Here is a 56140-nt window from a genome sequence, read left to right as displayed (position 1 = left end):
GTAAGCCCGCCGAGGCCGCGAAGCGCGGCGGCGCCGATGCGGTAAGCCTGATCAACACCATCAACTCGATCACTTCGGTCGATCTCGACCTGATGGCGCCGCAGCCCACCATCGACGGCAAGGGCAGCCATGGCGGCTATTGCGGTCCCGCGGTCAAGCCGATCGCGCTGTCGATGGTCTCCGAGATCGCGCGGCACGAGGCGACGCGCGGCCTGCCGATCTCGGGCATCGGCGGCGTCACCACATGGCGCGACGCGGCCGAGTTCATGGTGCTGGGCGCGGGCACGGTGCAGGTCTGCACGGCGGTGATGACCTACGGCTTCCGGATCGTCGAGGAGATGTGCGCCGGGCTGTCCGACTGGATGGACGAGAAGGGCTACCGCTCGACTTCGGATTTCGTCGGCCAGGCGGTGCCCAACGTCACCGACTGGAAGAACCTCAATCTCAACTACGTCACCAAGGCGCGGATCGATCAGGATCTGTGCATCAAGTGCGGCCGCTGCTATGCCGCCTGCGAGGACACCTCGCACCAGGCGATCGCGATGACGCCGGACCGGGTGTTCGAGGTGATCGACGCGGAATGCGTGGCATGCAACCTGTGCGTCGATGTCTGCCCGGTCGAGAACTGCATCGACATGGTGCGGATGGCGCCGGGCAGCGTCGATCCGCGCACCGGGCGGGTGGTTTCCGACGATCACGCCGACTGGACCACCCATCCCAACAACCCGATGGCGCAGGCGGCGGAATAGCCGCCCTAGAGGCTGATCTGCTGGCCCAGCTCGATCACCCGGTCCGAGGGCAGGTGATAATGGTCATGCGCAGCCGCAGAGGTGCGCGTGAGCCCGATGAACAGCTTCTTGCGCCAGCGCGCCAGACCGGGACGGTCCGAAAGCAGCACGGTGCGCCGGTTCAGGAAGAACGAGGTCGCGTGGATGTCGAAGCGCAGCCGCCGCCGCAGCGCCCGCGCGATGTTGGGCGGATCCATGTAGCCGAAGGTGACGTGGACCCGTTCGATGCCGTCGCCCAGCGTCTCGACCACCAGCGAGGCTTCGGGGTCGAGATGCGGCTGATCCGAGATCGTCACCGTGACGACGTAGCTGCGTTCGTGCAGCACCCCGTTGTGCTTGATGTTGTGCAACAGCGCCGGCGGCGCCATCACGGGCTCGGCGGTGAGGAACACGGCGGTACCGGGCACGCGGCGCAGCCGGCTCGAATGCGACAGGGACTTGACCAGCGCCTCCATCGTCACGCCGCGGGCGCGCGACCGGTCCTGCACGATCACCGAGCCGCGCAGCCAGGTGGCCATGACGACGCAGAGCGCCGCGGCCACGGCCAGCGGCACGTAGCCGCCATTCGTCACCTTGGTCATGTTCACCCCGAACAGCGCCGACTCGACCGCAAGGATCAGTGCCGTCAGTGGCAGCGCCAGCCCCCGAGACCAGTTCCAGACCCGCCGCATCACCACATAGGCCAGCAGCGTCGTGATCAGCATCTCGCCGGTCACCGCGATGCCGTAGGCGGCGGCGAGGCCGGAGGAACTGCCGAAGCTCAGCACCAGCACCACCACGCAGAACAGCAGCATCACGTTGATCCGCGGCAGGTAGATCTGGCCGCGCTGGGTGGTCGAGGTGTGGTGTACCGCCATGCGCGGCAGGAGGCCCAACTGCATCGCCTGGTAGGCGAATGAGAAGGCGCCAGTGATCACGGCCTGGCTGGCGATCACCGTGGCCAGCGTCGCGAGGCCGATCAGCCCCGGCAGCGCCCAGCCCGGCGCCAGCAGGAAGAACGGGTCGCGCGCGGCCGAGGGATCCGACAGCACCAGCGCACCCTGACCGGCATAGCTCAGCATCAGGCAGGGCAGGGCGATGCAGGTCCAGGCGAGGCGGATCGGCCGGCGCCCGAAATGCCCCATGTCGGCATAGAGCGCCTCGGCGCCGGTCACCGCGAGGAAGGCGGCACCGAGGATCGGCACCACCGCGCCGCCGCCATGCCACAGCAGCTCCAGGCCGGGCAGGGGACTCAACGCTGCGAGGATCGCGGGATGCCGCACCACCGCCACGAGGCCGAGGCTACCCAATGTCAGGAACCACGCCAGCATCACCGGGCCGAATAGCCGCGATACGCCCCCGGTGCCGCCGCGCTGGGCCCAGAACAGGGCGCAGAGGATGGCGATGACCGCGGGGATCACCCAAGGCTCGAAGCCTGGCGCCAGCAGCGTCACCCCTTCGACCGCCGAGAGCACGGAAATCGCCGGGGTGATCATCGCGTCGCCGAAGAACAGCGCCGCCCCGAGAATGCCCAGCGCCATCAGCCCCCAACTGCGTCGTCCCACCGCGCGGGTGGCCAGCGCCAGGAGTGACAGTGTGCCGCCCTCGCCATTGTTGTCGGCGCGCAGCATCAGCACCACGTATTTCAGCGTGGCGATACCGATCAGCAGCCACAACAGGAGCGAGACGGTGCCAATGACCGTCACGGGGGCAGGGGCGCCGGTTTCGCCGCCTGCTGCGGCAAGACCTTCGCGCAGGGCGTAGATCGGCGATGTCCCGATATCGCCCACGACGACGCCGAGGGCGCCGAGTGTGAGGGCTGGTGTGGCGGAGGAGAAAGCGTGGCCGCGCGGGGCGGCATGTGTCGGGGCATGCATGTGAGCGGCCAAGATGACGATGCGCATAGATGCGCCCGCCGACCCCGGTGTTCAAGTGGTCTTGTGAGAAATCCCGAGTGCCGCGCCGAAGAGGTGATCGAGCCAGGCTTCGGCGCCCGGGTAGGGATCGGTTTTCCCCATGATCGCGCGTACTTGCACCTCGAAATCGGCATAGTGCTGGGTCAGCGCCCAAATCGAGAAAATCAGGTGATAGGGGTCGACCGGTCCGATCCGGCCCGATTCCGACCAGGCCGCGATCACTGCGGCCTTCTCGTCGACCAGCACCTTGAGTTCGCCCTCCAGCACGGGCCGCGCTCGGGGGGCGCCTTGCAGGATCTCGTTGGCGAAGAGCCGGCTCTCGCGCGGGTGGTCGCGGCTCATCTCCAGCTTGCGCCGGACGTAACCGAGGATCTGCTCGCGCGGCTCGCCGTCGGCATCCATCTCGCGCAGAGGCGCCAGCCACAGCTCCAGCAGATCCTCGAGAATGGCGAGATGCAGCGCTTCCTTGGAGCGGAAGTAATAGAGCAGGTTCGGCTTCGACAGCCCCGCCGCCTGCGCGATCCGGTCCAGCGTCGCACCCCTGAAGCCACGCGCCGCGAACACCTCGAGCGCCGCCTCCAGAATGGCGGCCCGGTTGCGGACCTGGATCCGGGTGCGGGGCGGGCTCTTGGTCATCTCCGGTCCTGTCGAACGGGCGGAACGACCCGCCGCTGCCTCGTCTCGCATCGTTTCGTGTCCGGGCCCGAGGCGCGATCACGCGATCCTTGACTGGTGTCGGGACTTTGATAGCGTGAATTTTACCGGGCGGTCAAATCGATGCCGCGCGCGGTCCGACCGGCAGCAAGGCGAGGAACCCAGCATGTCCGCACCCGGCGAAAACCTCAAGATCGACGGCGCGCGGCTCTGGTCCAGCCTGATGGACATGGCCAAGATCGGCCCCGGCGTGGCGGGCGGCAACAATCGCCAGACCCTGACGGATGCGGATGCCGAAGGCCGGGCGCTCTTCGCGAAGTGGTGCGCGGCCGCGGGCCTGTCGATGGGTGTCGACAAGATGGGATCGATGTTCGCGCGCCGCGAGGGCCAGGACCCCGATGCGTTGCCGGTCTATGTCGGCAGCCATCTCGATACCCAGCCCACGGGCGGCAAGTATGACGGCGTACTGGGCGTGCTCGGCGGGCTCGAGATCATCCGCACGCTCGACGACATGGGGGTCAAGACCCGCCGACCGATCGTCGTCGTGAACTGGACCAACGAGGAAGGCACCCGCTTCGCCCCGGCGATGATGGCTTCCGGCGTTTTCGCCGGGCAGCACGATCTCGACTGGGCCTATGCGCGCGAGGATGCGGATGGAAAATCCTTCGGCACCGAGTTGGAACGGATCGGCTGGAAGGGCGAAGAGGAGGTCGGCGCGCGCAAGATGCATGCGCTCTTCGAGTTGCACATCGAGCAGGGCCCGATCCTCGAGGCCGAGCAAAAGGATATCGGCGTGGTCACCCACGGCCAGGGGCTATGGTGGCTGGAGATCCGGCTCACCGGCAAGGAAAGCCATACCGGCTCCACCCCGATGCACATGCGGGTCAATGCCGGGCTCGGCATGGCGCGGATCACCGAGGCCGTGCACCGCATCGCGATGGAGCACCAGCCCGACGCGGTGGGCGCGGTCGGGCAGGCCAATGTCTGGCCGAACTCCCGCAACGTGATCCCGGGCCGCGCGGTCTTCACCGTCGATATCCGCTCGCCCGATGCCGAGAAGCTCGCCGCGATGCGCAGGGCGGTCGAGACCGAGGCCACGCGGATCGCCGACGAGCTGGGGCTGGGGCTCGAGATCGAACCCACCGGGCATTTCGAGCCGGTCACCTTCGACCCGGACTGCGTCGGCATGGTGCGCGCCGCTGCCGAGCGGTTGGGCTACAGCCATCGCGACATCGTCTCGGGCGCCGGACACGACGCCTGCTGGATTGCCGGCATCGCCCCGACCGCCATGGTGATGTGCCCCTGCAAGGACGGGCTGAGCCATAACGAGGCCGAGGAGATCACGCAGGACTGGGCGACCAAGGGCTGCGACGTGCTGCTGCATGCGGTGATCGAGGCCGCCGAGGTGGTGTCTTGAAACTTTCATCGGACATGCAGGGCTTGACCTCTCCCGGTTCCGGCCTTTCTGGATCGGCAAGCCAGATGTTCAGGAGAGCCCGATGACCAGACTGCCCCGACTGCTGCCCGTATTGGTGGCGCTGCCGCTGCTCGCCGCCTGCGAGGAAGTGCGTACCGTGGCCGTGCCACAACCCGCTCCGGTGTTTCCCGCGCCGCAGGCAGCGCCCGCTCCCGCGCCGGAACCGACGCCGGCGCCGTCCCGGCTCGAAAGCCCCGCCCAGGTGACCACGGCGCCCCTGTCGGACGATGGTGACACGAGCGCCGCGGCGGCCCCCCGGCCACCTGCCGGCGCCATCACCGCGACATCCCCGCAGGAGGTGGTCTCCGCCCCCGAGGCCGTGCTCGCCGCGCTCCTGCCCGGCACGCCGCCCTCAGCCGTGTTCCAGAACGGCGACGGCTGCTACCTGTTCTCGATCGAGCGCACCGAACCGCTGAGCGGCTACCCGGTGCGCGACGAAAACGGCGTGCCGCTTTGTGAAGACGACGACGGCACGGTGGGGCCGCGTCCCGCAAGCTGATCCGGGCAGTTCGGGGGCGATGCCGGCCGACCACGCGCCGCCGCCCCCTTCCGCCCGCCGACCCTTTCGAGCCGGAGCGCGCCACCGAGCGCGCGCCCGGGACGTGCCACGGCCCCCGCACGAGGGGCCGGGCCTGACAGAGAGGGAACGGAAATGGGCTCCAAGGTCATCAGGAACGGTACCATCGTCACGGCGGATCTGACCTACGAGGCGGATCTGCTGATCGAGGGCGGGCGTATCGCCGCCATCGGAAAGGGGCTGGCCGGCGACGAGGAACTCGACGCCACGGGCTGTTACGTGATGCCCGGCGGCATCGACCCGCACACCCATCTGGAGATGCCCTTCATGGGCACCCATTCCACCGATGATTTCGGTTCGGGCACCCGCGCGGCGCTGGCCGGCGGCACCACCATGGTGGTGGATTTCGCGCTCCCCAGCCCGGGCCAGAGTCTGCTCGACGCGCTGAAAACCTGGCACAACAAGTCGGGTCAGGCGGCCTGCGACTATTCCTACCACATGGCGATCACCTGGTGGGACCGCCAGGTCTTCGACGAGATGGAGACCGTGGTGCGCGACCACGGCATCACCACCTTCAAGCACTTCATGGCCTACAAGGGCGCCTTGATGGTGAACGACGACGAGCTCTTCGCCAGCTTCCGGCGCTGCGCCGAGCTAGGTGCGATCCCGCTGGTGCATGCTGAGAACGGCGACGTGGTGGCCGAACTGCAGGCCAAGCTTCTGGCCGAGGGCAACACCGGCCCCGAGGCGCATGCCTATTCGCGCCCCTCCTCGGTCGAGGGCGAGGCCACCAACCGCGCGATCATGATCGCCGACATGGCCGGCGTGCCGCTCTACGTGGTCCACGTCTCCTGCGAGGAGGCGCACGAGGCGATCCGCCGCGCCAAGATGCTGGGCAAGCGGGTCTGGGGCGAGCCGCTGATCCAGCACCTGATCCTCGACGAGAGCGAATACGCCCATCCCGACTGGGACCACGCCGCGCGCCGGGTGATGAGTCCGCCGTTCCGCGACAAGCGCCATCAAGACAGCCTTTGGGCCGGTCTGGCCTCAGGCACGCTCTCGGTGGTGGCCACCGATCACTGCGCCTTCACCACCGAGCAGAAGCGCAACGGGCTGGGCGATTTCACCAAGATCCCCAATGGCACCGGCGGGCTCGAGGACCGGATGCCCTTGTTGTGGACGCATGGGGTCAACACTGGCCGGATCACGATGAACGAGTTCGTCGCCGTCACCTCCACCAACAGCGCCAAGATCCTTGGCTGCTACCCGAAAAAGGGCGCGATCCTCGTCGGCGCCGATGCCGACATCGTGGTCTGGGATCCGGAGAAGGAAAAGACCATCACTGCCGCCGCGCAGGCTTCGGCAATCGACTACAACGTCTTCGAGGGGCAGAAAGTGAAGGGCCTACCGCGTTACGTGCTGAGCCGCGGCCATGTTTCGCTGCGCGACGGTGCGCTGGATACGCATGAGGGTCATGGCGAATTCGTTGCGCGCGAGCCGCAGGGCCCGGTCAACCGGGCGCTTTCGTCGTGGAAAGCGCTGACCGCACCGCGCCCGATCGAACGCTCGGGCATTCCGGCGAGCGGCGTGTGAGGGTGCCGGGGCGGGGGGCGTGCCGATGATGAACGCGCCGATTGCGAAGACCGTCGTCTCGGCGCGCGGCGTCGATCTCACCTTCGAGACCGCCGATGGTCCGGTTCACGCCCTCAAGGGCGTGGATCTCGACATCGCGAAGGGCGAGTTCGTCTCCTTCATCGGCCCGTCGGGCTGCGGCAAGACCACATTTCTTCGGGTGGTCGCAGCGCTGGAACAGCCCACGGCTGGCGAGGTTTCGGTCAATGGCATGAGCCCCGACGAGGCACGCCGGGCCCGGGCCTATGGCTACGTGTTCCAGGCCGCCGGCCTCTACCCTTGGCGCACCATCGGCGGCAACATCGCGCTGCCGCTCGAGATCATGGGGTTTCCCAAGGCCGAGCGGACACGGCGCGTGCGCGAGGTGCTGGAGCTGGTCGAACTAGGCGGGTTCGAGAAGAAGTATCCCTGGCAATTGTCGGGCGGCATGCAGCAACGCGCGAGCATCGCCCGGGCGCTGGCGTTCGACGCCGACATCCTGCTGATGGACGAACCCTTCGGCGCGCTGGACGAGATCGTGCGGGATCGGCTCAACGAGGAGCTGCTCAGGCTCTGGGCCGCGACCGGCAAGACCACGCTCTTCGTGACCCACTCGATTCCCGAGGCGGTGTATCTCTCGACCAAGATCGTGGTGATGAGCCCGCGCCCCGGACGGATCAGCGACGTGATCGACAGCCCGCTGCCGCGCGAGCGCCCGCTCGACATCCGCGACAGCCCCGAATTCATCGAGATCGCGCACCGGGTGCGCGAAGGACTGAGGGCCGGTCATGAAGAGGTGTGAGACACAAGCGGGCTTCCCGCCCCTGGCGAGCAGGAGCCCCTATCGCATGGCGACTTCGTTCGCGGTCATCGGCTCGCCAGCCTGTACCGCGCCCTCACTTAAGTCGGACATGGTTACTTTGTTCTTAAAATACGCAAGAAGACCGGCTTCCTTCAGACCGAAGGTGGGTCGGAGCGGCAAGGGTGGGATTGCGTATTTGGAGAACAAAGTTGCCCATACGACGCGAGACACTTGCGAGGCCAGCGCATGAGCCGCGCGGGACCGGTCATCATCCTCGTCGCGGCATTGTTCGCGCTCTGGTACGCCGCCGCCGTGCCGATGAACATCCGCGAGGCCCTGACCGCCGCCGAGCGCGAAGGGGTGGCGGTGCAGCCGGATACTGCCGTGGAGCGGCGCGATGCGAACGCACTGGGGCTGGTGTTGGCCAATCCGGGCCAGATCCCGGACGCTTGGGCGCAGGACAGGCCGAGACTGCCCGCACCGCATCAGGTGGCGGGCGAGTTGTGGCAGAGCGTGGTGATGGAGGAGATCGAGGGGCGGCGCGGCCTGCTGCGATCGGGGAGTCTTTCGAACCGCGGATTGCTGCTACATGCCTGGATCACGCTCTCGGCCACGGCGCTCGGCTTTGTCATAGGAGCCATGGCGGGGATCGCCCTGGCAATCGGCATCGTCCATTCGAAGACGATGGAGAAATCGGTGATGCCATGGGCCATCGTCAGCCAGACAGTGCCGATCGTGGCGCTGGCACCGATGATCGTGGTGGTGCTCTACTCTGTCGGCCTGCAGGGGCTGCTACCCAAAGCGATCATATCCGCCTACCTGTCGTTCTTCCCCGTGGTGGTCGGCATGGTGAAGGGGCTGCGCGCGCCTGACGCGATGCAGACCGACCTGATGCGCACATGGGACGCCTCGGGTTGGCAGGTGCTGACGCGGCTGCGGCTGCCGGCCTCGATGCCCTATCTCTTCGCGTCGATGAAGATCGCCGTGGCGGCCGCCCTTGTCGGGGCCATCGTGGGCGAACTGCCAGTGCAGGGCGGCGGATTGGGCGCGCGCATGCTGGCAGGAAGCTATTATGGCCAGACCGCGCAGATCTGGGCGGCGCTGCTGCTGGCCGCGGCGCTGGCGGCGGTGCTGGTGGCGATGATCGGCGGCGCGCAGAGGCTCGCGCTGCGGCGCATGGGGGGTGCGGCATGAGCGCGGCGGTCCTCGCGCTGGCGCTCTGGCTCGGGCTCTGGGCGCTCAACGTCTGGCTTGCCACCGGGCCGCTGTCGAACCGGATCTGGGCGCGTATGGCGGTGCCCTTGCTGTTCGGGATCACCATCCTGATCCTGTGGGAGATCGCGGTGCGCGCGCTGCAGGTGCCACTCGTTATTCTGCCACCGCCAAGCCAGATCGGCGCGCGCTTCGCCGAGAGCCTGCCGATCCTCTGGGGCGATTTCGTGCAGACCATCCTGCGCGGCGCGCTATCGGGCTACGCGATCGGCTGTGGCGCGGCGTTCCTCACGGCGATCGCCGTCGATCGCTTCGTGTTCCTGCAGCGTGGGCTGCTGCCGCTGGCGAGCTTCATGGCGGCGCTGCCGATCGTCGGCACCGCGCCGATCCTCGTGATGTGGTTCGGCTTCGATTGGCAGTCCAAGGCCGCCGTGGTGGTGGTCATGGTGTTCTTTCCGATGCTGGTGAACACCGTGGCGGGGCTGGCCGAAACCTCGGCCATGCAGCGCGACCTGATGAAGAGCTGGGGCGCGGGCTATTGGCAGGGGCTGGTGAAGCTCCGGCTTCCGGCGGCGATGCCCTTCATCTTCAACGGTCTGAAGATCTGCACGACGCTGGCGCTGATCGGGGCCATCGTGGCCGAGTTCTTTGGCTCGCCGACACTGGGGCTCGGGTTCCGGATCACCACCTCGGTGGGCCAGCTCGCGCTCGACATGGTCTGGGCCGCGATCCTCGTCGCGGCGTTGGCCGGCACCGGCTTCTACGGGCTGGTTGCGCTGATCGAACGGGGGGTGACCTTCTGGCACCCCTCGCAACGCGGATAACCAACAGAGCCCGCCAACCGGGCCGACAACAGCAAACGGAGGTCGACCAAGAATGAAACGGATGATGATGGCCGCGGCGGCGGCAGGCGCGCTGATGACCGGGGTGGCACCCGCCATGGCGCAGGATCTCGACGAGGTCCGGCTGCAGCTGCAATGGGTCACCCAGGCGCAGTTCGCGGGCTACTATGTGGCGCTCGAAGAGGGGTTCTACGAAGAGGAGGGGCTCGACGTCGAGATCCTGCCTGGAGGCCCCGACATCGCGCCGCCGCAGGTGCTCGCGGGGGGCGGGGCCGACGTGATGCTCAACTGGATGCCTTCGGCGCTGGCTGCGCGGGAGAAAGGCCTGCCGGTCGTGAACATCGCCCAGCCCTTCGCCAGCTCGGGGCTGATGCTGACTTGCTGGAAGGATACCGGCATCACCGGCCCGCAGGACTTCAAGGGCAAGACCATCGGCGTGTGGTTCTTCGGAAACGAATACCCGTTCCTGAGTTGGATGAGCCAAGAGGGGATTCCCACCGAGGGGGGCGAGGAGGGCGTGACGGTCCTCAAGCAGGGCTTCAACGTTGACCCGCTGATCCAGCGTCAGGCCGACTGCATCTCCACCATGACCTATAACGAATACGGCCAGGTGCTTGACGCGGGCATCTCCGAGGACGAGCTCGTCACCTTCAAATACGAGGATATGGGCGTGGCGACGCTCGAGGACGGGATGTGGGTGCTGGAAGAGAACCTCGAGGATCCGGAGTTCGTCGACAAGATGACACGTTTCGTGCGCGCCTCGATGAAGGGCTGGAAATGGGCCGAGGAGAACCCCGAAGACGCGGCGCAGATCGTGCTCGACTACGACGAGACCGGCGCCCAGACCGAGGCGCATCAGGTCCGGATGATGGGCGAGATCGCCAAGCTGACCGAGGGCTCGGACGGCAGCCTCGACGAGGCGGCCTATCAGCGCACCGTCGACACGCTTCTCGCGGGTGGCTCGGACCCGGTGATCTCGGCCGTGCCGGAGGGCGCCTTCACGCATGAAATCACCGACGCGGCGCTGAAATGACGGGCAGGGCGCGGGGCCTGAAGACCCTGCGCCAGACCGGTTCTGGTCAGCCCTGACACACTCCGCTACTGCTTGCGTAGCAGTAGCGGAGATTTTGTATGCGTGTTCTGGTCACAGGCGGTGCGGGTTACATCGGCAGCCATACTCTGGTGGAACTCTTGGGGCAGGGTCACGAGGTGGCCTGCGTCGACAATTATTCCAATGGCTCGCCCGAGGCATTGCGCCGCGTCGGTGAGTTGGTCCCGCAGGGCGCGCTGCACGCGCATGACGCGGATGTCCGGGATACGGCCGCGCTCGACCGGATCTTCGCCGAGTTCCGGCCCGAGGCGGTGATCCATTTCGCCGGTCTCAAGGCGGTCGGCGAGAGCGTCGAGAAGCCGGTCGAGTATTACGACGTCAACGTCACAGGCACGCTGTCCCTGCTGCGCGCGATGGATCGGGCGGAGTGCCAGCGGATCATCTTCTCTTCCTCGGCCACGGTCTATGGCGAGCCGGTCTTCCTGCCCTATACCGAGGCACACCCGCTGGCGCCGACCTCGGTCTACGGCCATACCAAGCGCTTTGCCGAGCAGATCCTGACCGATTGGCCGGCGGCCCGTCCCGGCAGCGCGGTGATGCTCCTGCGCTATTTCAATCCGGTTGGAGCGCATGAATCGGGCCGGATTGGCGAGGACCCGCAGGGCGTGCCGAACAACCTGATGCCTTACCTCGCTCAGGTGGCGACGGGCCGTCAGGAGCGGCTGCGCATTTTCGGCGATGACTATCCCACGCCAGACGGTACCGGCGTGCGCGACTACATCCATGTCGTCGATCTCGCCCGCGCCCATGTCGCGGCGCTCGACCGCGCGGCGGCCTCGGCGGGAGCTGAGACTTACAACATCGGTACCGGACGGGGCTATTCGGTGCGCGAGATGCTCGACGCCTTCTCGGCGGCGGTGGGTCGGGCGCTGCCATTCGAGGTGCTGCCGCGCCGCGCCGGCGATATCGCCGAGATGCAGGCCGATTGCAGCCATGCGGCAGAAAAGCTCGGCTGGCGGGCGTCGCTGGGGGTGGAAGAGATGGCGCGTGACCTGTGGCGCTGGCAGCAGGCCAATCCGCAGGGCTACGCCACCGCGGCGGATCAGCTCGCCGGCAGCTGACCACGAGCTTCGGCGGCGGCGAGGGCCAGCGCCTTGCCGCCTTCGACCCAGCGCGCCACCACGGCGCGCAGCGCGTCGCTGTCATTCTCGGTCACGGCGGCGCGCAAGGCCCGCATCCCTGCCGCCACCTCGATCTCGCTCAGATGCGCCTCGCGAGCGAGCATGATCTTGGGATGCGGCGTGCCGATCTGGCCCTCGCCGATCAGCAGTTCCTCGTGCAGCTTCTCGCCCGCGCGCAGGCCGGTCAGCCTGATCTCGATATCGCCATCGGGATTGGTCTCGTCGCGTACCGTATAGCCCGCCGCCTCGATCATCTGCCGCGCGAGATCGTAGATCTGGACCGGTGCCCCCATGTCGAGCACGAAGACGTCGCCACCGGTGGCGAAGGTCCCGGCGACCAGAACGAGCCGCGCGGCTTCGGGGATGGTCATGAAGTAGCGCGTCACTTCGCGATGGGTGAGGGTGACGGGACCGCCCTTGCAGATCTGGTCGTGGAACAGCGGGATCACCGAGCCGGAGGAGCCCAGAACATTGCCGAAGCGGACCATCGAATAGATCGTGCCGGTCGAGCGGCTGGCCAGATCCTGCACCACCAGCTCGGCCATGCGCTTCGAGGCGCCCATCATGTTCTTGGGGCGGACCGCCTTGTCGGTGGAAATCAGGATGAAGCGCGCGACACCGGCTTCTCCGGCGGCCTGGGCGAGCGTATGCGTGCCCAGCACGTTGTTGGCGAAGCCCGAGACGGGATTGCTCTCGACCAGCGGCACGTGCTTGTAGGCCGCCGCATGCAGGACGATCTCGATCTCCTGGTCGGCCAGCACGCGGCGCACCAGCGGCGCGTCGCAAACCGATCCCAGGATCGGTACGATCTCGACCTGCTGCTCCGTGGCCAGTGCCGACAGCTCCTGGTCGAGCTTGTAGAGCGCCAGCTCCGACATTTCGAAGAGGACCAGCCGCCGCGGCCGGCAGGCGAGGATCTGGCGGCACAGCTCGGAGCCGATCGAACCGCCGGCACCCGAAATCATCACCGAAGTACCACGATAGGTTTCCGAGCCGCCGGGCAATTCGGCGTCGAGCGGCGCGCGGCCGAGGAACTGGCCGGGCACCACGGGGCGCAGCTGCTCGACCAATGGCACGCCGTTGCCGGCAAGCTGGGCGAAGGAGGGCAGGGTCTGCACGTCGAGGCCCTTCTCCTCCAGCTGGCGCGACAGCTGCGCCAGCCGGGCGCGCGGCACCGAGGGCATGGCCAGCAGCACCCGGTCGACATGCTTGGTCCGCGCCAGCCGGGCGATGGCGGCCGGGGAGTGCACGTGCAGCCCTTGGACGATTGCGCCCTGTAGCATTTTGTTGTCGTCGATATAGGCGACGGGACGGACCGTCTCGTCGGTCCGAAGCGCCGCGACCAGCTGCTGGCCCGTACGACCGGCACCGTAGACCAGCACCCTGAGCTTGGGTCTGTGCCGATAGGCGCTCAGCACCAGCTTGAGCATCACGGCACGGGAACTGACCGCGAGCAGCAGGTAGACCATCGCGAAGGAGACGAAGGTGGCGCCCGGCAAGGTGCCGCCCACGGCCCGGTCGATCAGCCCGGCCGAAAGCGCCAGCAGAACCGCATGCGTTGCCGAAAGAGCGATGGCCCGGCTTTCATAGGCCTTGAGTTGCACCCGGTGGATGTTCATCCCGATCTCGATCAGGGCGCAGATCGCCAACAGCATGAGGAGGAGCGGCCAGTGCTGCTGGAGCTCGGCGCCCAACGGCGCGCGGTTCAGCTGCAACGACAGCGCGGCAAGAAACGCCACCGGGACCAGCGCCACGTCGTTGGTCAGTACCATCCATTGTTTGGTGGAACGGGAGAGATGCGTGATGAACCCGAGCAATTCGACCAGTTTGCCCATTTTTTCGCCCATGCTGGCCCGAAAACCCTGCTCAGCCGCGACCGTGTCTGACATTTTCGCCCACATCACAGCAAATTCCGTATCCCTTGTAATCCGACGCCGCGTCATTGATCAATCTACGGTGGCGGGAACCCGCCGAGGCCGTGCCTTTCGTGGGAACCTGCGGGGCGCCAGCCGCAACACCCTGCCCGCCGTTTCAGCGATCAGGCTGACATCATGGCAGACCGTGGCGTGGCGCTGGTAGATCAGATCCAGCCGCGCCTTGCGGGGCACGCAGCGGCGGCGATAGACCGCATCGGTTTCTTCGGCCGAACGGCAATGCGCCAGCAGCCGTTCCTCGGTGGCGTGATAGCGTAGGCTGGCCAGTCCGGTGATGCCGGGCCGCGAGCGCAGCACTGCCGCATACAGATCGGGGAAGGCTTCGACGTAGATGCGCAGTGGCGGCCTGGGACCGACGAGGCTGATATCGCCGCGGATCACGTTCCACAGCTGCGGCAACTCGTCGGCGCGGGTCCGTCGCAGCATACGGTGCAGCCCCGACATGCGGTCCGATTTGTCACCGCCCGTCACGCCGGTGGCGCGGGTGCCGTAGGGGGCAGGGCGCATGGTCCGCAGCTTGATCAGGCCAAAGGACTGCTCCGGCGTGCGCATCCGCTCGGCTACGTAGAAGACCGGCCGTCCCTCCTTCACGAGCAGGAGCAGGATGAGCGCGGCCAGTACCGGCCACAGCAGGGCCAGCAGCAGGATCGACACCGTAAGGTCGAAGGTGCGCTTGGCCGGCGTCATGCAAGCCTCCAGCCGGCCAGCCGCGCCTCGGCCACGAGCCCAGGCGCGGTGGCGATGGCGATGGGGCCGGCAATGGCCGCAAGCTGCGCCGTGTCGAGGCGAGTTTCGGGCAGGGCGGTTTCCGGGGCGGGGCGCCAGTGCCAGCGCGCTCCGGCTGCCTCGAGTAGCGCCTCCATCGGCACCGCGCCGGGCTGCGCGAGGTTCAGGACCGGCGGCAGGTCTTCGGTCGAAAGAAGCGTCGAGACGATCCGCGCCAAGCTTAGCGGCCCGACATAGGCGCGGCGCGGCCCGTGCCCCTCGGCAAACCGGTCGAGCGTGACCTGTCCGGCGGCCATCGCGCCAAACAGCTGGTCGCAGCCCGCGACATTGGCGAGCCGCAGGCAACAGGCGCGGGGCGCCTCGATGCCCAGCCTGTCGACCTCTTCGGCGACCACGCGCTCCATTTCCAGCTTGGCCCTGCCATAGGCGTTGGCGGGGCTGGCCTCTGCCTCTCGGCAAGGGCCTTCGGCACGACCGTAGACCGCGGCCGAGGACATCAGCAGCACAGGGCCGAGACCGTCGCGCGCGGCAAGGCGCAAAGCGGCCCGAGCGAGGTCGGCATTGGCGGCAAGCTCTTCCGGGGGTCCCGATGTCACCCCTGCCAGAACGACGACGCCCTCGGGCCGTTCGGGAAGCGACGGTGCCGGCTTATGCATGTCCCAAGCGTAGTCGCCCCGCCGTCCATGCCACAGCGCGGCACGCCCCTCCGGCCAATGCCCGTCCAAGGCCAGCTTGCGCAGTGCCCGGCCAAGTCGTCCGGTGCCGCCGAGAATCAGCGGACCCGTCTGTAAAGGGGATGCGGTCATGTCCGTCGGCTACCCGATCGGCGGTCGCAAGACCAGATCCTCTCAGTCGCGGAACACCGTACGCGACCCGATCAGCCGCAAAGTGCCGCTCAGATAGCACACTGCTCCGAATACCCATGCCAAAGGCGCGAAGTAGCCGGGCAGCAGGCAAAGCAGCACAAAGAAACCGATCGTCTCGGTGCCCTCCAGCAATCCGTTCGAAAAGTAGAGCGACTTGATGCCTTGCGCCGAGGTCTGCATGCGCTTCTTTTCGGCGAGGATCGCGTAGCCGAGGAATGTGGTGCCGTTGAAGTAGAAGGCGGCGAGCAGGAACCCGCCCGCAGCGCCATTGGCCACCGGATCGGCCAGGATGAAGGCAAGCGGGATCGCGCCATAGAAGGCGAAATCGGCGGCGATATCGAGATAACCGCCCCAGTCGGTCCGGCGCGTGGCGCGGGCCACCGCCCCGTCGAGCCCGTCGGCGAGGCGCGACGCCAGGAGTGGCAGTAGTGCCCAGCCCGGCGCGCCAAGCGCGATCATCGCCGCCGCGGCAAGGCCGAGCCCAAGCCCGGCCAGCGTCACTCCATCCGCGGTTGCCCCGGCGCGCGCCAGGCTGCGACCGAGCCGGTTGAGCGGCGGGTCGATCAGGCGGCGGGCGGCAGCGTCGAGCATCGGAACGGCTTTCTTCGGGGCGGCCCATCATCGCGCCATGACTGCCGCGCGTCCATCGCGCGCGGCCCGGATGACACGATGGTGAGGGGGGCGTCACATCGTGTCGTCGATGATCGGCTGCATCGAGACATAGGTGGAGGTGCCCGCGACGCCGGGCAGGGCCGAGATCTTGGTGCCCAGCACCTCGCGATAGCTGCGGATGTCGCGGGTCCGCACCTTGAGCAGGTAGTCGAAGCTGCCGGCGATCAGGTGGCACTGCTCCACCTCGGTGATCAGCCGCACGGCGGCGTTGAAGGCGGCGAGCGATTTCTCGGTGGTGTCGGCGAGCCGCACCTCGACGAAGGCGACATGGTCAAGCCCGAGCTTGGCCGGGTCGATCACCGTGCGAAAGCCCCGAATCACGCCCTTTTCCTGCAGTCGCTTCAGCCGCACCTGGCAGGGCGATTTCGACAGGCCGACCCGGACCGCCAGTTCGGTGACCGGAAGCCGAGCATTTGCTGCCAGTTCGGCGAGAATGCGGTAGTCCGTGCGGTCGAGATGGCTGCCGGTGTCGGAATTGCTCATCTTTCGTCCCGCCATACCAAGAGAAATCGGGCAAAAAGCGCGCTTTCCGTCGATTTTCGGGAAACGCGCCTTAGCTGATCAGGGATAGGATGAACCTGTCTTTTACTCAAGGGGGTCCGCCAATGAGCGAGCTTGTCGATCTGCGCCACCGCATCCGTGCCGATCATCGACGCGACGAGACGGCGGTCCTCGCGGATCTGATGGCGCGCGACCCGATTTCAGAGGAGCTGCGCGCCGCCGCCACGCGGCGCGGCGCCCAGCTGGTGCGCGCGATCCGCGACGACACGCGCCCCGGCATCATGGAGGCGTTCCTCGCCGAGTACGGCCTTTCGACCCGCGAGGGCATCGCGTTGATGTGCCTCGCCGAGGCGCTGCTGCGGGTGCCCGACGCCAAGACCATCGACGCGCTGATCGACGACAAGATCACGCCGTCGGACTGGAGCGCGCATCTCGGGAAAGCGGCTTCCCCGCTGGTCAATGCCTCGACTTGGGCGCTGATGCTGACCGGCAAGGTGCTCGATGAAAAGGGTGAGGGGCTGGGCCTCGTGCTGCGCCGCGCGATCAAGCGTCTGGGCGAGCCGGTGATCCGCGCCGCGACCTACGCGGCGATGCGCGAAATGGGCAAGACCTTCGTGCTCGGCCGCGACATCGACGAGGCGATCAAGCGCAGCCAGGGGCCCGCGAAGAAGGGCGCCACCTACAGCTACGACATGCTGGGCGAGGCGGCGCTGACCGCGAAGGACGCGGCGGGCTTCATGAGGAGCTACGAGAACGCGATCGCGCGGATCTCGAAGGAAGCCACCTCGGCCGATATCCGCGACAATCCCGGCATCTCGGTCAAGCTCTCGGCATTGCACCCGCGATACGAGGAGGCCCAGCGCGAGCGGGTCATGGAGGAGTTGGTGCCGCGGCTGGCCAAGCTCGCCCGCGCAGCCATGGCGGGGAACATGGGCCTCAATGTCGACGCGGAGGAGGCCGACCGGCTCGACCTGTCGCTCGACATCATCGAGGCGGTGCTGTCCGACCCCGAGCTGGCCGGTTGGGACGGCTTCGGCGTCGTGGTGCAGGCCTATGGCCGCCGCGTCGGCGGCGTGCTCGACTGGCTCTACGCGCTCTCCGAGAAGCTCGACCGCAAGATCATGGTGCGGCTCGTCAAGGGCGCCTACTGGGACACCGAGATCAAGCGCGCGCAGGTCGAGGGGCTGGAGGATTTCCCGGTCTTCACCGAGAAGGCCGCGACCGACGTGGCATGGCTGTCCTGCGCGCATCGCCTGCTGGGCATGACCGACCGGATCTACCCGCAATTCGCCACCCACAACGCCCATTCCGTGGCCGCCGTGATGGAAATGGCAGGCGAGCGGCGCGATTTCGAATTCCAGCGCCTGCACGGCATGGGCGAGGCACTGCACGACAAGCAGATGGAGAGCGAGGGCACGCGGCTGCGCATCTATGCGCCGGTAGGCGCGCATCGCGACCTGCTGGCCTATCTGGTGCGCCGGCTGCTGGAGAACGGGGCGAATTCGAGCTTCGTGAACCAGATCGTCGACGAGAAGGTGCCCGCCGAGGTGGTCGCCGCCGATCCGTTCGAGAAGCTGGGCGGACCCCGCCCCAAGGAGCTGCGCGATCCGCGCGCGCTGTTCCAACCCGAGCGCGAGAATTCGCGCGGCTGGGACCTGACGGCGGTCGACGCGCTGGCCGAGTTCGACGCGGGCCGCAACGCTTTCCGAAACGCCAAGTGGCGCTCCGAGCCGATCCTCGCCACCGAGGAGCCCGCCGAGGGCGCCGAGGTGATCCCGGTGACCAGCCCCGCCAATCCCTCCGACGTGGTAGGCGAGGTGATGATGTCGTCCAAGACCGATGTCGAGAATGCCATCGCCCTCGCGCGGCGCTGGCAGGCGCCGGCCTCGGACCGTGGCGCCGCGCTGCGCCGCGCCGCCGAATTGTTCGAGGAGCACGCGCACGAGTTCTTCGCGCTCACCGCGCGCGAGGCCGGCAAGACGCCGAAGGATGCCGTGGCCGAGCTGCGCGAGGCGGTCGATTTCCTGCGCTATTACGCGGCAAGGGGCGAGGAGCTGAAGGACCCGGCTCGCGGCACCTTCGCCTGCATCAGCCCGTGGAACTTCCCGCTGGCGATCTTCACGGGTCAGGTGGCCGCGGCGCTGGCGGCGGGCAATGCCGTGCTGGCGAAGCCGGCCGAATCCACGCCGCTCACCGCGGCGCTGGGCGTGCGGCTTCTGCACGAGGCGGGGGTGCCGCGCGATGCGCTGCAATTGCTGCCAGGCGCAGGGCGCGTGGTGGGGGCTGCGATCACCTCCGACCCGCGCATCGCGGGCGTGTGCTTCACCGGCTCGACCGAGACCGCTATCGGCATCGACCGCGCCATGGCCGCCAACATGGACCCGACCGCGCCGCTCATCGCCGAAACCGGCGGGCTCAACGCGATGATCGTCGATTCAACCGCGCTGCCCGAGCAGGCGGTGCGCGACATCGTCAATTCGGCCTTCCAGTCTGCCGGGCAGCGCTGCTCGGCGCTGCGTATGCTCTATCTGCAGGAGGACATCGCCGAGCATTTCCTCGAGATGCTGAAAGGCGCCACCGAGGAGATGCAGGTCGGCGACCCGTGGAGCCACGCCACCGATGTCGGCCCGGTGATCGACGGGCGCGCCGAGAAGGGCATCCGCGAACATGTCGAGAAGGCGCGTGCCGAGGGTCGCCTGCTGTGGCAGCTCGAGACGCCGTCGAAGGGCCACTACATCGGTCCGGCGCTGATCCGCCTGAACGGGATTGAAGAGTTGGAGCGCGAAGTGTTCGGACCGGTGCTGCATGTCGCCACCTTCAAGGCGGGCGAGATCGACGGGGTGATCGACGCGGTCAACGCCACCGGCTACGGGCTGACCTTTGGCCTGCACACCCGGATCGACGATCGGGTCGAGCATGTGACGCGGCGCGTGAAGGTCGGCAATCTCTACGTCAACCGCAACCAGATCGGCGCCATCGTCGGCTCCCAGCCTTTTGGCGGCGAGGGGCTGTCGGGCACCGGGCCCAAGGCCGGCGGTCCGCGCTACGTGGCGCGCTTCACCGAGCCGATGCGCATCGCCTCGCTGCCCGCCAATGGCCGCGAGGTACCGAGCGAGAAGGTGCAGAAGCTGCTCGACGCCGCGGCCCCCGATCCGGATCGGCGCGACACCGTCACCCTGCCGGGGCCGACGGGGGAATCGAACCGTCTCTCGGTGGTGCCGCGTGGTACCGTACTCTGCCTCGGTCCCTCGGCCGAGGAGGCGAGGGCGCAGATCGAGACCGCTCGCGCCGCCGGCTGCGCCACCATCGGCGTGGCGCCGGGGCTCTCGGGCGAGGGCAATCTTGATGGCACGCTCGACCCCGCGGCGCTGGAGAAGCTCTCGGGTTTCGACGCGGTCGCCCTGCGGGGCGGGGCGGATGCCTTGCGTCCGCTGCGCAAGGCGCTCGCCGCGCGAGAGGGGCGGCGTATCCCGTTGCTTTCCGAAGAGGATCTGGCGCTGAGACTGCAGCTCGAGCGCCATGTCTGCGTCGACACCACCGCCGCAGGCGGCAATGCCAGCCTGCTGGCCAGCGTGGGCTGATCCAGAACCCGAAGCGCGCGCCCATCGAAGCCCGGCGCGCGCTTCGCTCTTCTCGGCTCCCGGATGCGCGGCTGCTGCCACTTCTGGGGGTTATGTTCCAAGACTTGGCCGCGCCGGGAGGTACGGGTGATGCGCCATCCGGAAGCGGTGAGCGAAGCTTCTCCATTTGGAACGCTGTTCTCAAATGGCGCTCTTTAGGGTGACCTTGTAACAGGATTTTGCATAATTCGCCTTCAAAACGGTGACCGCGTTGCCGTCGATCCGCGCTAGGCTGCAATCGTCATTAGCCAGGGGAGGGGCGCATGACGATGCAGATGTCGCTCGACGACAAGTACACAGCGGAGACAGGTCATGTCTTCCTGACCGGAATTCAGGCGCTGGTGCGCCTGCCGATGACCCAGATGCGGCGCGACCGCGTCGCCGGGCTCAATACCGGCACGTTCATCTCGGGATATCGCGGCTCGCCACTAGGCGGCTACGACCAGCAGCTGATGGCCGCGCGCAAGCATCTCGACCCGCTCGACATCGTCTTCCAGCCTGGGGTCAACGAGGATCTCGCCGCCACCGCCGTCTGGGGCAGCCAGCAGCTTGGCCTGTCCGAAGGCGCGAAGAAGGACGGTCTTCTGGGCCTGTGGTACGGCAAGGGGCCGGGCGTCGACCGCTCGGGCGACGTCCTCAAGCATGCCAACGCGGCAGGTACCTCGGCGCATGGCGGCGTGCTGGCCTTCGCCGGCGACGACCACACCTGCAAGTCGTCCTCGATCCCGCACCAATCGGACCACGCCTTCATCTCGGCGTTGATGCCGATGCTGTATCCCAGCTCCGTGCACGAGTTTCTCGAGCTGGGCCTCCTTGGCATCGCCATGTCGCGCTATTCGGGCTGCTGGGTCGGCTACAAGGTGATCTCCGAAACGGTCGAAACCTCGACTGTCGTCGATCTCGCACAGGAGCGGCGGCAGTTCCTGCTGCCCACAGATTTCGAGATGCCCAAAGGCGGGCTCAACCTGCGCTGGCCCGATCCGCCGCTGGTACAGGACGAGCGGCTGCAAGAATACAAGGGCTTCGCGGCGCTGGCCTTCGCTCGCGCCAACCGCGTCGACCAGGTGACGATCGACACGCCGAACGCCCGCTTCGGCATCGTCGCCTCGGGCAAGGCCTACGAGGATGTGCGCCAAGCGCTGGCCGAGATGGGGCTCGGGCCGGAGGAGTGGAAGGCGATCGGCCTGCGCCTCTACAAGGTGCGCATGCCTTGGCCGCTGGAGCCCGAGGGCATCCGCCACTTCTCCGAGGGGCTCGACGAGGTGCTGATCGTCGAGGAGCGCCGCGAGATCATCGAGAACCAGATCAAGCAGCAACTCTTCAACTGGCGCGCCGACGTGCGGCCGCGGATCATCGGCAAGCATGACGAGAAGGACCGCCCCTTCCTGTCGCTCTCCCAAGGCCTCACCGTCGGCTCCGTCGGGCGCGCTATCGCCGATCGGTTGCTGCACATCGATCTGCCTGAAGGCTTGCACGACCGGATCGAGGCCGAGCTACGCCGTCTTGAAGCGGGTCATGCCCGGGGACAGGCGCATGAGGCGCCGATCACCCGGCTGCCGCATTACTGCCCCGGCTGCCCGCACAACACCTCGACCAAGGTGCCCGAAGGCTCCAAGGCGATGGCCGGCATCGGCTGCCACTACATGGTGCAGTGGATGGACCGGAATACCGAGACCTTCACCCATATGGGCGCCGAGGGCGTGCCATGGACCTCGATCGGCCGGTTCACCGAGGAAAAGCATCGCTTCGTGAACCTCGGCGACGGCACCTTCTTTCATTCCGGCCATCTCGCGATCCGCCAGTCGGTCGCGGCGAAGGCCAACATCACCTACAAGATCCTCTACAACGACGCCGTCGCGATGACCGGCGGCCAGAAGGTCGATGGGCCGCTCTCGCCCGAGCAGGTGACGCATCAGGTGCACCACGAGAGCGTAGCGAAGATCGTGCTGCTCTCGGATCATCCCGAGAATTACGACCGTGTCGATCTCGCGCCCGGCACCGAGATCCGCCATCGCGACGATGTCGATGCGGTGATGCGCGAGCTGCGCGAGATCGAGGGCGTCACCGTCATGGTCTATGTCCAGACCTGCGCCGCCGAGCTGCGCCGCCGCCGCAAGCGCGGCAAGGCCGAGGACCCTGACATGCGCGTGCATATCGACCCGGCTGTCTGCGAAGGGTGCGGCGATTGCTCGGTACAGTCGAACTGCATAGCGGTTGAGCCGCTGGAGACCGAGCTGGGCCGTAAGCGCCAGATCAACCAGTCGGCTTGCAACAAGGATTTTTCCTGCCTCAAGGGCTTCTGCCCGAGCTTCGTGACGCTGCGCGGTGCCAAGCCGCACAAGCGCCCGGCCGCCGAAGGCCCCGACGTTTCGGGCCTGCCCGAACCGAAGCTGCCCGAGATCACCCGGCCGTGGAACATCGCCGTCACCGGCGTTGGCGGCACCGGCGTGCTGACCATCGGCGCTCTCTTGGGCGTCGCGGCGCATATGGAGGGTCTGTCGCCGATGATCCTCGACATGGCCGGTCTTGCGCAGAAGGGCGGGGCGGTGCTGAGCCATATCCGCATCTCGACGCATGAGCGGCCCGCGACGGCGCCGCGCATCGCGACCGGTACCGCCGACCTGCTGCTCGCCGCCGACAGCGTCGTGGCGGCCTCGAAGGACGGCGTCACCCTGTGCGACGCGAGCCGTACCCATGCGGTGATGAGCACCAAGCTCTCGCCCACCTCGGACTTCGTGCGTCAGCGCGATTTCGACTTCCGCTCGGCGGGCGTCATGCGGGCGGTGGAAAAGACGGTGCGCTCGTCGGAGCATTTCCACGATTTCGCGCATGTCGCGCGCGAGCTTTGCGGCGACGAGATTGCGGTGAACATCATGATGCTGGGCTATGCCTGGCAGCAGGGCTTCATCCCGGTGGGCCGCGAGGCGATTGCCGAGGCCGTGCGTCTCAACGGCGTGGCGGTGCAGTCGAATCTCGACGCCTTCGACTGGGGCCGCGTCATGGCGGCAGAGCCCGAGCGGGTGATCCGCGAGATGGGCGAAACCGACGAGCCGCCGCATCTGCCGCAGGCCCAGATGACGCTCGACCAGCTCGTGGCGCACCGCACCGGTCACCTGACCGCCTATCAGGATGCAAAGCTCGCCCGGCGTTACACCGACCGGGTGGCGCAGGTCCGTACGGCGGTGGAAGGCCACTCGCAGGCCGACAAGATCACCCGCGCGGTCGCGCAGAACTATGCCAAGCTTCTGTCCTACAAGGACGAATACGAGGTGGCACGGCTGTTCACGCGGCCCGAGTTCGCGGAGAATCTCAAGAAGCAGTTCGACGGCGACTACAGGATCGCCTTCAACCTCGCGCCGCCGGGGCTGCCGGGCACGGATGCCGAAGGCCGCCCGAAGAAGCGCGAGTTCGGCCCGTGGATCCTCAAGGCATTCGGCCTGCTGGCGCAGGGCAAACGGCTGCGCGGCACCGCGCTCGACGTCTTTGGCCGCACCGAGGAGCGTAAGCGCGAACGGGCGCTGATCGACGCCTTTGAGGCGGACATGGACCTCGCGCTGGAGCGGCTGGGGCAGGGGCACGACGCCGAGATCCTCAAGCTTCTGGAACTGCCCGACCAGATCCGCGGCTTCGGGCCGGTGAAGCTGGCGGCGATGGAGCAGGCGGCGCCGATCCGCGACGCGCTCCGCGCCGCGATCAAGAACGACACGCCGCACCAGGTGGCGGCGGAATAGGGAGAGTGCGATGTTCGATCACGCGATGAAGTTCGATCTGGGCGAGGATGGCGAGGCGCTGCGCGAGACGGTGCATCGCTGGGCGCAGGAGCGGCTGAAGCCGCGCGCCGCCGAGATCGACAAGTCCAACCTGTTCCCCGCCGACCTCTGGCGCGAGATGGGCGATCTGGGCCTTCTGGGCATCACCGTGCCCGAGCAATATGGCGGCGCAGGCATGGGCTATCTCGCTCATGTCATCGCGGTCGAGGAGATCGCGCGGGCCTCGGCCAGCGTGGCGCTCAGCTACGGCGCGCATTCGAACCTCTGCGTCAACCAGATCGTGCTCAACGGCAACGATGTGCAGAAGGCGAAATACCTGCCCAAGCTGGTCTCGGGCGAACATGTCGGTGCGCTGGCGATGTCCGAGGCCGGGGCGGGCTCCGACGTGGTGTCGATGAGCCTGCGCGCCGATCGCATCGATGGCGGCTATCGGCTCAACGGCACCAAGTACTGGATCACCAACGGCCCCGATGCCGAAACGCTGGTCGTCTATGCCAAGACCGACCCGGAGGCCGGCTCCAAGGGGATCACCGCCTTCATCATCGAGCGTGGCATGGCGGGCTTCTCGACCTCCGAGCATTTCGACAAGCTCGGGATGCGCGGCTCGAACACCGCCGAGCTGGTGTTCGAGAATGTCGAGGTGCCCGACGAGAACGTGCTGGGCCAGGTCGGCGGTGGCGTGAAGGTGCTGATGTCGGGGCTCGACTACGAGCGCGTGGTTCTGTCGGGCATCGGCACCGGCATCATGGCGGCCTGCCTCGACGAAATCATGCCCTACCTCGCCGAGCGCAAGCAATTCGGCAAACCGATTGGGGATTTCCAGTTGATGCAGGGCAAGGTGGCCGACATCTACACCAAGCTCGGCTCGGCGCGGGCCTATGTCTATGCCGTGGCGCGTGCCTGCGACGCGGGCAGGGTCACCCGCGCCGATGCCGCCGCCTGCGTGCTCTACGCCTCCGAGGAGGCGATGGTGGTCGCGCATCAAGCGGTGCAGGCGATGGGCGGCACCGGCTTCATGAACGAAAGCGCGGTAAGCCGGATTTTCCGCGACGCCAAGCTGATGGAAATCGGCGCGGGCACCTCCGAGATCCGCCGCATGCTGATCGGGCGCGAGCTGATGGCCAAGGTGCGCTGATGGGGGTGCTGCGCTCATCGCTGTCGCCCTCCTCGGAGAGCTTTCGCGAGAACGAGGCCGCGCAGCGTGCCGCGATGGAAACCGTGCGCGAGGCCGTCGAGGCCGCACGCGCGGGCGGCGGCGCGAAGGCGCGCGAGCGGCATCTCTCGCGCGGCAAGCTCCTGCCGCGCGACCGTGTCACCCGTCTGCTCGACCCGGGCAGCCCGTTTCTGGAGGTCGGTGCCACGGCGGCGCATGGCCTCTATGACGGCGCGGCGCCCGGGGCCGGCATGATCGCCGGCATCGGTCGCATCGAGGGGCAGGAGGTCATGGTGCTGTGCAACGACGCCACCGTGAAGGGCGGCACCTATTACCCGATGACCGTGAAGAAGCATTTGCGGGCGCAGGAGATCGCTGAGGCGAACCACCTGCCTTGCGTCTACCTCGTCGATTCCGGTGGCGCGAACCTGCCCAACCAGGACGAGGTCTTTCCCGACCGCGATCATTTCGGCCGGATCTTCTACAACCAGGCCCGGATGAGCGCCAAGGGCATCGCGCAGATCGCCGTGGTGATGGGGTCCTGCACGGCGGGCGGCGCCTATGTGCCGGCGATGTCGGACGTCACGATCATCGTGAAGGAGCAGGGCACCATCTTCCTCGCCGGGCCGCCACTTGTGAAGGCCGCGACGGGCGAGGTCGTGACGGCCGAGGATCTCGGCGGCGGCGACGTGCATACCCGGCTTTCGGGTGTGGCGGACTATCTTGCCGACAACGACGCGCATGCCTTGGCGCTGGCACGGCAGGCGGTGGCGGGGCTGAACCGCCGCAAGCCCGAGACCGTGGTGATGCAGCCCGTCGAGGAGCCGCTCCACGACCCCGACGAGATCCTTGGTGTCGTGCCCGCCGATCCACGCAAGCCCTACGACATCCGCGAGCTGCTGGCCCGGGTGCTCGACGGCTCGCGGCTCGACGAGTTCAAGCCGCGCTACGGCGAAACGCTGGTGACCGGCTTCGGCCACATCATGGGCATGCCGGTGGGGATCATCGCCAATAACGGCGTGCTGTTCTCCGAGGCCGCGCTTAAGGGCGCGCATTTCGTCGAGCTCTGCTCGCAGCGTCGCATCCCGCTGGTGTTCCTGCAGAACATCACCGGCTTCATGGTGGGCCGCAAATACGAGGCGGGCGGTATTGCAAAGGACGGCGCCAAGCTGGTGACGGCGGTAGCCTCGACCGAGGTGCCCAAGGTGACGATGATCGTCGGCGGCTCCTACGGTGCGGGCAATTACGGCATGTGCGGGCGCGCCTATTCGCCCCGCTTCCTGTGGACGTGGCCCGCGAGCCGGATCGGCGTGATGGGCGGCGAGCAGGCGGCGGGCGTCATGGCACAGGTGCGCGGCGAGGCGCTGGAGCGGCAGGGCAAGCCCTGGACCGAAGAGGAGGAATGGGCGTTCAAGCAGCCGCTGCGCGAGCGGTTCGAGGAACAGGCGCATCCGCTATTCGCTTCGGCCCGGCTCTGGGACGATGGCATCGTTGATCCGCGCAAGACCCGCGAGGTGCTGGCGCTGTCGCTCTCGGCCGCGCTGAACGCGCCGATCCCCGACACGCGCTTCGGCGTCTTCAGGATGTGAGGCCGGCATGGTGACGATCGACGAATTGAAGGCCCGGCACCCGGATCTCGAAAGCTTCCGCTTCGGGGATGGGCCGGAATTATGCGCCGAGCTGATCGCGCTGGTTCGCTCGGGCGCCAAGACCGCGACCTGTGGCGCGCTGCGCGACTTCGAGGCGGGCGAGCCGATGCCGAAGGTCGGGCGCCGCGACGTGGCGCTGAACTGGGACAGCCGGCCGGCGCTGATGATCGAGACGGTGGAAGTCACGCAGCGGCGCTTTTGCGATGTCGATGCCGATTTCGCTCTGGCCGAGGGCGAGAATGAGACGCTGGAAGGCTGGCAGGCGGATCACCGTCGCTACTTCGAGCGCAACGGGGGCTGGGACCCGGAGATGGTGCTGGTCTGCGAGAGATTCCGGCTGGTGGAGGATTTCGCCTGATGTTCGACAAGATCCTGATCGCGAACCGCGGCGAGATCGCCGCACGTGTCATCACGACCGCGCGCCGGATGGGGCTGAAGACCGTCGCCGTGCATTCCGATGCCGATGCCGAGGCGGTGCATGTCAGGCTCGCCGACGAGGCGGTGCGGATCGGCCCGGCGCCCGTGGGCGAGAGCTATCTCAGGGCGGAGGCCTTCATCGACGCCGCGAAGCGAACCGGTGCGGGGGCGATCCATCCGGGCTACGGTTTCCTGTCCGAGAACCCCGACTTCGTCGAGGCGGTCGAGGCGGCTGGCCTGGTCTTCGTCGGCCCGCCCGCCAGCGCGATCCGCGCCATGGGCCTCAAGGACGCCGCGAAGGCGCGGATGGAAGAGGCCGGCGTGCCGGTGGTGCCGGGTTATCACGGCGAGGGGCAGGACGCCGCGATGCTGGCGGCCGAAGCCGAGCGCATCGGCTACCCGGTGCTGATCAAGGCGCGCGCGGGCGGCGGCGGCAAGGGGATGCGGCTCGTCGAGCGGGCCGAGGATTTCGCCGACGCGCTGGAGGGCGCGCAGGCCGAGGGCAAGGCCAGCTTTGGCGACGCCGCCGTGCTGGTCGAGAAATACGTGACCTCGCCGCGCCACGTTGAGATCCAGGTTTTTGCCGACAGCCATGGCAATGTCGTGCATCTGTTCGAGCGCGACTGTTCGCTGCAACGCCGCCATCAAAAGGTGATCGAGGAATCTCCCGCACCGGGCATGCCCGAGCATGTGCGCGCCGCGATGGGCGCGGCCGCGGTCGAGGCGGCCCGCGCCATCGGTTACGTGGGCGCGGGCACGATCGAGTTCATCGCCGACGGCTCCGAGGGGCTGCGCGAGGACGGATTCTGGTTCATGGAGATGAACACGCGGCTCCAGGTCGAGCATCCGGTGACCGAGGCGATCACCGGTCTCGACCTCGTCGAGTGGCAGATCCGGGTGGCGCGGGGCGAGACCCTGCCGCTGAGGCAGGAAGAGCTTCGGATCGACGGTCACGCGGTCGAGGCGCGGCTTTATGCCGAGGATGCCGAGCGCGGTTTCCTCCCCGCCACCGGACGGCTGGAGCGGTTGCGTTTCCCCGAGGCCGCATGCTTCGAGCGCGGTGCGCTGCGGGTGGATGCGGGCGTGACCGAGGGAGACGCGATCACCCCGCACTACGACCCGATGATCGCCAAGGTCATCGCCCATGGCGCGACGCGGGCCGAGGCGCTGTCGCGGCTCGTGGCGGCGCTCGAAGCCACGCAGGTCGGCGGAACGGTGACCAATCTCGGTTTTCTTGCGCGGCTGTTGCGCCACGAGGGTTTCGCGGCCGGGGAGGTCGATACCGGTCTGATCGGTCGCGATCTCGACACGCTGACTGCCAAGGCGGAAATGCCGGAGCACGTGCCGGTGCTGGCGGCGCTTGCCGCCGCCGGGCTCGATCATCCGCCCGAGGGCGACGGACCGTGGGACCGGCTCCGGGGCTTCCGGCACTGGGGCGCCTCCGAGGTACATGTCGTGCTGGAGCATGAGGGCGAGCCGCTGGAGGTGGCGCTCAGGCGCGACGGCCCGGGGCATTGGCATCGGGCGGGCACGCAGATCGGCGTTTCACGTGACACGCGCGGGTTGGAAGTGACCGTGTCGGGACGGCGCTTCCGTGCCGAGGCGGTACGGCACGGTAACCGAGTCACGGTCTGGGATGCGGGCCGGGCCTTTACCTTTGCCATTCCCGATCCGCTCGCCGTGGCCGATGCGGCGGGGACCGGGGGCGACGCCATCGCGGCACCGATGCCGGGGCTGGTGAAGCGGATGCGCGCCGAGGCCGGACAGGCGGTGGAAAAAGGCCAGCCGCTGGCCATTCTCGAGGCGATGAAGATGGAGCACACGCTCACCGCGCCGCGCGACGGCGTGGTGGCCGAGGTGCTCGCAAGCGAGGGATCGCAGGTATCGGATGGCGACCTGCTGCTGACGCTGGAGCCGCAGGATGAGTGAGCGCGTCGAGATCGTCGAGGTCGGCCCGCGCGACGGGTTGCAGAACGAAGCGCGGATCATTCCCGCCGCCGACAAGATCGCGCTGGTCGACCGGCTTTCAGCCTGTGGCTTCGCGCGGATCGAGGTGACCAGCTTCGTCAACCCGAAGCGCGTGCCGCAGATGGCGGATGCGGCGGAGGTCCTCGCCGGAATTCGGCGCAAGCCGCAGGTCAGGTATGCAGCGCTGACGCCGAATTTGCGCGGCTTCGAGGCGGCGCGAGAGGCGAAGGCCGAGGAGGTCGCGGTCTTCGCCTCCGCCTCCGAAGGCTTCAGCCAAGCCAATATCGGCTGCTCGATCGCCGAGAGCATGGAGCGCTTCGCGCCTGTCCTAGCGGCTGCGCAAGACGCCGGCCTGCCGGTGCGCGGCTATGTCTCCTGCGTCACCCATTGCCCCTATGATGGCCAGGTCGCGCCGGACGCCGTGGCCGAGGTGGCAGCGCGGCTCATGGATATGGGGTGCTACGAGATTTCCTTGGGCGAAACCCTGGGCCGAGCGCTGCCGGAGGACACCGGCGCGATGCTCGACGCGGTGCTGGCCCGCGTGCCCGCCGACAAGCTCGCCGGGCATTTCCACGACACCTCGGGCCGCGCGCTCGACAACGTGGCGGTCTGCCTCGAGCGGGGGCTGCGGGTGTTCGACGCGAGCATCGGCGGCCTTGGCGGCTGTCCCTTCGCGCCCGGCGCGGCCGGCAACGTCGCGACCGAAGGGCTCGCATCGATGCTGGAAGAGCGCGGCTTCGAGACCGGGCTCGATCGCAAACGGCTGGCCGAGACGGCGGGTTTCGCCAAGGAGCTGCGCGCATGAGTTACGAGACGCTGAAGCTCGACACGGATGATCGCGGCGTCCTGACCGTGACGCTGAACGCGCCCGAGCGCCGCAACGCGCTTTCGGCGCGGATGATGGATGAGCTGACGGCGCTGGCGGGGGCCGAGGGAGCCGAGGCGCGCGCCGTGGTGCTGCGGGGCGCGGGCGAGGTGTTCTGCGCCGGCGGCGACCTGACCTGGATGCAGGCCCAGATCCGCGCCGACAGCGAGGGGCGCCGCGCCGAGGCACGGCGTCTGGCGGGCATGCTGGACGCGCTCAACACCATGTCCAGCCCGCTTATCGGGCGGGTCCATGGCGGCGCCTATGGCGGCGGCGTCGGGCTCGCCTGCATCTGCGACGTCGTGGTGGCCGAGGCGGGCACGCGCTTTGGCTTCACCGAGACCAAGCTCGGCATCATCCCGGCGACGATCTCGCCCTACGTGCTGGCGCGGATGGGCGAGGGGCGGGCGCGGCAGGTCTTCATGTCGGCGCGGCTCTTCGGAGCCGATGAGGCGGTGAGGCTCGGCATCGCGACCCGCGCGGTGCCGCTTGCCGATCTCGACACGGCCATCGAGGCCGAGATCGCACCCTATTTGAAGATCGCGCGTGGTGCCGCGGCGCGGGCCAAGGCGCTGGCGCGCAGCCTCGGCCCCCGCATCGATGAAGTCGTCATCGAGGCCACCATCGACCGGCTGGTCGAAGCTTGGGAGAGCCCGGAGGCGGAGGAGGGGATCGCGGCCTTTCTCGAGAAGCGCCCGGCGCGCTGGTCATGAGCGCGCGGCCCATTGACGCCGCCATCCCCGGGGCCGAGGATCGCCGCCGGGGATGGGGTGCCATGGGCGAGAGCGGGATCACACTGGACGAGACCGACCGTCGACTGCTGCGGCTGTTGCAGGCGGAGCCCGACCTGACCCTGCGCGAGGTCGGCGAACGGCTCGGGCTGTCGCATACGCCGTGCTGGCGCAGGCTGACCCGGATGCGCGAGGCCGGGGTGATCGAGGAGCGACGCCACATCATCGACCCCGTAGCGGCAGGCTTCGACATCACGGTGTTCTGCGCGGTGCGAATGAACGGTCATTCGCGCGCGCATCTCGAAGAATTCGAGGCCGCCGTGGTGCGCATTGCCGAGGTGGTGCAGTGCTACACCGTCTCGGGCGATCATGACTATCTGCTGCGGGTGCTGGCCCGTTCGATCCGGCATTACGAGAGCACGGTGAAGAACGCGCTGGTGCAGCTGCCACATGTGCTCTCGATCTCCACCAGCGTGACGCTGCGCGAGATCAAGAACACCACCGACGTGCCGCTCTAGCCGTCCTTTGCGAGCCTCAGCCCGCTCATCTGCCAGCGCCGGTCGGGGTGGAAGAAGTTGCGGTAGCTGTGACGCATCTGCGCCCTCGGGGTAGCGCAGGAACCGCCGCGCAGCACGTATTGGTTCACCATGAACTTGCCGTTGTATTCGCCGATCGCGCCTTCCGGAGGGCGAAAGCCCGGATAGGGATCGAAGCTGCTACGGGTCCATTCCCAGACATCGCCATGCATCTGCTGCAGCCCCGCACCGGCCTGGCCCGGCAACGGTCGGAGCGCCCCTTCATCCATGAAGTTGCCCGCGATCTCCGAGCCCTGTGCCGCGACCTCCCACTCGGCCTCGCTCGGTAGCCGCGCGCCGGCCCAGCGCGCGAAGGCCTCGGCCTCGTAGAAGCTCACATGCACCACCGGCGCGTGGGGATTGACGGGCTGAGGGCCGCGCGCGGTAAAGCTCCACCACTCGTCATCCTGTTTCCACCAGTAGAGCGGCGCGTCCCAGCCTTCGGCCTGCGCCTTGGCGAAGCCTTCCATCAGCCAATGACGCGCATCGGCGTAACCGCCATCTTCGATGAAGGCGATCCAGTCGGCATTCGTCGCCGGCCGGCTGGCCAGCGCATAGGGGCGCAGCAGCACCTCATGGCGCGGCCCTTCGCAGTCATAGGCGAAACCGGGTCCCGCATGGCCGATTTCGCGGATGCCGCCGTCGAAATTGATCCAGTCGAGAGGCTGGTCATCGGAAAGTGCGCGCGGTTCGGGCGGCCTGATCGCGGGCATCAGCGGATTGAAGGACAGCGCGTGCAGAAGGTCGGTGAGCAGGAGCTCCTGATGCTGCATTTCGTGATGGCAGCCCAATGTGGCCAGTTCGGCCACCTCCGGGTCGCCTTCGTCGAGTAGTCGCTCCATCGCCGCTTCGACATGGGCGCGGTACGCCATCACCTCGGCCACGGTCGGGCGGGTGATCAACCCGCGCTGCGACCGGGCGTGGCGCGGGCCGGCCTGCACGTAGTAGGAATTGAACAGGAAGGCGAAGCGGTCGTCCGGTGAGGCGTATCCCGGGACCCGTTCGCGCAAGATGAACTGTTCGAAGAACCACGAGGTATGGGCGAGGTGCCACTTGGTGGGCGAGGCATCCTCCATCGACTGCATCACCATATCCTCGGGCGCGAGATCGGCCACCAGCTCGCGCGAGCGGGCCCGGGTGGCGCGGAACAGCGCCTGCGCATCATCGGCCAGATCGGCCGGCTTCGGATTGGCGGTCTGCATGTGAATGGTCCCTCGTCTTGCCAGCGGCAAAACGTGCCGGGTTCGTGGGGGTTCCGAGGGCATGGCGCGACAGGGCGTTGCAGGGCCGCGACCGGCCGTCGCGCGGCGGAACCGTGCTGTTCCGTCCCCGGTTGGACCGCTGAAGGAGAGCCGCATGATCCGATCCCGCCGCCAGTCGTCGCCCGAGATCGTGGCCTCCAACACGGTGCCGATCCGCAATCTCGGCGTGATCGGCGACCGCCGCACCGCCGCCGTGCTCGACCGGATGGGCCGCATCCTTTGGTACTGTCCCTGCCGTTTCGACGGGCCGAGCCTCTTCGCGGGGCTGCTCGACCCCGAGGGCGGCGAATGGCGCATCGACATGGAAGGCGCTGCACCGGGGCCGCGCCGATATCTCGACGGCAGCGGCATGCTGGAGACACATCTCACAGGCCCCGAGGGCAATCTGGTCGTGCTCGACTGGATGACCTCCGGGCCGCAGGCGCCGATCGGCGTGCTGGTGCGCGAGTTCGGCACGGCCCCTGCGCCGGTCAGGGTCACGCTCGATCCGCGCCCGGACTACGCGCGTCGGACCGCGACGCTGTCCGTTGAAGGCGACTGCGCCATTATCGAGGGCATGCGGCTGTACGGCTCGCACCCGCTGCGCATCTCGGATGGCACGGTGGTGATGGACCTGCCGAAGGGCGAGGCCGGGTGGATGATCCTCTCGGACGCGCCGATTTCGAGGCCCAACCGCGCCACGCTCGATAACTGGCGCGGCCATACGCTCGGCCATTGGGAGGGATTGGACGAAGCGGTGAACTACGAGGGCGTATTCGCCGACGACCTTCAGCGGTCGCTGCGCGCGATCCGGCTGTGCACCCACGAGGAAAGCGGTGCCACCACCGCCGCGGTCACCACCTCGCTACCGGAGATCGCCGGGGGCGGCCGTAACTGGGACTACCGCTATGTCTGGCTGCGCGACGCGGGCATGATCGTCTCGGCACTCTTGCGACTGTGCCGCAAGGACAGCGAGGGCGAACAGTATCTGAAGTTCATCTGTCGCTGCAGCGGCACCTCCGAGAACTACCCGATGGCGGTGTTCACCGATCTCGACTGCGAGACCGCGCCGCCCGAGACCGAATTGCCGTTCGAGGGTTGGCGCGGCTCTCGGCCGGTGCGGATCGGCAATGGTGCCGCCGATCAGCTTCAACTCGATGCCTATGCCAACGTGGTTCTGGCCGCGAAGCTGCTCTACCGCGAAGGGTCCTCGCAAGGCCGCGCGCATTGGGACGTGGTCGCGGACATCTGCGATTTCCTGAGCCGGAACTGGCACGAGCCCGATCACGGCATCTGGGAGGAAACCCCGCCGAAGCCCTATGTCTCGGGCAAGGTGGTCGCCGCCTGCGCGCTGGAATCGGCGGCCGATTACGGCAGCGAAGCCGAGGCCGCGCGCTGGCGAAAGGCGGCCGGCGAGATCCGCGACTGGGTCGCGCGAAACGGCCTGACGTCCGTGGGTGCCTATGCCGTGTATCCGGGCTCGGACGAGGTCGACGTGACCGCCGCGCTGTTCCCGGTCTGGGACTACTGCGCCGCCGACACGCCCGAGATGCTCGCCACCATCGAGGCGCTGGAGCGTGACTGGAGCCCCGACGGGCTGCTCTATCATCGCCGCCTCGAATGCGCCGACGGCACCGAGGAGGGGGTCTTCGTCGCGGCGGGCTTCTGGGTCGCGCAGTACTGGGTGATGCGCGGTGATCTGGACCGGGCGCATGCCATCATCGAGGCGGGGATCGCGCAGGGCAACGATCTGGGCCTGCTGTCGGAAGAGGCCGATCCGCGATCGGGGGAGATGCTGGGCAACATTCCGCAGTCTTTCGCCCATGCCGGAATGATCGGCGCGGTGATCGATCTCAATCGGGCGCTGAAGGCGCGTACACGAGAGACGCAGGAGAAATCGAACAGCTGAGGCTTTCGCGGGTTGTCTCGGCGACCAATGACACACCAGACGGGGAGACGACCCATGACCTCGACCAGCGATTACGTCTACGACCACGTCCAGGCCAGCACCTTGAACAAGGACATAGCCTTCCGGCCCGGTACGCCGGGGCCGGGCGACCGGCTGCCGGTCTTCGACCTGCCTGCCGCCACCGGCGGCCGCATCCGCAGCCACGCGATCACCGGTAACAAGCCGATGCTGCTGGTGACCGGTTCCTACACCTGCCCGATGACGGCGGCGTCGAACCCGGCGCTGAAGCGTCTGCATCGCCGCTATGGCGGCCAGATCGTCTTCGTGATGCTGCACGTGCGCGAAGCGCATCCGGGCGAGCGTTTCGATCAGCCGCACGACATGGACACCAAGATCCGCAACGCCCGCATCCTGAAGGAGCGCGACAGCCTGCCCTGGGCCCTGGCGGTGGACGACACGCAGGGCACCTTGCACAAGCAACTCGACGAGAAGCCGAACGCCGTCTGGCTCACCGACCGCGAAGGGACCATCGTCTATCGTGGCCTCTGGGCCGGTGACGACGAGTCTCTGGGCGAGGCGCTCGAGGCCGTGTCCAAGGGGCGGACGCCCCGCAAGCGCGAAAGCACGGCGAGGCTCAAGCCGATGGCCGCCGGGATCGGCGTGATGCGCGAGGTCACGCAGCGTTCGGGCAAGCGCGCCGAGGCCGATCTGTGGAAGGCCGCGCCGCCGGTCGCGGCGCTGGCGCGCATCGCCGATCTCTACCGCCCGCTGCCGCCGCATTGGCGCACGGCCGCAGCCGCCGCGACGATCGGGCTTGGCGCAACGGCACTGGTCGGGGCGCTGACATCGGCGCGAAAGTCCGCACGCAAGAGGTGAAATTCCGGGCAATGCAGTGGCTTGGCCGTCGTCTCGCTTGACCGGTGACGACGGCCGCGCCTAACCTCCCCCTACATGACGGGCCTTGAGGAGGGCCCCGTTCCGAAGGGGGAGGAGACCCGGGATGACACGAGTGCTCACGGCCGCGGCCGTCCTGTTGGGCTGCGCCATGCCTGCATCCGCCGACATCACCATCGCGCATGTCTACGGCAAGACGGGTCCGCTCGAGGCCTATGCCGCGCAATCGCATGAGGGGCTGATGCTCGGTCTCGAATACGCGACCGAGGGCAGCATGGAGGTGAACGGCGAGAAGATCGTCGTGATCGAGAAGGACACCCAGTCCAAGCCCGATATCGGTCGCGCCGTCCTCGCCGAGGCCTATGGCGATGACGGTGCCGACATCGCCGTCGGGCCGGTCAGTTCCGGCGTCGCGCTCGCCATGCTGCCGGTAGCCGCCGAATACGAGAAGATCCTGATCGTCGAGCCGGCGGTGGCGGATTCGATCACCGGCTCGGACTGGAACCGCTACGTGTTCCGCACGGGGCGCAACTCCAGCCAAGACGCGATTTCGAACGCCGTGGCGCTGGGCGGCGAGGGCGTCACCATCGCGACGCTGGCGCAGGATTACGCCTTTGGTCGCGACGGCGTGGCGGCGTTCCGCGAGGCGCTGGAGGATACCGGCGCCAGCATAGCGCACGAGGAATACGTGCCCACCGACACCACCGACTTCACTGCTGCCGCAGAGCGTATCTTCGCGGCGATGGAGGGGGTCGAAGGCGAAAAGAAGCTGTTCATCATCTGGGCCGGCGGCGGCAACCCGATGGGCAAGATCAACGCCATGGATCCGTCGCGCCACGGCATCGAGATTGCCACCGGCGGCAACATCCTCGCGGCGCTCACCGCCTACAAGGAGCTGCCCGGTCTCGAGGGCGCGACCTATTACTACTACGAGATCCCCGACAACCCGGTGAATGACTGGCTGGTGGAGGAGCACATGGCCCGCTTCGATACGCCGCCCGACTTCTTCACAGCGGGCGGCATGGCCGCGGGCATCGCCATCGTCGAGGCGATCGAGAAGGCAGGCTCGACCGAGACCGAGGACCTGATCGCCACGATGGAAGGCATGGAGTGGGAGACGCCCAAGGGCATGATGCGCTTCCGCCCCGAGGATCATCAGGCGCTGCAATCCATGTATCACTTCCGCACCGAGGTGCAGGACGGAAAGGATTACGGCGTCCCGGTGCTCGTGCGCGAGCTTGGCATCGAGGACATGGAAATCCCGATCCGCAACTGAGGTATCGGGCCGGGCCTTGGGGCCCGGCTCCCATCCGAAGGCGAGACTATGACCGCGATGCTTCTGGAAACCGAGGATCTGACCGTGCGTTTCGGCGGCCATGTCGCCGTGGATGCGGTGAGTTGCGGCTTTCGGGCGGGCGAGCTCACCGCCATCGTCGGGCCGAACGGCGCCGGCAAGACCACCTATTTCAACCTGATCTCTGGTCAGATCGCCGCCAGTGCCGGCCGGGTACGGCTGGCTGGACGTGACATCACCCTGTTGAACGTGTCGGAGCGCTGTCGTCTCGGGCTCGGTCGCGCGTTCCAGCTGACTAACCTGTTTCCCGGCCTCTCCGTGCTGGAGAACCTGCGGCTGGTGGTGCAGGCGCGGCGCGGGCGCGGATTCTCGCTGTTGCGGCTGGCGGGCTCGGACCGCGAGGTGACGCGCGAGGCCGAGGAACTCCTGGCGCGCCTGCGACTGGAGGCGCTGGCGGAACAGCCGGTCTCGGAGTTGAGCCACGGTAACCAGCGCAAGCTGGAGGTGGCGCTGCTGATCGCGCTCGACCCACTGGTCTACATGTTCGACGAGCCCACCGCCGGCATGTCGCTCGACGAGGCGCCGGTGGTGCTCGACCTGATCGCCGGACTCAAGGCGCGGACCGACCGCACCATCCTGCTGGTCGAGCACAAGATGGACGTGATCCGCAGCCTCGCGGACCGGATCATCGTGCTGCACAACGGCGCGCTCGCCGCCGACGGCCCCCCAGAGGCGGTGATGGCCTCGGCGGTGGTGCAGGAAGCCTATATGGGACGGGAGCTGGAGGATGTCTGAGCCGATCCTGAAGCTCGAAGGGATCGAGACCGATATCGGCCGCTACCACATCCTGTCGGGCGTCGATCTTGAGATGCCGCGCGGACAGGTGACGATGCTTCTGGGTCGCAATGGCGTCGGCAAGACCACGACGCTGCGCAGCGTGATCGGTCATTGGCGCGCGAAATCGGGGCGGATCCTGTTCGACGGGCAGGACATCACGAGGATGCCCACGCCCGCCATCGCCCGGATGGGCCTCGGCTTCGTGCCGGAGGACATGGGAATCTTCTCGGACCTGACGGTCGAAGAGAACATGACGCTGGCCGCCGCGTCCGGTCCGCTTTCGCCCAAGCGCCGCGACCGGATCTTCGCGGCCTTCCCGCCGCTTGCCACGTTCTGGCGCGCACCGGCGGGCACGCTGTCGGGCGGGCAAAAGCAGATGCTGTCGATCGCCCGCGCCATGGCCGAGGAGCGCCGGCTTTACCTGATCGACGAACCGACCAAGGGGCTGGCCCCGGCAATCGTCTCGACCATGGCCGCGGCGCTGCGCGAATTGAAACGCGAGGGCGCGTCGATCCTGCTGGTCGAACAGAACTTCGCGGTGGCGCGGGCCTTGGGCGACCGTGCCGCGGTGATGGAGGGCGGCCGCATCGTCTGGACCGGCGCGATGGCCGAGCTGGCCACGGATGCCAAGCTGCAATCGAGGCTTCTCGGGCTGAGCGTGGAGGGCGTATGAGCGTGCAGAGCGAGGGCGCTCCGGCGCATCGACCCACATTCGCGGCGCTGTCGGCCCGCGACAAGCTGGCGAAATCGGCGCCGTTCCTGCTGCTGCCGGTGCTGGCGCTGGTCGGGCTGGCGCTGATCGGCACATGGCCGACATGGCTGACGCTGACCGTCTCGGGGCTGGCCATGGGCATGATGATCTTCGTCATGGCCTCCGGGCTGACCCTGGTCTTCGGGCTGATGGATGTGATCAATTTCGGCCATGGGGCCTTCATCTCGGTCGGCGCCTTCGTCGGCATCTCGGTGCTGGCGGGCTTGGGCGACTGGACCGGCGCCGCCTCCCTTGCGCTCAACATCGGCGCGGTGCTGGCGGCCGTGATCGCCGCGATGGCCGTGACCGGCGCGCTGGGCTGGGGGTTCGAGCGGGTGCTGGTGCGCCCCGTCTACGGAGCGCATCTGCGGCAGATCCTCGTCACCGTCGGCGGGCTGATCGTGATCGAGCAGATGATCCACGTGGTCTGGGGGCCTGACGAGATATTCCTGACGCGCCCCGAGATGCTCAAGGGCGTGACGCTCTTCGCGGGGGCCGCGGTCGAGACCTACCGGCTGCTTGCGGTCGTCGTGGGGCTGGTGCTGTTCGTCGCGATGCGAATGGTGCTGCGGCGCACCAAGATCGGCCTAATCGTGCGCGCCGGCGTGCAGAATGGCGAGATGGTCGAGGCGCTGGGCTACCGGCTGCGGTTGGTCTTCGTGGGCACCTTCGTCGCGGGCTCGGCGCTGGCTGGCTTGGGCGGGGTGATGTGGGGGCTGTACCAAGAGGTAATCACCGCCGGCATGGGCGAGGAGATGATGATCCTCGTCTTCGTCGTGGTGATCATCGGAGGTCTGGGCTCGGTCGAGGGCGCCTTCATCGGCGCGCTGTTGGTCGGGCTGTTGCAGAACTACGTCGCCTTCCTCGCACCCAAGCTGGCGCTGGTGTCGAATATCGGCCTGATGACGGCGATCCTGATGTGGCGGCCCGAAGGCATGCTGCCGGTGGTGAGGGCGAAATGATCCGACTGTTCTCGGGCGACGGGCCCCGTTCCACCATCCTCGCGCTGATCCTGATCGTGATCGGGCTGGCGCTGGCCTTCGCGCCGTTCCTGTTTCCGGGCGTCCGCGCACTGGAGACGGCAGCGCGGATCTGCATCTTCGTCGTGCTCGCGGCGAGCTACGATCTGCTCTTGGGCTATACCGGCATCGTCAGCTTCGCGCACACAATGTTCTTCGGGCTCGGCGCCTACGGCGTGGCGCTGGCCTCGACCCATATGGGGCGCGGTTTCACAGCGCTGGGCGTGGGCACGCTGGCAGGGCTTGCCGCGGCGGTGGCGCTGGCCCTCGTGATCGGGCTGTTCTCGCTGCGCGTGCGGGCGATCTTTTTCGCGATGATCACCTTGGCCGTGGCCTCGGCGGTCACCGTGCTGGCGAGCCAACTCAGCGCGGTCACCGGGGGCGAGGACGGGCTGGTCTACCAGATCCCCCGCGCGCTCGGTCCCGCGATGCGGCTCGATCGGGAGATCGCGGGCGTCACCATCACCGGCAAGATCCTGAACTACTACGTCGTCTTCGCGATCTCGCTGGTGCTGTTCCTGCTGATGCTGAGGATCGTCAACTCCCCCTTCGGTCGGGTGCTGCAGGCGATCCGCGAGAACGATTTTCGCGCCGAGGCGATCGGCTACCGCGTGGTGCGCTACCGCGTCACCGCGACCTGCCTCTCGGCGGGCTTCGCGGCGCTGGCGGGCAGCCTCTGGGCGATCTGGCTACGCTATGTCGGCCCTGGCACGACGCTGAGCTTCGAGATCATGCTCGACATCCTCTTGATGGTGGTGATCGGTGGCATGGGCACGATCTGGGGCGCGGCGCTCGGGGCGACGCTGATGGTGCTGGCGCAATCTTACCTGCAGAACCTCATGGCGCTGGCCGCCGGTGCGACCGAGGCGCTGCCGATCCTGTCGCGGCTCCTTGACCCGGATCGCTGGCTGTTGTGGCTCGGGGTGCTGTTCATCCTCTCGGTCTATTTCTTCCCGACCGGCATCGTCGGGCGTCTCAGGGCGCGGGCCGCGCGATAGGCGGAGCATCGCCGGGACGGGCTGGCGTTTTGCCGTTGCCCGTGCATCATGCCGCCCCGATAGGGCAGGGCGTCGTCGCCTTGTCACCGGGACCCGCTAGGTTCCGGTCATGAACTAAGGGGGCACCACATGAAGATCGCGATCCTCGGCGGCGACGGTTTCGTCGGCTGGCCGACCTGCCTGCACCTGTCCGAGCAGGGCCATGAGATCCACATCGTCGACAATCTCAGCCGTCGCTGGATCGACACCGAGCTTGGCGTGCAGTCGCTGACGCCGATGGATTCGATTCAGGAGCGCTGCCGCATCTGGCACGAGCTGACGGGGCGGCGCCTGCGCTTTCACCTGATCGATCTGGCCAAGGAATACGAGCGGCTGAAATCCTGGCTGGCCGAGGAAAAGCCCGACGCGGTGATCCATTTCGCCGAGCAGCGCGCCGCGCCCTATTCGATGAAATCCGACCGCCATAAGGTCTACACGGTCAACAACAACACCAACGCGACGCACAATTTGCTGGCGGCGCTGGTCGAGACCGGCATCGACGCGCATCTGGTGCATCTCGGCACCATGGGCGTCTACGGCTATTCGAGCGTCGGCGCGGCGATCCCCGAGGGCTATCTCGATGTCGAGGTCGAGACGCTCGCAGGGGACAAGGCGAAACAGGAGATCCTCTACCCGACTAAGCCCGGCTCGGTCTATCATATGACCAAGAGCCTCGATCAGATCCTGTTCCAGTTCTACGCCCAGAACGACGGCTTGCGGATCACCGACCTGCATCAGGGCATCGTCTGGGGCACCCATACCGACCAGACCCGGCGGCACGAGCAGCTGATCAACCGCTTCGATTACGACGGCGATTACGGCACGGTGCTCAACCGGTTCCTGATCCAGGCCGCGATCGGCCACCCGCTCACTGTACATGGTACCGGCGGCCAGACGCGCGCCTTCATCCATATTCAGGATTCGGTGCGCTGCATCGAGCTGGCGCTGGGCGACGCACCGAAATCGGGCGAACGGGTGCGCATCTTCAACCAGATGACCGAGACGCATCGTGTGCGTGACCTGGCCGAGATGGTGGCCAAGAAGACCGGCGCACGCGTCGCCTACCTGCCGAACCCGCGCAAGGAGGCCGAGGAGAACGAACTCGTGGTGCGCAACGATCAGTTCCTGAAGCTCGGCCTCGAGCCGATCACCCTGCAGGAGGGGCTTCTGGACGAAGTGGTCGAGGTGGCGAAGAAATACGCGCATCGGATCGACCGCTCGCGCGTGCCCGCCGTCTCGGCCTGGACCCGCGACCTCGGCGCGCGCGTCGAGCGCGATCCCGAGGGCCGGGCGCTGCGCTCTGCCTCGTGAGCACGGGGCTAAGACCGGAGGGCCCGGTGCGCAGCCGCCGGGCCTTCGTCACGCTAGTTACCAATGCCGATTTCGCGCTGGGGGCGCGGGCGCTGATCCGCTCGCTGAAGCTGAGCGGCACGGATGCCGACATCGTGGTGCTGCATACCGGCGGCGTGAATGAGGCCGACCTCGCGCCCCTGCGGGCGCGCGGTGCGCGGCTGATCGCGACCGATCTGCTGCCGACCTCCGACGCCTTCAACGCGACGCATGCGCGCGACGCTCTGCACGGGGCCGCCCCCTTCACCAAGGGCGAGAAGCCGGCCTTCCACACCCCTCTCGACAATTTCGCGAAGCTGAGGTTGTGGCAGCTTTCCGATTACGACCGGGCGGTCTTTCTGGACGCCGACACGCTGGTGCTGCGCCCGATCGACAAGTTGTTTGATTATCCCGAGTTCTGTGCCGCGCCGAACGTCTATGAGGCTCTGGGCGATTTTCACCGGATGAACTCCGGCGTGTTCACCGCGCGGCCCGACACCGCGACCTATGAGGCGATGCTGGCGCGGCTCGATGCGCCCGGCGCCTTTTGGCGACGCACCGACCAGACGTTCCTGCAGGTTTTTTTCCCCGACTGGCACGGCCTGCCCGTGACCTGCAACACCTTGCAATACGTCTGGTTCAACCTGCCCGATCTGTGGAACTGGGAGCAGATCAGGGTGCTCCATTTCCAGTACGAGAAGCCATGGCAGGACCATGCCAAGGCCGATCGTCTGCGGCCCCTGATCGATCTGTGGCACGCCTATGCGGGCGACGGGCCGGTGCCGGATCTCTCCGACCTGCCGCACCCGTCGTGAAGATCGCGCTGACCGGGGCGTCGGGGCTGGTTGGGCGCTTTCTGCTGCGCGGCCTCGCGTCGCGGGGCCATGAGGTCGTGGCACTCGGCCGACGGCCTGCCAACGGTGCGGAATGGCGCGGCTGGCAGCTGGGTGAAACCGCGCCGCTCGACGGCTGTGATGCTCTGGTCCATGCCGCATTTTCTCACCTGCCGGGCCGCTATCGCGGCGGCGAAGGAGATGATTCCGAAGGATTTCTAAGGCTGAACCGCGACGGGTCGCTGCGGCTCTTCAAGGAGGCCCAGGCGGTCGGTCTGGGCCGCATCGTCTTCCTGTCGAGCCGCGCGGTCTATGGCGACTATCCGCCCGGCACGGAACTGACCGAGGATCTACCACCGCGCCCGGACACGCTTTACGGCGAGATGAAATGGGCGGTGGAGCAGGAGCTCTCGGCGCTGGCCGGGCCCGGTTTCGCGACGGCGAGCCTTCGCGCCACCGGTGTCTACGGCCCGGGGCCGGATCACAAGTGGCGCGGGTTGTTCGAGACCTTCCTCGCGAATAAGCCCGTCGCGCCGCGCGTGGCGACCGAGTTGCATGGCGACGACCTGGCGGCTGCGGTGGCGCTGCTGCTGGAGGCGTCCGAGGCGTCACTGGCCCCGCGCAGCTTCAATGCGTCGGACATCAGGCTCGACCGGCGCGACCTGCTGGAGCGGGTGGCGCGGATCGCCGGGCAGGGTGGGGCGCTGCCCGAGCGGGCCGACGCGTCGCGTGTCAGCGCCATGCGCTGCGACCGGCTGCGGGAACTGGGCTGGCGGCCGCGCGACATGGAGGGACTCGACGCCGCGCTGCGCGAGATGCTCTAGCGTACCGGGCCGGTGAGACGGTTGACATGGCCCATCTTGCGACCGGGCCGCGCTTCGGCCTTGCCATAGAGATGGATCGCCGACTGGGTGCCCGCGATCTGCGGAACGCGGTCGACGTCATCGCCGATCAGGTTCTCCATCACCACGTCGGAATGACGCGCGCCATCACCCAGCGGCCAGCCCGCTACGGCGCGGATGTGCTGCTCGAACTGGTCGATCAGGCAGCCATCCTGCGTCCAATGACCCGAGTTGTGCACGCGCGGCGCGATCTCGTTGACCACGAGGCCCTGCGGCGTGACGAAAAGCTCCACCCCCATCACGCCGACATAGTCGAGCGCGGTCAGGATCCTGGCGGCCAGCAGCACCGCGTCGGTGCGCTGCGCTGCCGAGAGCCGGGCCGGAACCGTGGTTTCGCGCAGGATACCGTCTTGGTGCCGGTTCTCGCCCGGGTCGAAGCAGGCCACCGCGCCGTCGAGCCCGCGCGCGCCGATGACGCTGACCTCGTGGCTGAACTCCACGAAGCCCTCCAGGATCGCGGGCGCACCGTTCATTTCCGCCAGCGCCGTCTCGGCCTCGTCCGCGGCCATGATCCGGGCCTGTCCCTTGCCATCATAGCCGAAGCGGCGGGTCTTGAGGATCGCGGGCGCGCCGATCTTGGACAGCGCGGCATCGAGCGTGGTCGCATCGTCCACGGCGGCGAAGGGCGCGGTGGTCAGGCCGAGATCCTGCAAGAACTGCTTTTCGTCGATGCGGTCCTGGCTCACGGCGAGAGCGCGGCGGCCCGGGCGGATCGGCACGAGGGATTCGATCAGGTCGAGCGAGGCGGCCGGCACGTTCTCGAACTCATAGGTGACGACATCGACGGCCCCGGCGAATGCGCGCAGCGCCGCCTCGTCATCCCAAGGCGCGGTGGTCGAGGCCGCGCAGACCTCGGCCGCCGGGCCGTCCGGGGCTGGGTCGTAGACATGGCATTTCAGCCCCAGCCGCGCCGCCGCGAGGGCGAGCATCCGGCCGAGCTGGCCGCCGCCGAGAATGCCGATGGTCGAGCCGGGGGCGAGCGGCTTGGATGCGTCGAGGGTAAGCGTCTCAGTCATCGATGGGCTCCTCCGGGATCGAGGCCGAGAGCGCGGCACGCCAGTCGTCGAGCCGCTGCGCCAGTGCGGCGTCCTGCAGGGCGAGAATGCCCGCCGCCATCAACCCGGCATTGGCGGCACCGGCCGCGCCGATCGCCATGGTGGCAACCGGAAAGCCGCGCGGCATCTGCAGGATCGAATAGAGGGAGTCGACGCCCGACAGCGCGCGGGTCTGCACCGGTACGCCGATCACCGGCACGCGGGTCTTGGAGGCCATCATGCCCGGCAGATGCGCGGCGCCCCCGGCCCCGGCGATGATCACCTGCAGGCCCCGGTCCACCGCCGTCTTGCCATAGTCCCACAGCCGATCCGGGGTCCGGTGCGCCGAAACGATCCGCGTCTCATGCTCCACGCCCAACTCGTCGAGCATGGCCGCCGCCTCGCGCATCGTCGCCCAGTCCGACTGGCTGCCCATGATGATGCCGACCTTCACACCCATGCCCGTGTCCCCTCGTTGCCGATGCAGGCGGACTACACCGGGGCGGGACGCAACGGCAAGCGGATCAGGCGATGATGTCGGGCAATATCCGGTCCTCGATCCGGGCGATCTTGTCCTTGAGCTGCAGCTTCTGCTTCTTGAGCCTGCGCAGCCGCAGCATGTCGGCACCGCCGCGCTCCTCGAGCGCGTGGATCGCCTCGTCGAGATCGCGGTGCTCGCGCTTGAGCACCTCGAGCTCCACCCGGAGCACCTCGATCTCTTCCATCTTCGCCGACTTGTTCATGCTCGTCTGCCCTACGTCTTTGCCACATCATAGTTGCTGCGCCGCGGCCCGCCTAGCCCCGCACCTTGCAAGGCGGATTTTCGCCTCCCATATTGAAGCCAAGCGGCTGCCGATGCCGGGGCCGCTGATGGACGGTCGCTTGTGCAAAAGGACGTGTCGCATGACGAAGCTGACATTGGGGACACACCCCTTCCTTCTGGGGTTCGAACAGCTCGAAAGGCTGGTCGAACGTACCGCGAAGGCGTCGGGAGATGGATATCCGCCCTATAACATAGAGCAGACCTCGGAGCGGTCCTACCGGATCACGCTGGCCGTGGCCGGCTTTGCCGAGGCGGATCTGTCGATCACCGTGGAAGACAACCAGCTCGTGGTGCGCGGACGACAATCCGACAGCGCCGAGGAGCGCGTGTTCCTGCATCGCGGCATCGCCGCCCGCCAGTTCCAGCGCAGCTTCGTGCTCGCGGATGGCGTCGAGGTGGGCGAGGCGGTGATGGAGAACGGCCTTCTGCATATCGACCTTTCCCGTCAGCCCGCCGACAGCGTCGTGCAGACGATTCGCATCAAGAGGAGTGGAAAATGAACACCCAGTTCCGCCATCACAAGCTCTCCGCCGATGACGAAAGCCGGCTTGTCTACGTCAAGCCGGTCAGCGTCGCCGATCTTCCCGAAGAGGTGCAGGAGCAGGCCGAGGGGCTCGAGGTGCTTTTCGCAGTGCATGACAGCGACGGCCAACAGCTCGCCCTCGTGGCCGACCGCAAACTCGCCTTCACCTTGGCGCGTCAGCACGACATGCAGCCGATGACGTTGCACTGAGCCGCGCCTTCTACCGGCTTTGAAGGGCTGGAGCCTGGGGCCAGGCTCTCACCCCTTCGATCTCCCGGCCCGTTGCCCGTGAAGGCGACGGGCCTTTCCGTGCCGTCAGGCCGGGTCCACGACAGAAGCCGCAGGACGTGGCGCATCGCGTCGGGGTGGCACCGGAATCGTGATCCAGAACAGGCAGCCCACGATCATCGCCACGCCGGTCCAGCCGGAGGGCGGCAGCCTCTCTCCGACAAAAAGAACGGCAAGCAGCGCCGCGACCACCGGTTCGAGCAGGGTAATCGTCGTGGCGAGGCTTGAGGAGATGCGCGCCAGCCCCTGGCCGAAAGCGATGTAGCCCAAGAACATCGGCACCACGGCCATGTAGGCGCCAACCCCGAAATTTCGCGCGCTCTCGAGAAAGGGTGCGCCGGTCGCGACCAAAATCGGCAGCAGGATCAGCCCGCCCAGCCCGAAGGTCGCGCCCATCGCCGCCGGGGCGGGGACGCCACGTTGCATCACGCGGCGCGCGGTCCAGGAATAAAGGGCATAGGTGCCCCCCGCGACGAGGCCGAGGCCGACGCCCAGCGGAATGTTCGGGGCGACCGCACCATGATCAGTTTCGGCGAGGCTCAGAAGCACCATCCCAGCGAGGCCGATGAGCGCACCAATCCCCCAGCGGAATGTCAGTCGGCTTCCCTCCAATCGGTTCTCGATAAGCGCCGAAATGAGCGGCGCCGATCCGATCGAGATCACCGTGCCGATGGTGACGCCCGCAAGCCGCATCGAGGAATAGAAGGCGAGGGGGTAGAGCGCGACGGAGACCGCCCCGACGATCAGGAGCCACCGGTGCCGCAAAAGCGCGCCTCGGTCCCTGTGAATGCCGCGCCAAGCGACCATCGCCTGCATCAGCCCGCCCAAGCCCATCGCCGCGGCGCCGATCGCTACCGCGGACACGCCCGGCGCAAAGCTGGCCACGGTACCTGTGGTGCCCCAAGCGATCGCGGCGAGCATGCAGCAGATCACCCCGACGCCATGTCCGGGGGCCCGCGCCACCCGGCTCACAGCGCCTCCAGCATCTGCCGTGCCATCGCACGGGCCTGCCCGACCCGTTCGGCGGAGCCTTCGAGACCGGCCCGGACCATGGCGCCTTCGAGCAGGAAGGCCAGATGCGCAGCGAGCGTCTGCGCGCGGTCAAGGTCGTCGGGCAGGATCTCGGCGAGCTCCGCGACGAGAATTGCCTCAACCTCTTCCTTGTGCCGGCGGACGGCTTCGCGACCGGCCTCCTTGGAGGTGAGCTCGGCCGCGGCATTCAGCAGGCCGCAGCCCCGAAAGCCGCGCTCATAGGCACATTCGGCGTGGTCGCCGTAAGCGTCGAAGACCGCGAGAATTTTTTCGACCGGGGTAGGGGCCTGCTCTGCCCGCCGCGCGTAGAGGTCGAGCCATTCCCGGTGTCGATGGTCGATATAGGCGGCGACCAACTCGGCCTTCGAGGCGAAGTTGTTGTAGAGGCTCTGCTTCGCCACGCCGGCCCGTTGGGTGATCGCGTCGATCCCCGTCGCAGCGATGCCGTCATCATAAAACAGGATCGCAGCGGCCTGCAGAAGCCGGTCGCGCGCGGTTCGGGTACGAACATCGGTCTCGGTCATGTCGGATCTCGCAATAGGTAGACCGGTCTACCTATTCAGGTGGCGGTCCTCTCGTCAAGCCGTTTAGGGCGAGGCGGGGGAGGGTACAAAAAAACAGCCGGCCCGAGGGCCGGCTGTTCGTGATGTCCTTCGCCTGAAGGCAGTGTCGAGGCCTTCGGGCCGAGGTCAGCCTGCGATCAGGCCCATCTGTTCCAGCTTCAGGATCACCTGATGCGCACAGTTGTCGACATCGGTGCCTTCGGTTTCGACGCGCAGTTCCGGGTTCTCGGGCACGTCATAGGGGTCGGAGATGCCGGTGAACTCCTTGATCTTGCCTTCGCGCGCGAGCTTGTAGAGGCCCTTGCGGTCGCGCTTCTCGCACTCCTCGATCGAGGTGGCGACATGCACTTCGATGAAGGCGCCGAAGTTCTCGACATCCTCGCGCACGGCGCGACGGGTCGCGGCATAGGGCGCGATCGGCGCGCAGATCGCGATGCCACCGTTCTTGGTGATCTCGGAGGCGACATAGCCGATGCGACGGATGTTGAGGTCGCGGTGCTCCTTGGAGAAGCCGAGCTCGGAGGAGAGGTTCTTGCGCACGATGTCGCCGTCGAGCAGCGTCACCGGACGTCCGCCCATCTCCATCAGCTTGACCATCAGAGCGTTGGCGATGGTCGATTTGCCGGAGCCGGAGAAACCGGTGAAGAACACGGTGAAACCCTGCTTGGCGCGCGGCGGCTTGGTGCGGCGCAGTTCCTTGACCACCTCGGGGAACGAGAACCACTCGGGGATCTCGAGCCCTTCGGCGAGGCGGCGACGCAACTCGGTGCCCGAGATGTTGAGCACGGTCGCACCTTCGGGGACCTCGTCGATCGGGTAGTACTGCGCCTTCTCCTGCACGTAGACCATGTGCTTGAAGTCGACCATTTCGATGCCGACCTCTTCCTGGTGCTGGCGCACCAGTTCCTGCGCGTCGTAGGGGCCGTAGAAATCCTCGCCTTGGCTGTTCTTGCCCGGGCCGGCATGGTCACGACCGACGATGAAGTGGGTCAGGCCGTGGTTCTTGCGGATGATCGCGTGCCACAGCGCCTCGCGCGGGCCGGCCATGCGCATGGCGAGGTTCAGCAGCGACAGGTGGGTGGTCGAGGAGGGGTACTTGTCGAGCACCGCCTCGTAGCAACGCACGCGAGTGAAGTGATCGACGTCGCCCGGCTTGGTCATGCCGACGACGGGGTGGATCAGCAGGTTGGCCTGCGCTTCCTTGGCCGCACGGAAAGTCAGTTCCTGGTGCGCGCGGTGCAGCGGGTTGCGCGTCTGGAACGCGACGATCTTGCGCCAGCCCATCTTGCGGAAATAGGCGCGCAGCTCGTTGGGCGTGTCGCGACGGGCGCGGAAGTCGTAATGCACCGGCTGCTGGATGCCGGTGATAGGGCCGCCGAGATAGACGGCACCGGCGTGGTTGTGCAGGTAGTTCACCGCCGGGTGGGCGAGGTCATCGGCACCGAAGACCTTCTCGGCCTCGCGCGACTTGTTGGGCACCCACTTGTCGGTGACCGTCATGGTGGCGAGAATCACGCCCTCCTGGTCGCGCAGGGCGATGTCCTGGCCCAGTTCGACGGTGTCGGCGAATTTCTCGGAAACGTCGAGCGTCACCGGCATCGGCCAGAGCGCGCCGTCCTTGGTGCGCATGGTTTCGACGACGCTGTCGTAATCCTCCTCGGTGAGGAAGCCCTTCAGAGGGTTGAAGCCGCCGTTCATCAGCAGTTCGAGATCGCAGATCTGGCGCGGGGTCAGGTCATGGGAGGCGAGGTTTCCGGCCTCGACCTTCAGCTTCTGGGCGGACTCGTATGAAACATACAACTCGGGGATCGGGGCGAGGTTCGAGGCCATCAAAACAATATCTCCAGGGGGCCGGGGGTCTGTGCCGCTCCTAGACCGCGCATCGGCTCTTATTCAAGGGCGCGATGGCGCAAAACGGACCGTTTTCCGCCGATCGCAGGGCTTGGGGAACACGCGGGCGGGGCCGGGGCATGAGAGGAGAAATTCGGCCTAGAAACGGAGCGAAGGGCTGAGCAAGGGCGAGGACGGCCCGCCGCGACAAAGGCCGCGAATCGAAAACAGCACCAAGTGACCGTGTTCCGGCGATTTGCGAGAGGGGTAGAGAAAACCCGATGCGCCCAAGTCCCGGAGACGGTCCGAGGCGCGCCAGCTTCGGGCCGGGCGCCCCGCTGCCCGATCATCGGCCCAGCGCGCCACGAGATCCTCAAGGTCGACGCCGAGTGCCGTCCGAACGTCCTCGTCGCGCAGATCGGCCATATCGGTCGTGACGAGATCGAGGGGCCAGAGCCGCCGTGGGACATCGCCGGGCGCGGCGTAGGTGGCGAGAGCCACAGCAGCGCCCTCAGGGCTCAGAGAGACGTAAAGCGCTGGCTGATCATCATGGTGAAACCGCCCCTCCGGCGATGCGACGAGGGCGAGAGGGTCGGCCGCATCGTCGCAGATGCGCCAGACCCGGCCGGAAAAGGGGCGGAGATGATCCGCCCCCGATCTCACTTCACGCCTTCGGTCACAGGGGCGCCGTAGCCCAAGGGAAGGGTTTCGTCCTTCTCGTGGCCCGCCACCTCGGCGGCGGCGCCATGCTCGGCGAGAAACCGTTCCGCATCGAGCGCGGCCATGCAGCCCATGCCGGCGCTTGTCACCGCTTGGCGGTAGACGTGGTCGGTCAGGTCGCCGGCAGCGAAGACGCCCGGGATCGAGGTGCGGGTCGTGCCCGGCTCGACCTTCACGTAGCCGCCGTGATGGGTTTCGAGCTGGTCCTTGACCAGTTCCGAGGCCGGGGCATGGCCGATCGCGATGAACACGCCCTTGGCCGGGATCTCGGTGATCTCGCCGGTCTTGACGTGTTTCGCGCGTACGCCGGTCACGCCCTTGGGGCTGTCCTCACCGACGACTTCCTCGATCTCGTGGAACCAGAGGGTTTCGACCTTGGGATGCTCGAACAGGCGCTTTTGCAGCACCATCTCGGCGCGCAGCTCGTCGCGGCGATGGATCAGGGTCACCTTGGAGGCGAAGTTGGTGAGGAACAGCGCCTCTTCGACGGCGGTGTTGCCGCCACCGACCACCACGATCTCCTGACCGCGATAGAAGAAGCCGTCGCAGGTCGCGCAGGCCGAGACGCCGAAGCCCTTGAAGGCTTCTTCGGAAGGCAGGCCGAGCCATTTTGCCCGCGCCCCGGTGGCGAGGATCACCGCCTCGGCGACGTATTCGGTGCCGCTGTCGCCCTTTGCGACGAAGGGCCGCTTCGACAGGTCGAGATCGGTAATGATGTCGGTGATCACCTCGGTGCCCATTTCGCGCGCATGGCTTTCCATGCGCACCATCAGGTCGGGGCCCTGAACGGAGTTGTCGCCGGGCCAGTTCTCGACATCGGTGGTGGTGGTCAGCTGGCCGCCCGGCTCGAGGCCCTGCACGAGGATCGGCTTGAGCATGGCACGGCTGGCATAGACGGCCGCGGTATAGCCCGCCGGTCCCGAGCCGATGATGAGAACCCTGGTGTCGCGGCGCGTGGTCATGGGACGTCCCCTTGCAAGCCTGAAGTCGGCTGCATATAGCCACTGTCCCTGCCGGTGCAAACCCCGCCCCTCAGAGGGCGCGGCCTCGCTGCGGCAGCCACGTCACGCAACGGGTCACGATGTTGCGCGGACCTGCAATATTCTTGCGCTAGCAACCGCTCTGCCCTAGGTCAGACGCAACATTCACGGAGATGAAGATGCCCGGGGCGAAACTCGACGAGATCGACAGGATGATCCTGGCCGAGCTGCAGGCCGATGGCCGGATGACCAACGTGGAGCTGGCGCGCCGCGTCGGCATTTCGGCGCCGCCCTGCCTGCGCCGGGTGCGGACGCTCGAAGAGCAGGGCTACATCCGGGGCTATCATGCCGATGTCGATCCGCGGGAGCTGGGCTTCGATGTGTCTGTCTTCGCCATGGTGCGCCTGGTGAGCCAGTCCGAGGCTGAGCTGTCGGCCTTCGAGGCGCGTTGCAACGACTGGCCGCTCGTGCGCGAGTGCCACATGCTAAATGGCGAGGTGGATTTCGTGCTGAAATGCGTGGCCCCCGATCTGCGTAGTTTCCAGTCCTTCCTGACCGGCGAGCTGACGGCCGCGCCCAACGTCGCCTCGGTCAAGACTTCGCTGGTTATCCGCAACGCCAAGGCCGAGCCGGGCGTGCCCTTCGACGTGCTGGAGAGCCGACTCGCCCGCAAGGCCTGACCTCCGGGGGCAGCCGCACTCCCGAGGCTGGGTTCAAGCCACGAGATCGAGTTCGGCCAGCCGAAGCCGTGGCAGGGCAGGCGGGCCGAAATCCTCGATCCGATCCAGATGCGGAAAGCAGGAGAGGAACAGGCCGCGCTGCTCGGGTTCGAGATGTGCGAGGCGCGCCGGGCCGGGATGATAGCTCTCGATCTCAACGCCGTTCGCGAGAATCCTCTCGTGGCGCTCGAAGCCCAGGTGAAAAACCCGCACGGCCGAAGGCGGGGTCAACTCGACCACGCCCATGCCGTCGATCAGGTCGCGGGCCGGGATCGCGGCGGCGCGCCGCCCGGTCAGGCGTTCGATCGCCGCGCCCTGGCGCACCAGATGTGCCATCGGACCCAGTACGAGATCATGCATCGGCCGGGCGATGCCCAGAGCATCGGCCGAGATCCGGGTCAGGCGACCCATCTCCGGCGGTTGTCCGGGAACATTGGCGACCAGCGTCGTGGCGCCGCGCCACAGCAGCGTGCGAAAGCCGCGATCGACGGTCTTGACCCGATCGCCCGGCAGAAGATCCTCCACCGCGACGAGGCCGCGCTCGGTCGGGACCTGCGCGCCATGGGCAAAGGCGGCCACCGCCTCCTCGAAGATCGGCGTGGCGGGTACCACGCGACTCGTCTCGGCGATGTCGCCGGGATGGTGCGGGCAGAGGGTGAGGATTTCGATCCGGCGCATCAGTGGCGCCTGCGTCCCCGGCGCGCGCGGTGCAGCGCGATCGATGGTTCCGGCACGGGTCGGAGCAGAGGTAGAGAGCAGGGGCAATGCCATGCGAACGCCTTTCGGTCATCGCATCGGTTGTCGGCCCCCACCGACAACACCCGAAGCTGTTTGGGTCACGGCGACACTGGGCGGCCGCGGCTGGATTGTCAAAGCAAGCCTGTGAAACGAATTGTTTCGAGAGCTTGCAGGTGCGAGTTGCCGGAGCCCTTTCAGAGGCGGATCGCGGCGATCAACCGGCCGTAATCGGCTTCGCGGGCATGAGTGGCGCGGCGATAGCTGAAAAAGCGGGCCGGGTCGGAATAGGTGCAGTGCCGGGTCCATTCGGCCGAGGCAATTCCGGCAGCACGCAGCCGTCGCAATCCGAAACCGGGCAGGTCGAAGAGTAGCCGGTCGCCCTGACCTTGGGCGAAATGCCGCTCTGCCTGCGGATCTTCGGCGAGAAACGCGTCGAGCAGTTCGGGACCGACCTCGTAGCAGCGCTGGCTGATCGAGGGGCCGATCACTGCACGGATGCCCTCGCGCCGTGCGCCGAGCGCGACCATTGCCTCCACAGTGGCCTCCAGCACGCCGGCAAGCGCGCCCTTCCAGCCGGCATGGGCGGCACCGATCACCCCGGTCTCGGGGTCGGCGAACAACACCGGCTGGCAATCGGCGGTGAGGATGGTCAGGGCCAGCCCGGGCGTCGCCGTGACCAGCGCATCGGCGCGGGCGGGCGCCGCGGGCGGAGTGTCGATGGTCACCACATCGGCCGAATGCACCTGATGCACGCCGATCAGCGCCTCGCGCGGCACCCCCATCGCCTGAGCGACCTTGCCGCGGTTGATCAGCACCGCCTCGTGCTGGTCGGAGCTGCCGGGGCCGCAATTGAGCCCGGCGAAGACTCCCGACGAAGCCCCGCCGGCGCGACCGAAGAAACCATGGCGCAACGGTGTCAGGCTGTCGGAGGTGATGATGTCGAGCGGCGTTGCGGCGTTCACGTCTCAATTCCGGGTGGCGGCGGGGCATTGCACGGATGAAGTGCGGCTATCTTGAACAGGTCGCCCATTTCTTCGGGGTGGGTCAAGCGGCGATGCGCGGCGACATGGGCGTCGAGCGCTGTACCTTCGAGCTTTGCCGCCAGCGCTTGCGCCCGTGCCGTGATGCCAAGCCGTTCGAGAAACACGCCTTGCGGCACCGGTCCGGCGCAGGCGGCGGGGGCGGCGGCACGGGCCAGCGCCTCGAAATCTACATGCGCGGTGAGGTCGGCTTCGCCCGGTGCTGTCAGCGGATCGACCTTCTCGTGATCGCGCACCGCCTGGAAGCTGTCACCGGTGCGGCCCCGGCCGCCGTAATCGACGATCAGCGCCGCGCCGCCATGGCGCGCGATGCGGTCACCGATTTCACCCGTCAGCGCGGGCAGGGCGGGCGCCTGCTCCACCATGTCGCCGTCACGCGTATCCGCAAGGCGGTGTTCCAACTCTGCCAGCGGGGCGGGCGCGGTCAGGCCAAAGACGAGCTTGTCGCCTTCACGCCCCACGACGCGTTCGCGCCAGCCCGCGCCGTCGCGGACGAATTGCCGGATCGGCAGCGCGTCGAAGAACTCGTTGGCGACGAGATAGAGCGGCAGGTCGCCGGGGATCTGGTCGATCCGGTCATGCCACGTCGCCTGCGGCAGGGCACGCGCCTGCACGGCCCGCAGCGCTGGCGAGGCTTCCACGAGGTGCAGCCGCGCGGCGGCGTGAAAGCCCGGCACGCGGGCGGTCGCACGCAGCATGTCGGCCATCAGCGTGCCGCGCCCCGGCCCCGGTTCGGCCAGCACGAAGGTCTCAGGCGCGCCTTGGTCCAGCCAGGCCTGTGCGAGGCACAATCCGAGGAGTTCGCCGAACATCTGGCTGATCTCGGGTGCGGTCGTGAAGTCGCCCCCCGAGCCCAACGGGTCGCGCGTCGTGTAGTAGCCGTGGACAGGGTGCAGCAGGCATTCGGTCATGTATTCGGCGATGCTGATCGGCCCGGTGGCGGCGATGCGCCGCAGCAGCATTTCGTGCAGCGCCGTCACGCCGGGACCATCCGGCGGCGCGCGGCGGCGATCACGGCGATCCCGGCGATGATCATCGGCAACGACAGGATCTGCCCCATGGTCAGGCCCCAGCCATCGACGTGCAGCGCGAGACCCAGAGGGTTGCCGGGGCTTACGAATTGCGGGTCGGGCTGGCGCACGAACTCCACCAGAAAGCGACCGATGCCATAGACGAGGAAGAAGGTCCCCGAGAGCAGCCAGGGCCGCTTCAGGGCACCCCAGCGGAACGCCATGAGGGTGAACAGCACCAGCAGGAACAGCCCCTCGATCCCCGCCTCGTAGAGCTGCGAGGGGTGGCGGGCGCAGAGCCCTTCGACACCGGGGCAGTCCTGCGCGGCGGCACCGGGGAAGATCACGCCCCACGGCAGATCGGTCGGGCGGCCCCAGAGCTCGGCATTGATGAAGTTGGCGAGGCGGCCTAGCAGGATCGCCGGCGGAGTGGCCAGCGCGATGGTGTCGGCGACGCCGCCCAGCGGCAGGCGGTGGCGCCGCGCGAAGATCAGGATCGCGAGGATCACGCCGATGAAGCCGCCATGGAACGACATGCCGCCCTGCCAAAGGAAGGGGATCTCCCACGGGTGGGACAGGTAATAGCCCGGCTGGTAGATCAGCGCGTAGCCCAGTCGGCCGCCGCCGATGATGCCGAGGATGATCCAGCTCAGCAGGTTCTCGAGCTCGGGCGGGGTCATGGCCGGGCGGTCGCCGGGCCATAGGCCGGGGCGCTTGAGCGCCGCGACCGAGAGCCGCCAGCCCGCGATGATGCCGACGATATAGGCCAGCGCGTACCAGCGCAGCGCGAAGTCGAACCCGCCGAGCGAGATCGAGAAGATCTCGGGCGAGATCTCGGGGAAGGGGATGCCATTCATGGCGCGATACCTGCGGCGGCGTGCCGGGACTTGTCAATCCGGGCTCCCGCGCGGGAGGGCGGGGCCTCGCCATGTCGTGACCGGCTCGGCTGGCGCCGTTGCGGATGCCGCCGCCTTGTCGCCACCCTTTGCGCCGCCCATATAGGGACCAGTCCGAAACAGCGGAGACCCGCCATGCAATCGAGAAACAAGATCTTCGACGATCTGTCGCAGCTGATGACCAACGCGATGGGCGTGGCGCAGGGTGCGAAGGACGAGGCCAACAACGCCATGAAGTCGATGCTCGACCGCTGGCTGGCCGACCGCGACCTCGTGACCCGCGAGGAGTTCGACGCGGTGCGCGCGATGGCGCAGAAGGCGCGCGAGGAGAACGAGGCGCTCAAGGCCCGGATCGCGGCGCTGGAAACCAAGACCTCGAACTGACCGCGCCGCGCGCGTTCGGGATGTGAAAGGGGCGGCC

At 67.5% G+C, this 56140-nt stretch carries 52 protein-coding genes (1 of these 52 only partly in view); 32 read left to right on the top strand and 20 right to left on the bottom strand.

Annotated features, from left to right (window positions below):
• Positions 1-749: the 3' portion of an NAD-dependent dihydropyrimidine dehydrogenase subunit PreA gene (preA, locus tag LOS8367_RS14060; RefSeq protein WP_085897158.1), read on the top strand. It extends 556 nt beyond the left edge of the window; 749 of the gene's 1305 nt are visible here — the last part of the coding sequence; its start codon lies beyond the left edge, outside the window; its stop codon occupies positions 747-749.
• Positions 750-754: 5 nt separating this feature from the next.
• On the opposite strand, the gene LOS8367_RS14055 is transcribed toward preA, so the two are convergent.
• Complete coding sequence (locus LOS8367_RS14055) at positions 755-2671, bottom strand: potassium transporter Kup (RefSeq protein WP_242665602.1); 1917 nt, start codon at positions 2669-2671, stop codon at positions 755-757.
• Positions 2672-2695: 24 nt separating this feature from the next.
• Positions 2696-3319, bottom strand: coding sequence for a TetR family transcriptional regulator C-terminal domain-containing protein (locus tag LOS8367_RS14050; protein ID WP_085897157.1), 624 nt, complete (start codon positions 3317-3319; stop codon positions 2696-2698).
• A 184-nt stretch (positions 3320-3503) separates the two neighbouring features.
• On the opposite strand from LOS8367_RS14050, the gene LOS8367_RS14045 reads away from it, so the two are divergent.
• The 8 genes from LOS8367_RS14045 (at position 3504) to galE (ending at position 11970) form a co-directional block, all read left to right on the top strand.
• Positions 3504-4754: a Zn-dependent hydrolase gene (locus tag LOS8367_RS14045; protein WP_085897156.1), complete on the top strand. Its 1251-nt coding sequence runs from the start codon at positions 3504-3506 to the stop codon at positions 4752-4754.
• 82 nt (positions 4755-4836) lie between these two features.
• On the top strand, positions 4837-5313 hold the full coding sequence (locus LOS8367_RS14040; protein ID WP_085897155.1) for a hypothetical protein: 477 nt from the start codon (positions 4837-4839) through the stop codon (positions 5311-5313).
• A gap of 153 nt (positions 5314-5466) precedes the next feature.
• On the top strand, positions 5467-6924 hold the full coding sequence (hydA, locus tag LOS8367_RS14035; RefSeq protein ID WP_085897154.1) for a dihydropyrimidinase: 1458 nt from the start codon (positions 5467-5469) through the stop codon (positions 6922-6924).
• Positions 6925-6949: 25 nt separating this feature from the next.
• A complete protein-coding gene (locus LOS8367_RS14030) occupies positions 6950-7744 on the top strand; it encodes an ABC transporter ATP-binding protein (RefSeq protein ID WP_085897153.1) in 795 nt (264 codons plus the stop codon).
• 246 nt (positions 7745-7990) lie between these two features.
• Positions 7991-8938 carry an ABC transporter permease gene (locus LOS8367_RS14025; RefSeq protein WP_085897152.1) on the top strand — a complete coding sequence of 316 codons (948 nt, stop codon included), beginning with the start codon at positions 7991-7993 and terminating at the stop codon, positions 8936-8938.
• Entirely contained in the window at positions 8935-9780 is an 846-nt protein-coding gene (locus LOS8367_RS14020) for an ABC transporter permease (RefSeq protein WP_085897151.1), read from the top strand. Before LOS8367_RS14025 ends, LOS8367_RS14020 begins: the two co-directional genes overlap by 4 nt.
• A gap of 52 nt (positions 9781-9832) precedes the next feature.
• A complete protein-coding gene (locus LOS8367_RS14015) occupies positions 9833-10831 on the top strand; it encodes an ABC transporter substrate-binding protein (protein ID WP_085897150.1) in 999 nt (332 codons plus the stop codon).
• A gap of 98 nt (positions 10832-10929) precedes the next feature.
• Positions 10930-11970: a UDP-glucose 4-epimerase GalE gene (gene galE / locus LOS8367_RS14010; protein ID WP_085897149.1), complete on the top strand. Its 1041-nt coding sequence runs from the start codon at positions 10930-10932 to the stop codon at positions 11968-11970.
• Here the strand turns inward: galE and LOS8367_RS14005 are convergent.
• The 5 genes from LOS8367_RS14005 to LOS8367_RS13985 all read right to left on the bottom strand — a co-directional run bounded on the left by LOS8367_RS14005 (position 11952) and on the right by LOS8367_RS13985 (position 16711).
• Positions 11952-13865, bottom strand: coding sequence for a polysaccharide biosynthesis protein (locus LOS8367_RS14005; RefSeq protein ID WP_085897210.1), 1914 nt, complete (start codon positions 13863-13865; stop codon positions 11952-11954). The genes galE and LOS8367_RS14005 overlap by 19 nt on opposite strands.
• A 111-nt stretch (positions 13866-13976) precedes the next feature.
• A complete protein-coding gene (locus LOS8367_RS14000; protein WP_085897148.1) occupies positions 13977-14651 on the bottom strand; it encodes a sugar transferase in 675 nt (224 codons plus the stop codon).
• On the bottom strand, positions 14648-15496 hold the full coding sequence (locus tag LOS8367_RS13995) for an NAD-dependent epimerase/dehydratase family protein (RefSeq protein ID WP_085897147.1): 849 nt from the start codon (positions 15494-15496) through the stop codon (positions 14648-14650). The genes LOS8367_RS14000 and LOS8367_RS13995 overlap by 4 nt, the downstream gene beginning before the upstream one ends.
• 42 nt (positions 15497-15538) lie before the next feature.
• Complete coding sequence (locus LOS8367_RS13990) at positions 15539-16147, bottom strand: CDP-alcohol phosphatidyltransferase family protein (RefSeq protein ID WP_085897146.1); 609 nt, start codon at positions 16145-16147, stop codon at positions 15539-15541.
• 93 nt (positions 16148-16240) lie between these two features.
• Entirely contained in the window at positions 16241-16711 is a 471-nt protein-coding gene (locus LOS8367_RS13985) for an Lrp/AsnC family transcriptional regulator (protein WP_085897145.1), read from the bottom strand.
• A 122-nt stretch (positions 16712-16833) separates the two neighbouring features.
• On the opposite strand from LOS8367_RS13985, the gene putA reads away from it, so the two are divergent.
• The 9 genes from putA (at position 16834) to LOS8367_RS13940 (ending at position 31420) form a co-directional block, all read left to right on the top strand.
• Positions 16834-20310, top strand: a complete 3477-nt coding sequence (gene putA, locus LOS8367_RS13980) for a bifunctional proline dehydrogenase/L-glutamate gamma-semialdehyde dehydrogenase PutA (protein WP_085897144.1) — start codon at positions 16834-16836, stop codon at positions 20308-20310.
• 302 nt (positions 20311-20612) lie between these two features.
• Positions 20613-24080, top strand: coding sequence for an indolepyruvate ferredoxin oxidoreductase family protein (locus LOS8367_RS13975; RefSeq protein ID WP_085897143.1), 3468 nt, complete (start codon positions 20613-20615; stop codon positions 24078-24080).
• Positions 24081-24090: 10 nt separating this feature from the next.
• Positions 24091-25254, top strand: coding sequence for an isovaleryl-CoA dehydrogenase (locus LOS8367_RS13970; RefSeq protein WP_085897142.1), 1164 nt, complete (start codon positions 24091-24093; stop codon positions 25252-25254).
• A complete protein-coding gene (locus tag LOS8367_RS13965; RefSeq protein ID WP_085897141.1) occupies positions 25254-26861 on the top strand; it encodes a carboxyl transferase domain-containing protein in 1608 nt (535 codons plus the stop codon). The genes LOS8367_RS13970 and LOS8367_RS13965 overlap by 1 nt, the downstream gene beginning before the upstream one ends.
• A 7-nt stretch (positions 26862-26868) precedes the next feature.
• Complete coding sequence (locus LOS8367_RS13960; RefSeq protein WP_085897140.1) at positions 26869-27279, top strand: ASCH domain-containing protein; 411 nt, start codon at positions 26869-26871, stop codon at positions 27277-27279.
• On the top strand, positions 27279-29267 hold the full coding sequence (locus LOS8367_RS13955; RefSeq protein ID WP_085897139.1) for an acetyl-CoA carboxylase biotin carboxylase subunit: 1989 nt from the start codon (positions 27279-27281) through the stop codon (positions 29265-29267). Before LOS8367_RS13960 ends, LOS8367_RS13955 begins: the two co-directional genes overlap by 1 nt.
• On the top strand, positions 29260-30111 hold the full coding sequence (locus LOS8367_RS13950; protein WP_085897138.1) for a hydroxymethylglutaryl-CoA lyase: 852 nt from the start codon (positions 29260-29262) through the stop codon (positions 30109-30111). Before LOS8367_RS13955 ends, LOS8367_RS13950 begins: the two co-directional genes overlap by 8 nt.
• Positions 30108-30884, top strand: a complete 777-nt coding sequence (locus tag LOS8367_RS13945; RefSeq protein ID WP_085897137.1) for a crotonase/enoyl-CoA hydratase family protein — start codon at positions 30108-30110, stop codon at positions 30882-30884. The genes LOS8367_RS13950 and LOS8367_RS13945 overlap by 4 nt, the downstream gene beginning before the upstream one ends.
• Positions 30881-31420 carry an Lrp/AsnC family transcriptional regulator gene (locus tag LOS8367_RS13940; RefSeq protein WP_242665601.1) on the top strand — a complete coding sequence of 180 codons (540 nt, stop codon included), beginning with the start codon at positions 30881-30883 and terminating at the stop codon, positions 31418-31420. Before LOS8367_RS13945 ends, LOS8367_RS13940 begins: the two co-directional genes overlap by 4 nt.
• On the opposite strand, the gene egtB is transcribed toward LOS8367_RS13940, so the two are convergent.
• A complete protein-coding gene (egtB, locus tag LOS8367_RS13935; RefSeq protein WP_085897135.1) occupies positions 31417-32679 on the bottom strand; it encodes an ergothioneine biosynthesis protein EgtB in 1263 nt (420 codons plus the stop codon). The genes LOS8367_RS13940 and egtB overlap by 4 nt on opposite strands.
• Before the next feature lie 154 nt (positions 32680-32833).
• On the opposite strand from egtB, the gene LOS8367_RS13930 reads away from it, so the two are divergent.
• The 10 genes from LOS8367_RS13930 to LOS8367_RS13885 all read left to right on the top strand — a co-directional run bounded on the left by LOS8367_RS13930 (position 32834) and on the right by LOS8367_RS13885 (position 43445).
• A complete protein-coding gene (locus LOS8367_RS13930; RefSeq protein WP_085897134.1) occupies positions 32834-34627 on the top strand; it encodes a glycoside hydrolase family 15 protein in 1794 nt (597 codons plus the stop codon).
• 54 nt (positions 34628-34681) lie between these two features.
• The gene (locus tag LOS8367_RS13925) at positions 34682-35503 is read left to right on the top strand and encodes a TlpA family protein disulfide reductase (RefSeq protein ID WP_165761474.1); all 822 of its coding nucleotides are present in this window, start codon (positions 34682-34684) and stop codon (positions 35501-35503) included.
• Between the two features lie 124 nt (positions 35504-35627).
• Entirely contained in the window at positions 35628-36797 is a 1170-nt protein-coding gene (locus LOS8367_RS13920) for a substrate-binding domain-containing protein (protein ID WP_085897132.1), read from the top strand.
• A 48-nt stretch (positions 36798-36845) separates the two neighbouring features.
• Complete coding sequence (locus LOS8367_RS13915; protein WP_085897131.1) at positions 36846-37610, top strand: ABC transporter ATP-binding protein; 765 nt, start codon at positions 36846-36848, stop codon at positions 37608-37610.
• Positions 37603-38325, top strand: a complete 723-nt coding sequence (locus LOS8367_RS13910; protein WP_085897130.1) for an ABC transporter ATP-binding protein — start codon at positions 37603-37605, stop codon at positions 38323-38325. Before LOS8367_RS13915 ends, LOS8367_RS13910 begins: the two co-directional genes overlap by 8 nt.
• Entirely contained in the window at positions 38322-39365 is a 1044-nt protein-coding gene (locus LOS8367_RS13905; protein WP_085897129.1) for a branched-chain amino acid ABC transporter permease, read from the top strand. The genes LOS8367_RS13910 and LOS8367_RS13905 overlap by 4 nt, the downstream gene beginning before the upstream one ends.
• Complete coding sequence (locus LOS8367_RS13900; RefSeq protein ID WP_085897128.1) at positions 39362-40420, top strand: branched-chain amino acid ABC transporter permease; 1059 nt, start codon at positions 39362-39364, stop codon at positions 40418-40420. The genes LOS8367_RS13905 and LOS8367_RS13900 overlap by 4 nt, the downstream gene beginning before the upstream one ends.
• A gap of 129 nt (positions 40421-40549) precedes the next feature.
• Positions 40550-41770, top strand: coding sequence for an NAD-dependent epimerase/dehydratase family protein (locus LOS8367_RS13895; RefSeq protein WP_085897127.1), 1221 nt, complete (start codon positions 40550-40552; stop codon positions 41768-41770).
• Positions 41767-42603: a glycosyltransferase gene (locus LOS8367_RS13890; protein WP_085897126.1), complete on the top strand. Its 837-nt coding sequence runs from the start codon at positions 41767-41769 to the stop codon at positions 42601-42603. The genes LOS8367_RS13895 and LOS8367_RS13890 overlap by 4 nt, the downstream gene beginning before the upstream one ends.
• Entirely contained in the window at positions 42600-43445 is an 846-nt protein-coding gene (locus LOS8367_RS13885) for an NAD-dependent epimerase/dehydratase family protein (RefSeq protein ID WP_085897125.1), read from the top strand. The genes LOS8367_RS13890 and LOS8367_RS13885 overlap by 4 nt, the downstream gene beginning before the upstream one ends.
• Here the strand turns inward: LOS8367_RS13885 and LOS8367_RS13880 are convergent.
• The 3 genes from LOS8367_RS13880 to LOS8367_RS13870 all read right to left on the bottom strand — a co-directional run bounded on the left by LOS8367_RS13880 (position 43442) and on the right by LOS8367_RS13870 (position 45300).
• Entirely contained in the window at positions 43442-44539 is a 1098-nt protein-coding gene (locus LOS8367_RS13880) for a 5-(carboxyamino)imidazole ribonucleotide synthase (RefSeq protein ID WP_085897124.1), read from the bottom strand. The two genes, LOS8367_RS13885 and LOS8367_RS13880, sit on opposite strands and share 4 nt — an antisense overlap.
• Entirely contained in the window at positions 44532-45017 is a 486-nt protein-coding gene (gene purE / locus LOS8367_RS13875) for a 5-(carboxyamino)imidazole ribonucleotide mutase (RefSeq protein ID WP_085897123.1), read from the bottom strand. The genes LOS8367_RS13880 and purE overlap by 8 nt, the downstream gene beginning before the upstream one ends.
• A gap of 64 nt (positions 45018-45081) precedes the next feature.
• Positions 45082-45300: a YdcH family protein gene (locus LOS8367_RS13870; protein WP_085897122.1), complete on the bottom strand. Its 219-nt coding sequence runs from the start codon at positions 45298-45300 to the stop codon at positions 45082-45084.
• Positions 45301-45460: 160 nt separating this feature from the next.
• Here LOS8367_RS13870 and LOS8367_RS13865 point away from each other — a divergent pair, with 160 nt between their 5' ends.
• A complete protein-coding gene (locus tag LOS8367_RS13865) occupies positions 45461-45880 on the top strand; it encodes an Hsp20 family protein (RefSeq protein ID WP_085897121.1) in 420 nt (139 codons plus the stop codon).
• The gene (locus tag LOS8367_RS13860; protein ID WP_085897120.1) at positions 45877-46113 is read left to right on the top strand and encodes a DUF1150 family protein; all 237 of its coding nucleotides are present in this window, start codon (positions 45877-45879) and stop codon (positions 46111-46113) included. The genes LOS8367_RS13865 and LOS8367_RS13860 overlap by 4 nt, the downstream gene beginning before the upstream one ends.
• A 105-nt stretch (positions 46114-46218) precedes the next feature.
• On the opposite strand, the gene LOS8367_RS13855 is transcribed toward LOS8367_RS13860, so the two are convergent.
• The 5 genes from LOS8367_RS13855 to trxB all read right to left on the bottom strand — a co-directional run bounded on the left by LOS8367_RS13855 (position 46219) and on the right by trxB (position 51298).
• Complete coding sequence (locus tag LOS8367_RS13855; protein ID WP_242665600.1) at positions 46219-47163, bottom strand: DMT family transporter; 945 nt, start codon at positions 47161-47163, stop codon at positions 46219-46221.
• A complete protein-coding gene (locus LOS8367_RS13850) occupies positions 47160-47747 on the bottom strand; it encodes a TetR/AcrR family transcriptional regulator (RefSeq protein ID WP_085897118.1) in 588 nt (195 codons plus the stop codon). The genes LOS8367_RS13855 and LOS8367_RS13850 overlap by 4 nt, the downstream gene beginning before the upstream one ends.
• A gap of 165 nt (positions 47748-47912) precedes the next feature.
• Positions 47913-49616, bottom strand: coding sequence for a bifunctional sulfate adenylyltransferase/adenylylsulfate kinase (locus LOS8367_RS13845; protein ID WP_085897117.1), 1704 nt, complete (start codon positions 49614-49616; stop codon positions 47913-47915).
• Positions 49617-49775: 159 nt separating this feature from the next.
• Positions 49776-50279, bottom strand: a complete 504-nt coding sequence (locus LOS8367_RS13840; protein ID WP_085897116.1) for an RES family NAD+ phosphorylase — start codon at positions 50277-50279, stop codon at positions 49776-49778.
• The gene (gene trxB, locus LOS8367_RS13835) at positions 50276-51298 is read right to left on the bottom strand and encodes a thioredoxin-disulfide reductase (RefSeq protein WP_085897115.1); all 1023 of its coding nucleotides are present in this window, start codon (positions 51296-51298) and stop codon (positions 50276-50278) included. The genes LOS8367_RS13840 and trxB overlap by 4 nt, the downstream gene beginning before the upstream one ends.
• A gap of 197 nt (positions 51299-51495) precedes the next feature.
• Between trxB and LOS8367_RS13830 the strand changes: the two genes are divergently transcribed.
• Positions 51496-51996, top strand: coding sequence for an Lrp/AsnC family transcriptional regulator (locus tag LOS8367_RS13830; RefSeq protein ID WP_085897209.1), 501 nt, complete (start codon positions 51496-51498; stop codon positions 51994-51996).
• Positions 51997-52029: 33 nt separating this feature from the next.
• Here the strand turns inward: LOS8367_RS13830 and LOS8367_RS13825 are convergent, their stop codons facing one another.
• The 4 genes from LOS8367_RS13825 to lgt all read right to left on the bottom strand — a co-directional run bounded on the left by LOS8367_RS13825 (position 52030) and on the right by lgt (position 55680).
• Entirely contained in the window at positions 52030-52806 is a 777-nt protein-coding gene (locus LOS8367_RS13825; protein ID WP_242665599.1) for a Hint domain-containing protein, read from the bottom strand.
• A 161-nt stretch (positions 52807-52967) separates the two neighbouring features.
• Entirely contained in the window at positions 52968-53735 is a 768-nt protein-coding gene (pgeF, locus tag LOS8367_RS13820; protein WP_085897113.1) for a peptidoglycan editing factor PgeF, read from the bottom strand.
• Positions 53732-54793 (bottom strand): class I SAM-dependent methyltransferase, encoded by a 1062-nt coding sequence (locus tag LOS8367_RS13815; protein WP_085897112.1) that lies wholly within the window; start codon positions 54791-54793, stop codon positions 53732-53734. Before LOS8367_RS13815 ends, pgeF begins: the two co-directional genes overlap by 4 nt.
• Positions 54790-55680: a prolipoprotein diacylglyceryl transferase gene (gene lgt / locus LOS8367_RS13810; RefSeq protein ID WP_085897111.1), complete on the bottom strand. Its 891-nt coding sequence runs from the start codon at positions 55678-55680 to the stop codon at positions 54790-54792. The genes LOS8367_RS13815 and lgt overlap by 4 nt, the downstream gene beginning before the upstream one ends.
• A gap of 174 nt (positions 55681-55854) precedes the next feature.
• Between lgt and LOS8367_RS13805 the strand changes: the two genes are divergently transcribed.
• Positions 55855-56103: an accessory factor UbiK family protein gene (locus tag LOS8367_RS13805; RefSeq protein WP_085897110.1), complete on the top strand. Its 249-nt coding sequence runs from the start codon at positions 55855-55857 to the stop codon at positions 56101-56103.
• The last annotated feature ends 37 nt before the right edge of the window (positions 56104-56140 follow it).

The sequence above is a fragment of the Limimaricola soesokkakensis genome (assembly GCF_900172345.1).
Classification (GTDB): Bacteria; Pseudomonadota; Alphaproteobacteria; order Rhodobacterales; family Rhodobacteraceae; genus Limimaricola; species Limimaricola soesokkakensis.
The sequence above is the reverse complement of the archived record's forward strand: the minus strand, read 5'-3'. Positions and strand labels throughout refer to the sequence as shown.

What these genes read in the sequence shown, in the direction of transcription:
- LOS8367_RS14055 (WP_242665602.1), bottom strand. Translation starts at nt 2,671, where the DNA reads ATGCGCATCGTCATCTTGGCCGCTCACATGCATGCCCCGACACATGCC.
- LOS8367_RS14050 (WP_085897157.1), bottom strand. Translation starts at nt 3,319, where the DNA reads ATGACCAAGAGCCCGCCCCGCACCCGGATCCAGGTCCGCAACCGGGCC.
- LOS8367_RS14045 (WP_085897156.1), top strand. Translation starts at nt 3,504, where the DNA reads ATGTCCGCACCCGGCGAAAACCTCAAGATCGACGGCGCGCGGCTCTGG.
- LOS8367_RS14040 (WP_085897155.1), top strand. Translation starts at nt 4,837, where the DNA reads ATGACCAGACTGCCCCGACTGCTGCCCGTATTGGTGGCGCTGCCGCTG.
- hydA (WP_085897154.1), top strand. Translation starts at nt 5,467, where the DNA reads ATGGGCTCCAAGGTCATCAGGAACGGTACCATCGTCACGGCGGATCTG.
- LOS8367_RS14030 (WP_085897153.1), top strand. Translation starts at nt 6,950, where the DNA reads ATGATGAACGCGCCGATTGCGAAGACCGTCGTCTCGGCGCGCGGCGTC.
- LOS8367_RS14025 (WP_085897152.1), top strand. Translation starts at nt 7,991, where the DNA reads ATGAGCCGCGCGGGACCGGTCATCATCCTCGTCGCGGCATTGTTCGCG.
- LOS8367_RS14020 (WP_085897151.1), top strand. Translation starts at nt 8,935, where the DNA reads ATGAGCGCGGCGGTCCTCGCGCTGGCGCTCTGGCTCGGGCTCTGGGCG.
- LOS8367_RS14015 (WP_085897150.1), top strand. Translation starts at nt 9,833, where the DNA reads ATGAAACGGATGATGATGGCCGCGGCGGCGGCAGGCGCGCTGATGACC.
- galE (WP_085897149.1), top strand. Translation starts at nt 10,930, where the DNA reads ATGCGTGTTCTGGTCACAGGCGGTGCGGGTTACATCGGCAGCCATACT.
- LOS8367_RS14005 (WP_085897210.1), bottom strand. Translation starts at nt 13,865, where the DNA reads ATGGGCAAACTGGTCGAATTGCTCGGGTTCATCACGCATCTCTCCCGT.
- LOS8367_RS14000 (WP_085897148.1), bottom strand. Translation starts at nt 14,651, where the DNA reads ATGACGCCGGCCAAGCGCACCTTCGACCTTACGGTGTCGATCCTGCTG.
- LOS8367_RS13995 (WP_085897147.1), bottom strand. Translation starts at nt 15,496, where the DNA reads ATGACCGCATCCCCTTTACAGACGGGTCCGCTGATTCTCGGCGGCACC.
- LOS8367_RS13990 (WP_085897146.1), bottom strand. Translation starts at nt 16,147, where the DNA reads ATGCTCGACGCTGCCGCCCGCCGCCTGATCGACCCGCCGCTCAACCGG.
- LOS8367_RS13985 (WP_085897145.1), bottom strand. Translation starts at nt 16,711, where the DNA reads ATGAGCAATTCCGACACCGGCAGCCATCTCGACCGCACGGACTACCGC.
- putA (WP_085897144.1), top strand. Translation starts at nt 16,834, where the DNA reads ATGAGCGAGCTTGTCGATCTGCGCCACCGCATCCGTGCCGATCATCGA.
- LOS8367_RS13975 (WP_085897143.1), top strand. Translation starts at nt 20,613, where the DNA reads ATGACGATGCAGATGTCGCTCGACGACAAGTACACAGCGGAGACAGGT.
- LOS8367_RS13970 (WP_085897142.1), top strand. Translation starts at nt 24,091, where the DNA reads ATGTTCGATCACGCGATGAAGTTCGATCTGGGCGAGGATGGCGAGGCG.
- LOS8367_RS13965 (WP_085897141.1), top strand. Translation starts at nt 25,254, where the DNA reads ATGGGGGTGCTGCGCTCATCGCTGTCGCCCTCCTCGGAGAGCTTTCGC.
- LOS8367_RS13960 (WP_085897140.1), top strand. Translation starts at nt 26,869, where the DNA reads ATGGTGACGATCGACGAATTGAAGGCCCGGCACCCGGATCTCGAAAGC.
- LOS8367_RS13955 (WP_085897139.1), top strand. Translation starts at nt 27,279, where the DNA reads ATGTTCGACAAGATCCTGATCGCGAACCGCGGCGAGATCGCCGCACGT.
- LOS8367_RS13950 (WP_085897138.1), top strand. Translation starts at nt 29,260, where the DNA reads ATGAGTGAGCGCGTCGAGATCGTCGAGGTCGGCCCGCGCGACGGGTTG.
- LOS8367_RS13945 (WP_085897137.1), top strand. Translation starts at nt 30,108, where the DNA reads ATGAGTTACGAGACGCTGAAGCTCGACACGGATGATCGCGGCGTCCTG.
- LOS8367_RS13940 (WP_242665601.1), top strand. Translation starts at nt 30,881, where the DNA reads ATGAGCGCGCGGCCCATTGACGCCGCCATCCCCGGGGCCGAGGATCGC.
- egtB (WP_085897135.1), bottom strand. Translation starts at nt 32,679, where the DNA reads ATGCAGACCGCCAATCCGAAGCCGGCCGATCTGGCCGATGATGCGCAG.
- LOS8367_RS13930 (WP_085897134.1), top strand. Translation starts at nt 32,834, where the DNA reads ATGATCCGATCCCGCCGCCAGTCGTCGCCCGAGATCGTGGCCTCCAAC.
- LOS8367_RS13925 (WP_165761474.1), top strand. Translation starts at nt 34,682, where the DNA reads ATGACCTCGACCAGCGATTACGTCTACGACCACGTCCAGGCCAGCACC.
- LOS8367_RS13920 (WP_085897132.1), top strand. Translation starts at nt 35,628, where the DNA reads ATGACACGAGTGCTCACGGCCGCGGCCGTCCTGTTGGGCTGCGCCATG.
- LOS8367_RS13915 (WP_085897131.1), top strand. Translation starts at nt 36,846, where the DNA reads ATGACCGCGATGCTTCTGGAAACCGAGGATCTGACCGTGCGTTTCGGC.
- LOS8367_RS13910 (WP_085897130.1), top strand. Translation starts at nt 37,603, where the DNA reads ATGTCTGAGCCGATCCTGAAGCTCGAAGGGATCGAGACCGATATCGGC.
- LOS8367_RS13905 (WP_085897129.1), top strand. Translation starts at nt 38,322, where the DNA reads ATGAGCGTGCAGAGCGAGGGCGCTCCGGCGCATCGACCCACATTCGCG.
- LOS8367_RS13900 (WP_085897128.1), top strand. Translation starts at nt 39,362, where the DNA reads ATGATCCGACTGTTCTCGGGCGACGGGCCCCGTTCCACCATCCTCGCG.
- LOS8367_RS13895 (WP_085897127.1), top strand. Translation starts at nt 40,550, where the DNA reads ATGAAGATCGCGATCCTCGGCGGCGACGGTTTCGTCGGCTGGCCGACC.
- LOS8367_RS13880 (WP_085897124.1), bottom strand. Translation starts at nt 44,539, where the DNA reads ATGACTGAGACGCTTACCCTCGACGCATCCAAGCCGCTCGCCCCCGGC.
- purE (WP_085897123.1), bottom strand. Translation starts at nt 45,017, where the DNA reads ATGGGTGTGAAGGTCGGCATCATCATGGGCAGCCAGTCGGACTGGGCG.
- LOS8367_RS13870 (WP_085897122.1), bottom strand. Translation starts at nt 45,300, where the DNA reads ATGAACAAGTCGGCGAAGATGGAAGAGATCGAGGTGCTCCGGGTGGAG.
- LOS8367_RS13865 (WP_085897121.1), top strand. Translation starts at nt 45,461, where the DNA reads ATGACGAAGCTGACATTGGGGACACACCCCTTCCTTCTGGGGTTCGAA.
- LOS8367_RS13860 (WP_085897120.1), top strand. Translation starts at nt 45,877, where the DNA reads ATGAACACCCAGTTCCGCCATCACAAGCTCTCCGCCGATGACGAAAGC.
- LOS8367_RS13850 (WP_085897118.1), bottom strand. Translation starts at nt 47,747, where the DNA reads ATGACCGAGACCGATGTTCGTACCCGAACCGCGCGCGACCGGCTTCTG.
- LOS8367_RS13845 (WP_085897117.1), bottom strand. Translation starts at nt 49,616, where the DNA reads ATGGCCTCGAACCTCGCCCCGATCCCCGAGTTGTATGTTTCATACGAG.
- trxB (WP_085897115.1), bottom strand. Translation starts at nt 51,298, where the DNA reads ATGACCACGCGCCGCGACACCAGGGTTCTCATCATCGGCTCGGGACCG.
- LOS8367_RS13830 (WP_085897209.1), top strand. Translation starts at nt 51,496, where the DNA reads ATGCCCGGGGCGAAACTCGACGAGATCGACAGGATGATCCTGGCCGAG.
- LOS8367_RS13825 (WP_242665599.1), bottom strand. Translation starts at nt 52,806, where the DNA reads ATGGCATTGCCCCTGCTCTCTACCTCTGCTCCGACCCGTGCCGGAACC.
- lgt (WP_085897111.1), bottom strand. Translation starts at nt 55,680, where the DNA reads ATGAATGGCATCCCCTTCCCCGAGATCTCGCCCGAGATCTTCTCGATC.
- LOS8367_RS13805 (WP_085897110.1), top strand. Translation starts at nt 55,855, where the DNA reads ATGCAATCGAGAAACAAGATCTTCGACGATCTGTCGCAGCTGATGACC.